At 45.0% G+C, this 57,671-nt stretch carries 47 protein-coding genes (1 of these 47 running past the window's edge); 6 read left to right on the top strand and 41 right to left on the bottom strand.

Annotated elements, in window-relative coordinates:
* Positions 1 to 179, bottom strand: partial view of a carbohydrate ABC transporter substrate-binding protein gene (locus ACTQ50_RS09720; RefSeq protein ID WP_441484021.1) — the start only. It extends 1,189 nt beyond the left edge of the window; 179 of the gene's 1,368 nt are visible here — the first part of the coding sequence; the start codon lies at positions 177 to 179; its stop codon lies off the left edge, out of view.
* Between the two features lie 161 nt (positions 180 to 340).
* On the opposite strand from ACTQ50_RS09720, the gene ACTQ50_RS09715 reads away from it, so the two are divergent.
* Positions 341 to 1,081, top strand: coding sequence for a helix-turn-helix domain-containing protein (locus ACTQ50_RS09715; RefSeq protein ID WP_441484020.1), 741 nt, complete (start codon positions 341 to 343; stop codon positions 1,079 to 1,081).
* Between the two features lie 135 nt (positions 1,082 to 1,216).
* Here ACTQ50_RS09715 and ACTQ50_RS09710 read toward each other — a convergent pair whose 3' ends face one another.
* The 26 genes from ACTQ50_RS09710 to sdaAB form a co-directional block, all read right to left on the bottom strand.
* A complete protein-coding gene (locus tag ACTQ50_RS09710; protein WP_441484019.1) occupies positions 1,217 to 4,060 on the bottom strand; it encodes a GH36-type glycosyl hydrolase domain-containing protein in 2,844 nt (947 codons plus the stop codon).
* A 50-nt stretch (positions 4,061 to 4,110) separates the two neighbouring features.
* Complete coding sequence (locus ACTQ50_RS09705) at positions 4,111 to 6,528, bottom strand: GH36-type glycosyl hydrolase domain-containing protein (RefSeq protein WP_441484018.1); 2,418 nt, start codon at positions 6,526 to 6,528, stop codon at positions 4,111 to 4,113.
* A gap of 154 nt (positions 6,529 to 6,682) precedes the next feature.
* Positions 6,683 to 7,375 carry a 50S ribosomal protein L1 gene (rplA, locus tag ACTQ50_RS09700; protein ID WP_118577943.1) on the bottom strand — a complete coding sequence of 231 codons (693 nt, stop codon included), beginning with the start codon at positions 7,373 to 7,375 and terminating at the stop codon, positions 6,683 to 6,685.
* 56 nt (positions 7,376 to 7,431) lie between these two features.
* Complete coding sequence (rplK, locus tag ACTQ50_RS09695; protein WP_117852954.1) at positions 7,432 to 7,857, bottom strand: 50S ribosomal protein L11; 426 nt, start codon at positions 7,855 to 7,857, stop codon at positions 7,432 to 7,434.
* Positions 7,858 to 7,925: 68 nt separating this feature from the next.
* On the bottom strand, positions 7,926 to 8,441 hold the full coding sequence (gene nusG / locus ACTQ50_RS09690; RefSeq protein ID WP_173718537.1) for a transcription termination/antitermination protein NusG: 516 nt from the start codon (positions 8,439 to 8,441) through the stop codon (positions 7,926 to 7,928).
* A gap of 16 nt (positions 8,442 to 8,457) precedes the next feature.
* The gene (gene secE / locus ACTQ50_RS09685) at positions 8,458 to 8,682 is read right to left on the bottom strand and encodes a preprotein translocase subunit SecE (protein WP_441484017.1); all 225 of its coding nucleotides are present in this window, start codon (positions 8,680 to 8,682) and stop codon (positions 8,458 to 8,460) included.
* A 25-nt stretch (positions 8,683 to 8,707) separates the two neighbouring features.
* On the bottom strand, positions 8,708 to 8,857 hold the full coding sequence (gene rpmG, locus ACTQ50_RS09680) for a 50S ribosomal protein L33 (protein ID WP_117853039.1): 150 nt from the start codon (positions 8,855 to 8,857) through the stop codon (positions 8,708 to 8,710).
* Between the two features lie 186 nt (positions 8,858 to 9,043).
* A complete protein-coding gene (locus tag ACTQ50_RS09675; protein ID WP_441484016.1) occupies positions 9,044 to 9,724 on the bottom strand; it encodes a 4'-phosphopantetheinyl transferase family protein in 681 nt (226 codons plus the stop codon).
* Between the two features lie 72 nt (positions 9,725 to 9,796).
* A complete protein-coding gene (locus ACTQ50_RS09670; RefSeq protein ID WP_226821642.1) occupies positions 9,797 to 10,099 on the bottom strand; it encodes an STAS domain-containing protein in 303 nt (100 codons plus the stop codon).
* 173 nt (positions 10,100 to 10,272) lie between these two features.
* Entirely contained in the window at positions 10,273 to 19,263 is an 8,991-nt protein-coding gene (locus ACTQ50_RS09665; RefSeq protein WP_441484015.1) for an amino acid adenylation domain-containing protein, read from the bottom strand.
* A 12-nt stretch (positions 19,264 to 19,275) separates the two neighbouring features.
* Positions 19,276 to 21,081, bottom strand: a complete 1,806-nt coding sequence (locus tag ACTQ50_RS09660) for an MATE family efflux transporter (RefSeq protein WP_441484014.1) — start codon at positions 21,079 to 21,081, stop codon at positions 19,276 to 19,278.
* 147 nt (positions 21,082 to 21,228) lie between these two features.
* Positions 21,229 to 22,017: a hypothetical protein gene (locus tag ACTQ50_RS09655; RefSeq protein WP_441484013.1), complete on the bottom strand. Its 789-nt coding sequence runs from the start codon at positions 22,015 to 22,017 to the stop codon at positions 21,229 to 21,231.
* A 233-nt stretch (positions 22,018 to 22,250) separates the two neighbouring features.
* Entirely contained in the window at positions 22,251 to 23,237 is a 987-nt protein-coding gene (locus tag ACTQ50_RS09650) for an ABC transporter ATP-binding protein (protein WP_441484012.1), read from the bottom strand.
* Positions 23,237 to 24,205: an ABC transporter ATP-binding protein gene (locus ACTQ50_RS09645; RefSeq protein WP_441484011.1), complete on the bottom strand. Its 969-nt coding sequence runs from the start codon at positions 24,203 to 24,205 to the stop codon at positions 23,237 to 23,239. The genes ACTQ50_RS09650 and ACTQ50_RS09645 overlap by 1 nt, the downstream gene beginning before the upstream one ends.
* 228 nt (positions 24,206 to 24,433) lie before the next feature.
* Complete coding sequence (locus ACTQ50_RS09640) at positions 24,434 to 26,014, bottom strand: ABC transporter substrate-binding protein (RefSeq protein WP_441484010.1); 1,581 nt, start codon at positions 26,012 to 26,014, stop codon at positions 24,434 to 24,436.
* Between the two features lie 151 nt (positions 26,015 to 26,165).
* Entirely contained in the window at positions 26,166 to 27,035 is an 870-nt protein-coding gene (locus ACTQ50_RS09635; protein WP_441484009.1) for an ABC transporter permease, read from the bottom strand.
* 20 nt (positions 27,036 to 27,055) lie between these two features.
* The gene (locus ACTQ50_RS09630; protein WP_226821620.1) at positions 27,056 to 28,012 is read right to left on the bottom strand and encodes an ABC transporter permease; all 957 of its coding nucleotides are present in this window, start codon (positions 28,010 to 28,012) and stop codon (positions 27,056 to 27,058) included.
* Positions 28,009 to 29,307 carry an L-cysteine desulfidase family protein gene (locus ACTQ50_RS09625; RefSeq protein WP_226821618.1) on the bottom strand — a complete coding sequence of 433 codons (1,299 nt, stop codon included), beginning with the start codon at positions 29,305 to 29,307 and terminating at the stop codon, positions 28,009 to 28,011. The genes ACTQ50_RS09630 and ACTQ50_RS09625 overlap by 4 nt, the downstream gene beginning before the upstream one ends.
* A gap of 63 nt (positions 29,308 to 29,370) precedes the next feature.
* Positions 29,371 to 30,108, bottom strand: coding sequence for an SDR family NAD(P)-dependent oxidoreductase (locus ACTQ50_RS09620; protein WP_441484008.1), 738 nt, complete (start codon positions 30,106 to 30,108; stop codon positions 29,371 to 29,373).
* Positions 30,109 to 30,235: 127 nt separating this feature from the next.
* On the bottom strand, positions 30,236 to 32,146 hold the full coding sequence (locus ACTQ50_RS09615; protein WP_441484007.1) for a thiamine pyrophosphate-binding protein: 1,911 nt from the start codon (positions 32,144 to 32,146) through the stop codon (positions 30,236 to 30,238).
* A gap of 44 nt (positions 32,147 to 32,190) precedes the next feature.
* Positions 32,191 to 33,348 (bottom strand): LicD family protein, encoded by a 1,158-nt coding sequence (locus ACTQ50_RS09610; RefSeq protein WP_441484006.1) that lies wholly within the window; start codon positions 33,346 to 33,348, stop codon positions 32,191 to 32,193.
* Between the two features lie 158 nt (positions 33,349 to 33,506).
* Positions 33,507 to 35,786, bottom strand: a complete 2,280-nt coding sequence (locus ACTQ50_RS09605; RefSeq protein ID WP_441484005.1) for a LicD family protein — start codon at positions 35,784 to 35,786, stop codon at positions 33,507 to 33,509.
* A gap of 3 nt (positions 35,787 to 35,789) precedes the next feature.
* Positions 35,790 to 37,121 carry an adenylyltransferase/cytidyltransferase family protein gene (locus ACTQ50_RS09600; protein ID WP_441484004.1) on the bottom strand — a complete coding sequence of 444 codons (1,332 nt, stop codon included), beginning with the start codon at positions 37,119 to 37,121 and terminating at the stop codon, positions 35,790 to 35,792.
* Positions 37,122 to 37,272: 151 nt separating this feature from the next.
* Positions 37,273 to 38,430 (bottom strand): acyltransferase family protein, encoded by a 1,158-nt coding sequence (locus ACTQ50_RS09595; protein WP_441484003.1) that lies wholly within the window; start codon positions 38,428 to 38,430, stop codon positions 37,273 to 37,275.
* A gap of 223 nt (positions 38,431 to 38,653) precedes the next feature.
* The gene (gene sdaAA / locus ACTQ50_RS09590; protein WP_441484002.1) at positions 38,654 to 39,535 is read right to left on the bottom strand and encodes an L-serine ammonia-lyase, iron-sulfur-dependent, subunit alpha; all 882 of its coding nucleotides are present in this window, start codon (positions 39,533 to 39,535) and stop codon (positions 38,654 to 38,656) included.
* Positions 39,536 to 40,182: 647 nt separating this feature from the next.
* Complete coding sequence (sdaAB, locus tag ACTQ50_RS09585; protein WP_226822847.1) at positions 40,183 to 40,842, bottom strand: L-serine ammonia-lyase, iron-sulfur-dependent subunit beta; 660 nt, start codon at positions 40,840 to 40,842, stop codon at positions 40,183 to 40,185.
* Between the two features lie 324 nt (positions 40,843 to 41,166).
* Between sdaAB and tagD the strand changes: the two genes are divergently transcribed.
* The gene (gene tagD, locus ACTQ50_RS09580; RefSeq protein ID WP_226822846.1) at positions 41,167 to 41,556 is read left to right on the top strand and encodes a glycerol-3-phosphate cytidylyltransferase; all 390 of its coding nucleotides are present in this window, start codon (positions 41,167 to 41,169) and stop codon (positions 41,554 to 41,556) included.
* 106 nt (positions 41,557 to 41,662) lie between these two features.
* Here tagD and arfA read toward each other — a convergent pair whose 3' ends face one another.
* Positions 41,663 to 43,162 carry an arabinosylfuranosidase ArfA gene (arfA, locus tag ACTQ50_RS09575; RefSeq protein WP_441484001.1) on the bottom strand — a complete coding sequence of 500 codons (1,500 nt, stop codon included), beginning with the start codon at positions 43,160 to 43,162 and terminating at the stop codon, positions 41,663 to 41,665.
* A gap of 245 nt (positions 43,163 to 43,407) precedes the next feature.
* Here arfA and ACTQ50_RS09570 point away from each other — a divergent pair, with 245 nt between their 5' ends.
* Positions 43,408 to 44,232, top strand: a complete 825-nt coding sequence (locus ACTQ50_RS09570; protein WP_441484000.1) for a helix-turn-helix domain-containing protein — start codon at positions 43,408 to 43,410, stop codon at positions 44,230 to 44,232.
* 20 nt (positions 44,233 to 44,252) lie between these two features.
* Here ACTQ50_RS09570 and ACTQ50_RS09565 read toward each other — a convergent pair whose 3' ends face one another.
* The 11 genes from ACTQ50_RS09565 to ACTQ50_RS09515 form a co-directional block, all read right to left on the bottom strand.
* Entirely contained in the window at positions 44,253 to 45,143 is an 891-nt protein-coding gene (locus tag ACTQ50_RS09565) for a glycosyltransferase family 2 protein (protein WP_441483999.1), read from the bottom strand.
* A 68-nt stretch (positions 45,144 to 45,211) separates the two neighbouring features.
* A complete protein-coding gene (locus ACTQ50_RS09560) occupies positions 45,212 to 45,712 on the bottom strand; it encodes a hypothetical protein (RefSeq protein ID WP_441483998.1) in 501 nt (166 codons plus the stop codon).
* Positions 45,713 to 45,810: 98 nt separating this feature from the next.
* Positions 45,811 to 46,764, bottom strand: coding sequence for a type IV pilin protein (locus ACTQ50_RS09555; protein ID WP_441483997.1), 954 nt, complete (start codon positions 46,762 to 46,764; stop codon positions 45,811 to 45,813).
* Positions 46,765 to 46,908: 144 nt separating this feature from the next.
* Positions 46,909 to 47,058, bottom strand: a complete 150-nt coding sequence (locus ACTQ50_RS09550; RefSeq protein ID WP_226822841.1) for a hypothetical protein — start codon at positions 47,056 to 47,058, stop codon at positions 46,909 to 46,911.
* Positions 47,059 to 47,081: 23 nt separating this feature from the next.
* Entirely contained in the window at positions 47,082 to 47,207 is a 126-nt protein-coding gene (locus tag ACTQ50_RS09545) for a prepilin-type N-terminal cleavage/methylation domain-containing protein (protein ID WP_226822840.1), read from the bottom strand.
* A gap of 14 nt (positions 47,208 to 47,221) precedes the next feature.
* On the bottom strand, positions 47,222 to 48,607 hold the full coding sequence (locus tag ACTQ50_RS09540; RefSeq protein ID WP_441483996.1) for a recombinase family protein: 1,386 nt from the start codon (positions 48,605 to 48,607) through the stop codon (positions 47,222 to 47,224).
* On the bottom strand, positions 48,543 to 49,916 hold the full coding sequence (locus ACTQ50_RS09535; protein WP_441483995.1) for a recombinase family protein: 1,374 nt from the start codon (positions 49,914 to 49,916) through the stop codon (positions 48,543 to 48,545). Before ACTQ50_RS09535 ends, ACTQ50_RS09540 begins: the two co-directional genes overlap by 65 nt.
* A complete protein-coding gene (locus ACTQ50_RS09530; RefSeq protein WP_441483994.1) occupies positions 49,873 to 50,421 on the bottom strand; it encodes a hypothetical protein in 549 nt (182 codons plus the stop codon). The genes ACTQ50_RS09535 and ACTQ50_RS09530 overlap by 44 nt, the downstream gene beginning before the upstream one ends.
* A gap of 203 nt (positions 50,422 to 50,624) precedes the next feature.
* A complete protein-coding gene (locus ACTQ50_RS09525; protein WP_441483993.1) occupies positions 50,625 to 51,581 on the bottom strand; it encodes a hypothetical protein in 957 nt (318 codons plus the stop codon).
* Positions 51,582 to 51,918: 337 nt separating this feature from the next.
* Entirely contained in the window at positions 51,919 to 52,938 is a 1,020-nt protein-coding gene (locus ACTQ50_RS09520; protein WP_441483992.1) for an alanine-zipper protein, read from the bottom strand.
* A gap of 337 nt (positions 52,939 to 53,275) precedes the next feature.
* Positions 53,276 to 54,232, bottom strand: a complete 957-nt coding sequence (locus ACTQ50_RS09515) for a hypothetical protein (protein WP_441483991.1) — start codon at positions 54,230 to 54,232, stop codon at positions 53,276 to 53,278.
* Positions 54,233 to 54,537: 305 nt separating this feature from the next.
* Here ACTQ50_RS09515 and ACTQ50_RS09510 point away from each other — a divergent pair, with 305 nt between their 5' ends.
* Complete coding sequence (locus tag ACTQ50_RS09510; RefSeq protein WP_441483990.1) at positions 54,538 to 54,882, top strand: hypothetical protein; 345 nt, start codon at positions 54,538 to 54,540, stop codon at positions 54,880 to 54,882.
* Positions 54,883 to 55,138: 256 nt separating this feature from the next.
* On the opposite strand, the gene ACTQ50_RS09505 is transcribed toward ACTQ50_RS09510, so the two are convergent.
* Together ACTQ50_RS09505 and ACTQ50_RS09500 are read right to left on the bottom strand one after the other, a co-directional pair.
* Complete coding sequence (locus tag ACTQ50_RS09505; protein ID WP_441483989.1) at positions 55,139 to 55,498, bottom strand: hypothetical protein; 360 nt, start codon at positions 55,496 to 55,498, stop codon at positions 55,139 to 55,141.
* Positions 55,499 to 55,635: 137 nt separating this feature from the next.
* Positions 55,636 to 56,625 carry a hypothetical protein gene (locus ACTQ50_RS09500; RefSeq protein ID WP_441483988.1) on the bottom strand — a complete coding sequence of 330 codons (990 nt, stop codon included), beginning with the start codon at positions 56,623 to 56,625 and terminating at the stop codon, positions 55,636 to 55,638.
* Positions 56,626 to 57,009: 384 nt separating this feature from the next.
* Here ACTQ50_RS09500 and ACTQ50_RS09495 point away from each other — a divergent pair, with 384 nt between their 5' ends.
* Complete coding sequence (locus ACTQ50_RS09495) at positions 57,010 to 57,276, top strand: type II toxin-antitoxin system Phd/YefM family antitoxin (RefSeq protein ID WP_226820562.1); 267 nt, start codon at positions 57,010 to 57,012, stop codon at positions 57,274 to 57,276.
* The gene (locus ACTQ50_RS09490) at positions 57,269 to 57,529 is read left to right on the top strand and encodes a Txe/YoeB family addiction module toxin (RefSeq protein ID WP_441483987.1); all 261 of its coding nucleotides are present in this window, start codon (positions 57,269 to 57,271) and stop codon (positions 57,527 to 57,529) included. Before ACTQ50_RS09495 ends, ACTQ50_RS09490 begins: the two co-directional genes overlap by 8 nt.
* Positions 57,530 to 57,671: the final 142 nt, after the last annotated feature.

The raw sequence follows: 57,671 nt of genomic DNA, 5'->3' as shown, positions 1-57,671 counted from the left end.
GAAGTGGACTCAACTTCTGGATAAATAGCTTCCAGACGTGTACGGAACTCATCGTTCCAGGAATAGATGTTAATAACCTTTCCCTCTTCTCCTTCTGCATGTGCTACGGTTGCTGTTGCAGCCATACCGGTAACTGCCATAACAGCTGTAAGTAACATAGATACTGCTCTCTTCTTCATATAAAAGATCCTCCTTTTTTAAGCATTTTCTTAATGCTGTATCTCTTTGGTGCAATAAATATACCATTTTTATTTTTGACATTATATTATTTCTCTTAACAAAATATCAGATTCGTGTCATAATATAAAAAATGACTCATTTTTGTTTGGGAGGGGATTACATGGCAATATCAAAAGACTGGTACAACACAGAACTTGAAGAAAATGAAACTGAATCCAAGCACAGACCGCCTTCTGTTGAATATTCCTTTTATGCGGCAGTAAAAACCGGAGATATGGAAACTGTCATACAGAACTGTAATGCAGATTCTTTTACGAATCTGGAGGGAACCGGAGTCCTTTCCAGAAACCCTGTCACGAATCTGAAATACCACTTTGTGGTTACAGCTGCGATGCTTACCAGATATTGCATTGACGGAGGGATGGAGGCAGAGCAGGCCTACCGGCTTAGTGACTTTTACATTTTAAAAATGGATTCCTGCACTTCCCTGCGACAGATTGCAGACCTTCACCACACTATGGCAAAGGATTTTACCGGAAAAATGATCCTGCAAAAAAAATCATCCGTACTTTCCAAGCCAGTTATGCAGTGCATTGATTACATCTATGCTCATATAAAGGACCGTATCACCATAGAAGACCTTGCCTGCCACACCGGTCTTTCCCAGAATTATCTATCCAGGGTATTCAAACAAAATCTTGGAATTTCCATCAGTGACTACATAAGGGAGAAAAAAATAGAAAAAGCCACACATCTTCTTCGCTACTCGGACAAAGCAGTAGTTGACATCGCCAATTACCTATCGTTCTCTTCCCAGAGTCACTTTATTCAGGTATTCGAGAATTTCACTGGTCTGACTCCAAAAAAATACAGGGATAGGTATTATAAATCCATGTGGTAAGCTGACCGCGCACGTAAGGCTCCTGCAATGCATAATTCTCCGCCTTACATAAAAAGACCGGATATTCAGGAATAACCTTTATTTATGCATTGTTATTCCTGAATATCTGGTCATTTTTCTAATTCTTTATCCAGATTAGTTCAAAATAATATTAATTTCATGTACTTTTTCCAAAGTCAGTTTTTCTATTTCAGAGCGCTTCAGGCGAGCCTGCCTGCCGCCTTCTGCCGACAGCAAAGTACCATCACAAAAGGTTTCTTTTATCTGCACTTTATTCCATTCTTTTTTCTCCCTGTTAAAAATGTGAATAAAAAATTTCCTTCCGGCAAATTCTATTTTCAAGGAAGCTTTTCCTTCCTGATCGTACTGCTCAGGCATAAGTGCAGGTGCTATCACCATATCGCCCAGCTGGCCTTTTACTCCAAAAACTTCTGTTATCATGGTCAGCATATACCAGCTTGCAGCTCCGGTCAGATATGCGTATAAGCCTCTTCCCTGATTATCGAAATATTCCGGGATTCCCGGGTACATTTTGCTGCGTTCAAAATCCATTGCAGTATCAAGCAGAGTCTGAAGAACTTTGTATCCTTCTTTGGCGTGACCGTTTTTGTACAATGCATTGGCATACATAACTGCCATATGGGAAAAGACGGCACCATTTTCCTTTTCTCCATATGCAAATCCAAACATTCTTCCCAGGTCAAATTTTTCTTCCTTGAAATCTGTATTCAGGCGGTAGCCACCGGCTTTCCTGTCATACAGATATGCATCTGCACTTCTGCAGATTGCCTGGATCTGTTCCTCTGTAGCGGTACCGCTCATGACGGCAAACACCTGTCCGGTAAGCATCATTCGGGCGTTACACTCTGCACCGGCTTTATTGTCGGTTTCATCTGAAACCGCACTGTATTCTACTTTTCTTCCATGATTATCATAATATCCATTAAACCAGCCTTTATCCCCATCCTGGATCCATTCATTTTTCCGAATATTTTCCACGAGCCAGTCTGCTTTTTCTTCCAGATTGCTGCATACCATTTCCAGAGAAAGCACTGCTTTATTTCCACTGAGATTATGAGCACTCAAATCAGTATATTGCTTCAAAACCTTCTGTTTTTCCTCAGGGCTTTCATATAACTGTTTTCCACAGGCAAACAGACATTCCATTTCTTCTGCAAGCTCAATCCTGTTAATTTCCTGAACGCGCTCTATTTCTCTAAGCACATAAGCGATATCCTTCAAATTTCCAGCATAAGCACAGGTAAAGGCCACACTCTCACCTTTTTCCCAGGCCATGTCCAGGGCATCATTCCAGTCTGCTCCATGCAGACGCATTTCATTATGATCTCCCACATCAAAAAATGCGCACAGATTTTGAAGAAGAATATGTTCCAGAACAGTCCCATGATATATTTCATTAGCATCTGTTTTCTGTAAATTACCATAACTGCTGTTCCATTCTTCATCATGAGCTGTTCCACGTTTTGACTGAAGATCCTTAAAATATGGAATCTTCTCAAATAAAACATCAAGATCCCCGGTCTGATCCAAATAAAGCTTCGTAGTTACAAACGGCCAAAAGCTATGATCCATCCATACACGGGTAATATTATTCCTGTCTGCAATAAATTCTCCCTGACCACTTCCTATAATTGTGGCATTTGTTCCATCAATACGAACACCTCCATAATTATCAATGATCATCTGTCTTACCTCAGATGGCTCCATGATCAACAAGGCAAGGCAATCCTGCCATAAATCGCGCCAGCCGCGTCCCCCTTTTCCGTAATCATGATAGGGGAGAAAAGAACAGCCATAAATTCTTCTGAGGATTGGCTGGAAACAGATCCATTTCAGATAATTATCCGCATCTTCGCTTCCAGTTTCAAACGCTACATTAACTTTCCGAATCCAGTGTTCTTTTACTTCTTCCAGCATATTCCGTACCTGGGAGCGGGTCCTGCAGCCAGAAGTCAACGACTCTATCCATTTAGAAGCTTTTGCCAGATCTATTGCCTTTTTATCTGTATTCTCCTTTCTTGGGAACTGCTGCCCACCGGCATCTGCAATCCCACATAGTAAAATATAACCAGCTGTTTCCCTTGGTTTCAGTGTTTTCCGGCTGAATCGGATGCCTCCAACAGCCTCTTTTCCCTGAAGTTCTGTTCCAGAGGGTTTTCCGGGCTTATTAATTCTTACTGCCTCTGGATTCAGAAAGGTTCCGCCTTCTCCTATAAACTCCTCCACTGTAGGATAAAATGACTCTGGCTTCTCTCCGTTTTCATCTGAACCGTATACAAAATATGTAGTATTATTTTTCTGATGTCCCCGCTCGTCAAAGGACAAAACCGGGGTTACTTCCACACCATAATCCGTGGTCCGAATTCGATGGAGAAGGGAGGTAACATGGCGGTGATCTCGAAGATTATCTGCACTTCTTCCATATACTGGAATTGCACCTGTTGGCACAATTTCCACTTTTTTTTCGGAAATATTTGTGATTTCCACATATTCTACTTCCATGTCCCCGGAAATTGTAACAAAAGAAGTTACTTCTGCCTGAAGACCATATTTTTGTGATTTTCGGGAAATCTTCTGCCACATAAAACCAGCTTCCAGTGTGCTTTCGTCCTGCTTATCTGTAAATTTCTGAAATTCCTGTTCTGCGGAATTTCCACAGACAGACCAACAGCCCAGAAGCTTCGGATCTGCTCCAGACAGAGCAGTATCACCTGCTTCTGTGCTTTTATATACCTGACACCAGAAATTTCTGGTATTTCGGTTATTATGCAGGTTTTCAATACTTACAGGCTCAAGAAGGAAATGATTCTGATCTGTTTTGCTGTCACCTCCCAGATTAGGGGTGATACTGGATTTCAGTCCTTTTTCTCCCGCCAGAGGCAGATACAGACCGCTATAATTTTCCGGATCATGTATAATAAAGCTTCCGTTTTTATCCTGAAATTCTATATGTTTCATCAATGTTTCTCGCTTTCTGCCTGCGTCCACCCACCAGGCCTACTAAATTTTTACGACAGATACAATTCAACCTCAGTTTCAGCAGTCAGCTTATCCTGTGGAATATAATTATCTTTTAACTCTTCACCGTTTACAGTAAGTTTCTTAAATCCACTCTCTGCATGTCCCGGATTTTGCACTTTAATGTGCAGGTGACAGCCGCGGAAATCTTTTTCGACTTCAAATCCATCCCATTCTTTCGGTATGGACGGTGCGATACGAAGGCCATAGAAATCAGGACGCATTCCAAGAATACCTTCCACACATCCTACCATAACAGTAGACGCAGTTCCAGTAAGCCAGTGTACATGAGAACGGCCAAAATTCGGACTTGCTTTCCCCTCTGTAAACTGACCATAGCAATATGGCTCAAGCCTGCGGATCTCCGCCTTATCATTCTGTGCAGCCGGAGCATTTTCCATAAAGTAGCCAAATGCTCTTTCTCCATGTCCCATTAATGCTTCTGCCAAAATGATCCATCCCTGTGACTGGGAAAAAATTCCTGCATTTTCTTTTGTTCCTGCATTATAAATTACAGCCAGTGCGCCGTCAAAAGCATGTGCGTGATATGGGGGATCCATGAGAATAGCACCATACTCTGTATTCAGTCTTTCATAAACCTGCTCAAGTGCCAGTTCTGACTGCTCCTTTGTTGCAAGCCCACTGATTACAGCCCAGCTCTGGGGATTCAGCCACATATTTGCTTCCGGATCTGTACGCTGTCCGATTATTTCTCCTGCTTCTGTAAAACCGCGGATAAACCGGTCTTCATTCCAGCAAAGCTTTTCAATCAGTTCCCCAAGCTTTTCCTGGCTTTTTTCCAGATATGAGATATATTCTTCATCTTTTTCGTAAGCCGCAAACTCCTTCAAAATGGTCATTGCATAATAAAACTGCAAAGCTACAAAAGTAGATTCTCCATCTTTTCCAAGCCTCAGGCAGTCGTTCCAATCTGCATAAAGTCCCGCCGGCATTCCATGTTTTCCAAGATGTTCCATCGAGAACTGGATCGCACGTTTCAGATGCTCATATACTGTTCCTTCATCTTTATTGGCAAATGGGATTACCTCATCAATAAAATCTACATTTCCTGTCTCTGACACATACTTATATACAGTTGGAAAAAGCCATAGAGCATCGTCAGCACGATATGCCGGATGCCCTGTTTCCTGTACATAAGAAGCATCGTCCGGCGTATCCTCATGTCCTGGATTGTGGGTGAATTTAACAAGAGGCAGACCACCACCATTATCTACCTGGGCAGACAACATGAAACGGATCTTATCCGCTGCCATTTCAGGTGCCAGATGGATCACGCCCTGAATATCCTGCACAGTGTCGCGGTATCCATATCCATTGCGCAGACCACAGTAAGTAAAGGATGCTGCTCTGGACCAGATAAAAGTCATAAAACAGTTGTAAGCGTTCCATGTGTTGATCATGGTATTAAATTCATTACTTGGAGTTTTTATCTGAAAATGTGAAAGCTGTCCATGCCAGTAACTGATCAGTTCTTCCAGTTCCCTTTCGCAAACCTGCTGGCAATTTTGGTCATAACGCGCAACAATCGCTTCTGCCTCGTCATTTTTTTTCATACCTACAAGAAAAGCCATCTCTTTCTTTTCTCCCGGGGCAAGCTTTAACACTGCTGTCAATGCACCACAGCTGTTTTCATTATAATTCCCCTCACAATTAAGCTTGCCGTCCATTACTCCTACCGGGTTTCCATAACCGTGATATCTCCCCAGAAATGCTTCTTTTTCACCGCACCAGGAATCCACTGGCACGCCGGCCAGACCCAGGAACCGATTTGTCACATCTTTGTTATCTACCTTTTCTCCTTCATCAAGACGATCCAGATTTGCATGGATCATCTGGCGTACACGGTTTCCTCTGAAAACAGTTTTGGTAATATACTGGGAATACTGCAGATTTACCTGATCCTGCTCATAGTTGCTGTTGTTAGTAAATTCCGCATATCCGGTTACATTAATTTCTCTTTCCTTATCAGAACAGTTCTCCACACAAAGGCTCCACACCTCATAAGACTGTCCCAGGGGTACATAGTACCGAACCTCAGAATGAATACCGCTGTAATCTGCCATCATCCTGGTATAAGCAGTACCGTGGTGACATTCACTTTTATATTTTTCAAGATCCTTTCCTACAGGCTGCCATGACGCTGACCAAAAATCTTTCGTTTCATTGTCCCTCAGATAAATATATCTTCCCGGCTCGTCAAACTGATTAAAAACATAACGTAAAATTCTTCCGTTAGCACCAGACTTTACAAAGCTGTATCCGCCTGCATTATTGGACACAATGGCACCATATTCAGGATCTCCCAGATAGTTTACCCAAGGCGCTGGTGTATCTGGCCTTGTAATCACATATTCTCGTTTCTTATCATCAAAATATCCATATTTCATCCCTGCACACTCCTCCTGGTCTTTATATTGACCCAATTTTTCCATATGATATCTCATATGATAAAAAACATATACCAAAACTCACTATAAAATATCAAAATTATGACATGAAAAAAAGCACCCACCTCGCGGTGAGTGCTCTTCATCTCATCTATTAAGCTAATTTGATCGGGTTGATCTTCACTCCAGGACCCATTGTCGGAGCGATAACAACGCTCTTTAAATACTGTCCTTTCAGTGTGCTAGGTCTAGCCTTTACAATAGCTCCAATCAGCGTCTGGAAGTTGTCGCTTAACTGCTCCTCAGTAAAGGAAGCTTTACCGATCGGCACATGGATAATGTTTGATTTGTCAAGACGATACTCAATCTTACCAGCTTTGATATCATTGATAGCTTTTGTAACATCCATAGTTACTGTACCAGCCTTCGGGTTAGGCATTAAACCTTTCGGTCCAAGTACACGACCAAGACGTCCAACAACACCCATCATATCTGGAGTTGCAACAACAACGTCAAAGTCAAGCCATCCCTCGTTCTGGATCTTCGGAATAAGGTCCTCAGCGCCAACGAAATCAGCACCTGCAGCCTTAGCTTCCTCAGCTTTTGCATCCTTAGCAAATACAAGAACACGGACAGTTTTACCTGTGCCGTGTGGCAGAACTACTGCACCACGGATCTGCTGATCTGCATGACGTCCATCGCAGCCTGTGCGGATATGAACTTCGATAGTCTCGTCAAATTTGGCAACAGCAGCTTTTTTAACTAAGCTGATAGCTTCATTAGTATCGTATAATGTTGCGCGGTCTACTGCCTTAGCAGCTTCCACGTATTTCTTTCCTCGTTTCATTTCTATAACCTCCTGTGGTATTTGCGGGGAAAAGCCCTCCCACTTACTATTTGTGATTAATCAACTACTTCAATTCCCATACTTCTTGCAGTACCAGCAATCATGCTTGCTGCTGCTTCGATGGATGCTGCATTTAAGTCTTTCATCTTAAGCTGAGCGATCTCCTCAACCTGAGCTTTTGTAACTTTAGCAACTTTTGTTTTGTTCGGTACGCCGGAACCGGATTTGATGTTTGCAGCTTTCTTAAGAAGAACTGCAGCCGGCGGAGTTTTGGTTATGAAGCTGAAACTTCTATCTGCGTAAACAGTGATTACTACAGGAATGATCATACCATCCTGATCAGCTGTTCTTGCATTGAACTCTTTTGTAAACTGAACGATATTTACACCGTGCTGTCCAAGAGCCGGACCTACAGGTGGTGCTGGAGTTGCTTTACCAGCGGGAATCTGTAATTTGATATATCCTGTTACTTTCTTTGCCATTTTCGGCACCTCCTATGTGGTATTGGCGGGGGTATGTCCCTCCCACGATATTGTGTTACCTTTGTCTGTTACATTTTCTGAACTTCTGCGAAACTGATCACAACCGGTGTTTCGCGTCCAAACATCTCTACATTGATCGTTACAAGCTGCTTCTGCGGATTGATGGCAGTCACAACGCCTGTAGTCTCTTTCCAGGCTCCGCCTGTTACTACTACGGTATCGCCCTCGACGAAATCAACGCGGACAGTCTCATCTTTGATGCCCAGCGGCTTCATTTCCTCTTCTGTGAGCGGTACAGGCTTGGATCCCGGACCAACAAACCCAGTCACTCCACGGGTATTCCGGACAACATACCAGGTATCGTCGTTCATGACCATGTTGATAAGAACATAGCTTGGGAACATTTTTCTCTGGACCTGCTTGGAAACACCATTACGCATCTCCACAACGTCTTCCAGAGGAACCCGTACTTCCAGAATCTGATCCTCAAGATGTCGGTTTTCAATTGTCTTCTCAATGTTGGCCTTTACCTTGTTCTCATAACCGGAATAGGTATGGACAACGTACCATTTTGCTTCTGACATACAATCACCTTTGTCCTTATTTGATTAAAAGATTAATGCATTCCAGAATGCCTGCATCCATCACACTGATGATCACACCGAGAATTACGGTTATGACAATAACAACAACTGACTGTTTCATCAGTGTATCACGGTCTGTCCAGACAATTTTGTTGAACTCTGCCTTCAGCCCCTGGAACCAGGATTTCTTCGGCTCCTTAACCTTGGCGGTCTTGCCTGCAGATTTTTCTTTTTCTTGCATAGCCTAACCTCACAATCTAAAGTGACTATTTTGTTTCCTTGTGCATTGTGTGTCTCTGGCAGAACTTACAATATTTCTTGGTTTCCATTCTCTCAGGATGGTTCTTTTTCTCCTTGGTCATATTGTAGTTACGCTGCTTGCACTCTGTACATGCTAATGTAATCCTAACGCGCACAACTTCCACCTCCAGTGTTTTCATTTGCATGGTCTTAAATCAGCCTCTTCGGTGTATCCGCCACCGTTTTTCGGCATAAAAAAAAGACCTAACTTCCATGTCGCTTGTACAGTTTACCACACAGCAGACATATCCGTCAAGTCTTTTACATATAATTCTTAAGGATTTTTTGACCAAAATTTTCTGTCAAAGAATATCGAAAAATTCATTCTGATTTAATGTAAAATCACTTTCATTACAGACCGAGAAAATATAATTCTCAAATTCCATCGTCCTGAAAAAGCCTGGTTTTTCCGGTGATTTTCCCAGTGCAAATCCCGTATCTGTCCGGACGATCTCGAAGGAATCAAGCGGAAGGCTCATTCCCCTGCCAGTCATTTTCATATAACTTTCCTTTAAAGTCCAGAGCGTAAAAAAGGCTTTGTCCTGATCTGCCGCAGTTTCTATATATTTCCGTTCTGATGGGCAAAAATAATGCGACGCAATCTCAAGGGGCGCGTTTACTGCTTTTTCAATATCACAGCCTACTTCCCGGTCTGATTGCACGCCAACAACGTAATCCCCAGCATGAGATATATTAAACGAGCCCAAAGACGCGCCGCGAGTTTGACCTGCCTGCCGCGAAAAATGGAGATGATCCGCCACAGGCTTCCCATTCTCAGAGTATTTCAGACAGCCCTCCGAAAGCCCGTTTTCCTCCAGGATCTTTTTGATGATAATTCCTGCACCCAGGCTTCTTTTACGGTCATCCGGCTGAAGATACCGGATGACCTTTTTTCTTCTTTCTGGGCAAACTTGTTCCAGAAGGTTTTCATTCTGCAGGGGATCCGCAAGAGCATTGATATTAATTCTGTATAATTTTATCATTTCTTACTATAAAAAGTACCGCATGCTGCCTCCAGCTACAGCCATTAGCTTCGCCATGCACGAATTTAGCCTTTACTTCTTCTCAATGTTGATCTTCTGGTCAAATCCGGTAAGGCTGAAAACATCGTACACTTCATCAGAAACATTTACGATCTTAAAGCCTTCTTTGCCTGCCATTTTCTTATAAGCGGCGATTACCAGACGAAGTCCGGCAGAAGAAATATATTCCAGGTTTGCAAAATCAAATACAAGGCTTGTAGTGCCTGGATCAAGTGCTGACAGCTCTTTTTCCAGCTGCGGTGCAGTCTGGGTGTCAAGCCATCCGGTGATCTCCATCGTTACTTTACTGCCTTCTGTTTTACTTACAATTTCCATTACAATTTCCTCCTTTAAGTTACGGGAAACACGTTCTGCGGGTTTCCGGGGTTAGCACGCAGCAGGCGCTAGGAGGGGACTTATTCCAACACGAGTCCCCCGCCCACTGAGTAAATCAGTACTGCCCAACAGTATGCAATACAGCCTCTGCAGACAGTAACTTCATTCCATCATTAGTCAAAGAATGCCAGTCTGTCAAGTGCCTCAATAGCGCTTTCCAGATATCTGTCATCTGTTACCGGCCACTTGTAGTCCAGTCTGTAAAGAACCTGTGCGGTGAACCTGTTGCTGTAATCCAGGGTATAGATCTCATTCTCATTATGAGAAGTATACGCGATCAGTCCGGAAACCACATCTGAATCATCGCTGGTCTTCGCAAATTCTTTTACTGCAGCCTCAAACTCTTCATCACTTACAATGTCAATGTCAAATCCATGTTCCCGCATTGCATAGATCAGATCTGCCATGTAGATATGGTGGCTGTTGCATGCGTGGAATACGGTAAATCTCCGGTCTGTCTGTACCAGTCTCAGAACAGCCAGTGCAGTGGAGTCAATTGGTGAGAACTCTGTGATCTCATGCATTGCGCCAATTGGGAACTTGCCAACTGCCTTATAGCCTCTCAGGCTTCGTAAGAATCCATTTGTAATAAAGTTAATCTGGAATTCACCGTCTGAATTTCGGCTCATCAGGTTTCCTACACGGATAACCTTTCCGTCAAGACCTTCCGAAACAGCCTCCAGTACAGCTCTCTCTGCAAGGAACTTGGTGCGGATGTATTCGTTTGTAATGCTCTGTCCAATGTACAGATCGTTTTCATTAAAGACTCTGTCCATTGGCGGAACACCGTTGGATCCTTCTCCACCTACAGAGACGGTAGAAATCTGGATCAGTCTGCGGCCATTGTTTTTACAGAATTCTATCAGATTTTCTACTCCGTGTACATTTATTTTTTCAAGCACATCTCCAGCTGCGAAATGCTTTACGCAGGCAGCACAGTTGATAATGGTGCTGAATTTATAATCTGCAAATTTTTCCACCTGTTCTTTCGAGGTAATATCACCATCTACGCAGATGATACGCTCTCCAAACAGTTCCTGGCATGGATTATCGAAATAGTACATCAGCATGTGCATCATTCGTTTCTCCATGGACTCGTATTTGCCTTTCCGTACCAGGCAGTAAACCTTGCCGTCGTAATTATCCAGATAAGCCTTCAGAACATGGATTCCCAGGAAGCCGGTTGCTCCTGTGATCAGGATATCACCAATCTCTTCCTTTGTCACCTGGTTCACGTTTTCTTCCACATTTCCGCTGATCACGCTCTGGATCCGGTTGTAATTGTAGCTGGAGAACTCGTTCTCGCTCTGCGGATTTTCAAATGTCTCGCTGTTATCCACGATCGCAGAAAGCTCGCGGATGGTAGGATATTTGAAAATATCGGCATATACAATGGAAATATTCTTGGAAAGGCACATAACGGCAACCTTTGATGCAGTAAGTGAGGAGCCTCCAAGTTCAAAGAAGTTGTCCTCGATTCCTACTTTTTCAATGCCAAGTGCTTTTTCAAATATCTCGCAAAGTGCGATCTGGACAGCGGTAACAGGCTCTACATAGTCTGTGCTGGCTGTAGTGGTTACTTCTGGTACCGGAAGTGCCTTTTTGTCGATCTTGCCGCCAGGAGTTACCGGCATTTCCTCAAGATGAACAAAGAAGGAAGGCATCATGTAATCCGGGATCAGCGGATTCAGGAATGGCTTCAGCTGGTCTTCCGGAATGGTTTCACCGGTATAATATGCGGTGATATATTTGTTTCCGCCTTTTTCAATTACGGTAACTGCTGCATTCTTTACCAGATCGTGCTTCAGAAGGGCACCTTCGATCTCACCAAGCTCGATACGATAGCCGCGGATCTTAACCTGGGAATCAATTCTGCCAATATACTCAATGTTTCCGTCACCTTTCATGCGGACCATATCGCCGGTTCTGTAAAGGCGTTTGTCCTCGTCGCATACGGAGAATGGATTTTCCACAAATACGGAAGCCGTCTTCTCTGGAAGGTTATGATATCCTCTTGCGATCTGGCGTCCGGCGTGGCAAAGCTCGCCAGAAGCGCCCACTGGAAGCCGGTTCATGTTTTCGTCCACAATGTAGCTGCGGATATTCCGCTGTGACTTACCGATTGGGATGTTATCGTACTGTTTATCAACCCAGAACTCTGTGGAGGAAACGGTATTCTCCGTCGGGCCGTAGCCATTGATCATCTGGTAGGTCCTATCCCGGTAATACTTGAACTTTTCACCGCCCAGGGTAACAAATTTCAGGCTCGGAGCGTCATCAAGAAGCTCTGCAACCAGCTCGCCCATCTGGGTCGGGAAGGTAGCTGTAGTAATTTTTTCTTCTTTTATGAATTTTCCAACAGCAACCGCATCTTTTCGTATGCTCTCTGGTAAAATGTACAACACAGCACCTGCGGTAAGCGGGGCAAACAGATCGATCACAGATGCATCAAAGCAGAAGCTTGCAAATTCTGCCACAATATCATCTGGAGTCAGTTTCCTTGTCATAAGGATATACTCGATCAGGTTCAGCAGGTTCCGCTGCTCCAGCATAACGCCTTTTGGTTTTCCGGTGGAACCGGAGGTATAGATCATGTAGGCCAGGTTCTCCGGTTTCGGGGCGGTAAGCTCTACAGAAAGCGCAAAGTCTTTGGATTCTGCTGCCACATCATCCAGGCTGATCACATTCTGGTCGTAGAAACCTACCAGGCTGCGGTAACGGTCGATTACAAGCAGGTTTTCTGCCTCGGAATCCTTCAGCATGTACTCAATTCTGCTCTGCGGATACTCCGGATCCAGCGGAACATATGCGCCGCCGGCTTTCATAACACCGATATAAGCAACCGCATATTCCTTTGTTCTTCCGCACAAAATACCTGCTACTTTCTCTCTTCCGAATCCGTTTTCGGTGAGCTTCTGGGCAACATAGTCTGACATGTGGTCCAGTTCTTTATAAGTAAGCTCGCCCATTCCGTCTCTTACAGCCGGTCTGTCCGGATATTTTGCAACAGCTTCCCGGAACAGATCCACAAAGGTCTTTCCAGCATGGGAAGGATCGTCTTCCATCCTGGTCTCTTCCTCAAACATCAGCTTGATCTCTGATGGCTGGTATTCTCTCAGGATTCCATCTGCCATTGTTTCCAGGTTGTCTGCAAGATACTTGATGGTCTCCTCATTATACATGTCACCTCTGTACTCAATCTCAAAGACAAATTTATTTCTCTCAATTGAAATACTGATGGAAACAGGTGCCTTCGCCGCATTCAGCTGAACTGGCTCCTCCTGTGCATATTCCCCGCCGATATTATCAAAGGCAAAGTTGTCGCCTTGGTAAATTACCATCGCATCTGCTTTGATGTTAAACTCGTGGCTGATCTGGGAGAACGGATAAATATCGTTGTTCATGGAATTAATCAGCTGCTGCTGAACATCATTCAGGCAATCCTTCGTGCTTCCTGAGAAATCACAGTAAACAGGAAGTGTCTTTACCAGCATACCCACGGTATCGGAAAGCCTGGAATCGTTTCTGCCGTGGTAAATGGTGGTAAATACTGCGTTTTTCTTGAAGTTGTATTTTCCAAGTGTGATACCAAAAGCAGAAATAAAGAATACATTCTCTGTAATTCCATGCTTTTTGCAGAATGCCTTCACATCCTGTACGGAAAACTCACTGGTCTCGCGGTGGTACATCTCTGCGGTAGGTACTGCTCCGCTCTTGTCCGGATAGAAGTTGATACTTCCGCCGGCATTTTCGAAAATAGATTTATAGTAATTCTCTGCGTTTTTATAAGCATCACTTGCCAGCGTATCCCTGTTATCAAGAGCCAGGTCATAGGAAGTATACGCTTCCACTTCCAGCTTTTCTCCGCTGTAAGCCCGGTTGATATCGTTCAGGATAATGCCCAGTGAGGTACCGTCGGCAATAATATGGTGAATGTCAAGGAACAGATAATTTCCATCACAGGTTCTGTAAATTTCAAAACGGAAAAGTTGCTCATTAAACAGCATGTACGGGCGAACCAGTGTCTCCCGGTTCATTCCATTTATGATCTGTGTCTTATAAGTCAAAGCGTCATCACGTTTCTGAAGAACCTCTCCCTCGTCGCTCATGAAAAGACGGGTTTTCAGATAAGGATGGGCTGCAACGGTGCTGTCAATTGCTGCTGCCAGCTTGTCCAGATCAACCTTTTTGTCAAGCTTCAGAAGATATGGGATGTTGTAAATGGTGGAGCCCATATTTGCAGTACACTCGATAAAAATTCCCTCCTGGGTATTGGTGAGAGGATAATTTTCCTGAATTTCATGCTGGGTCTCTTTTCCGGCAGTCTTCACGAAGCCCTCTAACATCTGGATGGTCGGGTGGTCCTTAATGTCAGATGTTTTTATTACAATGTCAAAAGCCTTAGAGATCAGGATATTCAGCTTGATAGCCGTAATGGAGGTCAAACCTGCCTCATAAATATCTGTGGTAATACCAAATTCGGTATAGCCCAGTACCTCTGCAATGCAGTCGAACAGCTTCTGCTGAGTCTCATTCTCCGGCTTCACAATCTCTTCCACTTTTCGCTCTGGAAGCGGAAGGGCTTTTTTATTTACCTTCTGGTTCTGGTTCAGCGGGATCTTGTCGATCTGCATGGTAACGGCCGGAACCATATAAGGAGGCTTGGTTTCTTTGATGAAGTCATTCAGTTTACTTATGTCAACCTGTTCGTCAGATACCACATAGGCTGCAATGTATTTTCCGCCGCCATTTGGATCATCAAAAGCAACTACCGTCGCATCCTTTATGCCTTCGTATCTTCTGATCACTTCCTCAACCTCAGAAAGCTCAATTCGGAAGCCTCTGACCTTAACCTGGGAGTCTTTTCTTCCAATGATCTGGATATTTCCATCTGGAAGATATCTGGCAACGTCACCGGAATGATACAGGACTTCGTAGCCTTCGGCATCGTCATAAATATTCCTAGTATAAACTTCCGCTGTTTTCTCCGGCTTATTCAGATAGCCTCTGGAAACCTGCCATCCGGAGATCATCAGCTCACCGCAGGCGCCATATGGAAGCAGGTGACCAAACTTATCAGTTATATAAAGTTTGAAATTATCAAGCGCTTTTCCTATCGGGATATTTGGATAATATTTATCCACTTCGAATACGGTTGTAAAAATAGTACACTCTGTAGGACCATAAGCATTAAAGAATCTATAATCCTTCGGCGGTTCCATAGGAACAAGCTTCTCACCACCTACGGAAAGATACTGCAGGCTCTCGCAGCCCATTTCCATTGCAAACTGTCTTCCAACCTGTGTAGTCATAAAGGAATGGGAAATGCCATTCTCTTCGAAATAACGCTGAAGGGCAATAAAGTCAAGGCGGATCTCTTCAGGAATGATATGAAGCTCTGCGCCGTTTGCAATTGCACCGTAAATATCCATCATAGAAGCGTCAAAACCAAAGGATGCATAAGCCGCTACTTTGGAGCTGTCATCTAAATGGTAATACTTTTTATACCAATGGCAGAATGCGGTGATATTTCCATATTCCAGCATACAGCCTTTGGGCACGCCAGTGGAGCCGGAGGTGTACAGTAAAATAAACAGATCATGAAGCTCTGGCTTCTTAAGTTCCACGTCACGCTCTTCCAGCTGTGGGATCTCATCTGTAAACAATACAGGTCCCTGGTATCCGTCTACCAGCGGCAGAAGCTCTCTGTCTGCGATCAAAAGCCTGGCAGCAGAATCCTCCAGCATGTACATCAGACGGTCTTTCGGATATGTAGGATCAAGAGGCTGGTATGCTGCACCGGCTTTGATCACACCCATTGGCGCGATTGCCATGTATTCGCAGCGTGGGATCAGGATGGAAACAACATCTTCCCTGCCGATTCCCTGGGATGCAATGTATTTTCCAAGTCTGTCGCTGATCTCGTCCAACTCTTTATAAGTGTATTTTCTGTCTTTATATACAACAGCAGTATGGTCCGGAATGGTCTCCACCAGTTCATCAAACATATCCGAAATTGTTTTGTTTCTGTCGTATTCACTTTCTGTATGGTTGAATTCTGCAATCTTATCCACTCCACGCTGGGAAATCACGGAGATTTCGGAAACAAGTTTTGTCTTCAGCGCGGAACTCATAGCCGCTTCATAGGAATCCAGGATTCCGGCAATAAAGGCCTGGCTGTACATGTCGCTGCGATACTCTGCGGTAAGCACATAGGTATGATTGTACTCTCTTACCTGAATGAGCAGCGGCATTTTTGCCATATCCAGGGAAAGGTCGTGGCCTCTGGCAATGGTGTCTCCGATTGGATAATCGTCGCTTAACTCTGCCTGGTATGCAAAAGTAAGATCCGAATTCAATCCATATTTGGCACAGATATCGGAAAATGGGAAAATATCATTTGCCATGGAGGATAACATCTGCTCGGAAAGCTCTGCCATATATGCCTGTACAGTGGTTTTCGGGTCAAATTTGCAGTAAACAGGAAGGGTTTTTACCAGCATGCAGACTGTGTTCTCAAGTCTGGAATCGTTTCGTCCATTATAAATAGTGGAAAACAGACTATCCTCTGCATTGGAGTATTTCGCCATAAGGATGCCGAACAGACCTGTAAATAAAATGTTCGGGGTAACGCCCAGCTTCTCACAGTAAGAAAGAATAGCCTCTTCCTTCAGGCTCATGGTCTTTTCCAGATAACCCTTTTCCGGAGCTTTTCCATTCAGGTCCGGCATAGGAAGGGATTCGGTTTCAATTCCTTCAAAAATGCTGTCATAGTATTTCTCGGCTTTTTTGTATTTGCCTTCTTTCATCTGTTGCTCTTCGTCAAGAGCCGCATCAAATCCGGTATAGGACTCTTTTTCCAGCTTTTCGCCCATATAAGCCTTGTTGATATCTTCGAAAATAATATCGTAGGAGTTTCCGTCGGCAATAATATGGTGGAAATCTGTAAAGAGGTATTTCTTATCTTCTGTCACATAAATTGCCACACGAAGGAGACGTCCTTTTTCCAGCTTAAACGGACGTACAAGGCTTTCCTTCTGGCTGGCAAATTTTTCATTTGTGGTCTCGATCACTTCCGGCACAAAAGTCTCATTGCCAGGGCGCTGTACCATCTCCCCATTATCGTCAAGATATACCTGCGTGAGCAGATAGGAATGGGCATTTACCATTCTGGCAACTGCATCAGATAATTTCCGGGTATCCACTGCAGGATCCAGTTCGAAAAGGAAGGGGATATTGTATACGGTACTCTCCGGATTCTTGCTGCATTCTGCAAAAATACCCTTCTGGGAACCAGTAAGAGGATAAACCTCTCTCTTTTCGTAGGTTCTGATCTTTGGTGCCAGCATGATATATTTTTCCAGTTTTTCCACGGTGTTGTTCTCGTGGATATCGCTTGTTTTTACAGTAACGCCAAATTCCTCTGAAATCAGGACACAGAGCTTCATTGCACTAATGGAGGAAAGGCCTGCCTTATAAAAGCTGGTGTCAATTCCGAAGAAGTCGTTTTCTACTACTTTGGCTACAATGTCAAAGATCTTCTTCTGCATTGGTGTTTCCGGCTCTTTCAGGTTCTTTGGCTGAGCCACCGGCTTCGGCAATGCTTTTTTGTCAACTTTGCCATTCTGGGTTAATGGCATTTTTTCCAGCTGGATGAAAACGTCTGGAACCATGTAATGAGCCAAGGATTCTGATGCATAACCGGCAAGCGCCTCAGTATCGATCTGGCGGTCTGCCATAAAGTAGCAGCAAAGATATTTATTATCAACCGGTACGGTAATACTGGTGATGATTCCTTCGAAGCTGTTGATCACTTCTTCGATCTCTCCAAGCTCGATCCTGAGGCCGCGGAGCTTGATCTGATTGTCAATTCTTCCGAAAAATTCAATCTCCCCATCTGGAGTGATCCTGGCAAGGTCACCTGTTTTATAGGCTCTTTCTCCGTTAAGAGTGATGAAAACCTCTGCTGTTTTTTCAGGCAGATTGATGTAGCCCCGACCTACGCCAAGACCTGCAATTACAAGCTCTCCTGTCTCTCCGTCCGGAAGAATCCTGTTCTCTTTGTCAACCACATACACCTGAACATTGCCGTTTGGCTCTCCGATGGTAATGTTTTTGCTGTCGGTGATCACCTTCATGGTACAGCTGATGGTGGTCTCGGTTGGTCCATAGCCGTTCATAATATAAGCATCCGGGTTTACTGCGCGGATCTTGTCAAAAAGTGCAGGCGGGAATGCTTCTGCTCCTACGTCAAATACCTTGATCCGGGCTGCTGCTTCCTGAAGCTGGGGCAGATCGATCATATTAGAAAGATAGGTAGGAGTTGTGGTCATAATATCCACTTTATTTTTTACAATTAAATCTCCAAGCATAATGGGATTCAGAATCTCTTCATCGCTTGCGATCACTGCTGTCATTCCATTGGTAAGAGGGAGAAACTCCTCCAGTACCGAGACATCAAATGTCATGGCTGCCATGGAAAGGGAAACACTTCCCCTGCTTACATAGCCATACGTCTCTGCATTCTTAGGATTGGGATTTACAAAATTGGCAAGGTTGATATGCTCGATCATAACACCTTTTGGCTTTCCAGTGGAACCGGAGGTGTAAATGCAATAGCAAAGGTCATGCTCCTGAATCCCGGTATCCGGGTTTTCGGCATTTGGGTTTTCCAGAAGTTCTTCAAGCAGAAGCACTGTACCGGAAAGCTTGGAAAGCAGCTCCTGGCGCTCCTTCTGAATCTCCCTTGTGGTAATAATAAAGGGAGCTCCTGCATCCTCAAAGATGAACTGTACACGGTCATCCGGATAGTCCGGGGCTGCAACAGCAAATGCGCCGCCAGCCTTCAAAATACCTTGCCGGACTGCATAAAAATCACAGCAGCGCTCCAGTACCACGCCTACGATTTTTTCACGGCCAACGCCTTTTTCAATAAGAGAATGGGCAATTCTGTTTGCTCTTTCATTCAGCTGTCCATAGGTAAAGCTTTCCTTACTTGTGGCTACAGCGCATTTGTCAGGATGAAGCCGTACCTGTTCTTCAAATAATTTTGTTACAGGCTGAAACTGAAAAACAAAATTGCTTCTTTCGTTAATGTCAGACATTTCCTGCACCTCCTAAAATGATATTATGGTATTATTCATATCAATTGCGCGGATATAATCCATTGTTTTTGAAATCTTTTTCACCAGCTCGATTCCATGGATATCGAAATCCTCATGGTCATAGCTGTATTCCAACGGATTAAAGTTCACACCGTTGTCCCTGATCCTCAATCTGCAAATGTCATCCTCCAGGCAAAGATTGATGTCGATCCAGTTGGAGGTTTTTCCGCCATATTGGATAATGTTCACGGTCATCTCTTCTGCACACACAGCGGCAAGATTGGCTCTGTTTCCAGATACGCCGTTTTCCTTGCAAAAATCCATGATCCTTCGGTTTACAGTTCCAGCCTCCTCCATGGTGCTCTTGATGGAGAAATCCAGATTGATTCCAGGATTTTTGTCCGGGACAATATAAAAGGTAGAATTTTTGTGTTTGATCTTACGGAAGATCCAGGCTGCGATCACGGTTATGATCTCCGTGGCTACGAATGCGACACCAATTCCATTTGTGCCGATTCCATCAATCTGTTTCCAGATCGATATTCCGATAAATGTTGCAGGCAGAACTGCCACTGCATTTTCAAGGAAGGTAACAAAGCTTGCGATGGCGGTTTCTTCGATGGATTCATAGTAGCTCACAATAAATTTATTCCAGAGATAGGGAATAACACACAGGGCAAAAATGCGCAGGGCATGAACCATTTCCCTGCCCAGTTCTCCGCCGCCTCCAAACATAATGGTGATCTGCTCGGTGAACACCATGATCAGGACGAATATAACGGCCAGAACCATGTAGCTGTATTTCAGCATTTTGTTGCAGAGAACGCGGATTCCCACGTAATCTTTTTCGCCGAAGAGGATTCCGGCAACGTTTGGGATCACCCCAATGATTCCGCCGGTCAGCATTTCCACGATCAGAAGAACATTGTCGCAGACTGTGAATACTGCCATTCCGTCTTCCCCGATCTGGTTCATGATGATGGTATTCAGGCCAAGAGCTTTTACAAAATTGGTTGCCATGAAAACAAGCATGGGCACACCTGTGACCACGGCTTCCCTGACGATCACGAAGTCCTTTGGTTTCAGCCGCACGAAACGGATATTTCGCTTATCAGAACGGACGTAGAAAAGGAACACTACCATGGCAAAAAGGAATCCAAGTACGGTTGACAAGGATGCACCTGTGACTCCAAGGGGTGTAAATCTGAGGAATATGTAATCCAGCACAAGATTTATCACGTTGGCTGCAATCAGGTAGATGGAGGCAAGCTCCGGATGGTTCTCCACGCCAAGATAATTTACCATCAAAAGACCAATTCCGATTACCGGCGCACCCAGCATGCTGATGCGGATATAGTCTCTTGTATAGGTTGTCAAAATGCCGTCGCCGGATACCAGAAGTCTGGAAATAGGACCTGCGGTAAAGAAGGCACAGATTGAAAAAAGAAGGCCTACCACAAGGGTTACCAGGAAAGTGGCTGTGAATAGTCTGGAAGCACCTTCCTTATCTCGTTTACCAAGCAGATTTCCTACTGCAATGGAGCCTCCTACACCCAGACAGTAGCCGGTCAGCTGGACGATGGTTTCCACAGGAAGGCTCATGGTGACTGCGGACATGGCTTCTACACCAATTAAATTACTTACAAAAATGGTGTCCACAATGTTTCCCAGTTGAAGAGCCAGCGACATCATAATGCCTGGAACAATGTACTTGTTTAGCTTCGCATTTAATAGTCGGTTGTTTCGGTTTTCCACTGATTCATCCCCTTTTTCATTGGTATTTTTGTTGTCCCCATAAATAAAATTGGACTTTCCCATATTTACTTTTAATTTAGCAAAATTAGGAGGATAATTCAATAAAATGAAGGAAATGACGGTTTATTTAGCGAAAATGACATAAAAAATACCGCTTCTCGGAAGCTCCCTCTTTTTGAGGATCCTCCAAGAACCGGTATTGTGTTTTTCTTATTCAGCCTGCGGATTCCAGGTGTTGTTTTCCAGTTTTTCCAGCATCTCGTCCAGGGTGACGGTATAGGCAACTTTCACGTCACTGTCCTGTTTGATAATGAACTCAGACAGGCCATACTCGCTTCCATTGTCTGCCCAGTCGTAGGTGTAACCCAGTCTTGTCCATGGATATGCTCCGTCAAAATAGCTGGAAATGATATTGGCATCAAACCATTCTTTATAGTCTGCATCCACATCCCCAGCGAAGGAGTCTGTCATTTCTACAGTTCCAATGTCCGTAACGTAGGCCGGGCGGAATACGTCTTCCGGCTTCGCCCACATTGCTGTGAAATAATTGGATTCATTGTCCGGGCGCAGGCCGATCAGCTCCCGCAGTCTTGTGGCCCAGTCAGTGACGCCGTCCTTGTTCTTCTGGTACCAGTCTTCCAGCTCACCGCCGGTGAAGGTCCATACATTTCCCCACTCCAGCTTCACATCCGCTCCATCCGGGTAGCTGTCCGGATATTTATGGAAAGAGCAAAGAAGAATTCTGCCTTCCTCATCATAGACGGCATAGGGCTGTCCCTCATCCAGGCTTACTACAGGAAGGATTTCGTTGTCATCAATGATCATGGCATCTTCTACAGACTGGTCAAAAAGGACCTGCAAGTCTTCCCCGCTGTCAGAATCGGTTGTCTCTTCTTCGCTGTCCGCAGCAAGAACACTTACTGGTGCTCCGGCTGTAACTACCATTGAAGAAGCCAGGACTCCGTTTAAAAGCAGCATTTTCCATAATTTGTTTTTCATATGATGGTATCCTCCACACTCTTTTGTTTTCTTGTCTACAGGTTTCGTACGGTAGTGTTACTGACCGCGCCGCGACCAGCAACACAATCCTTCATAACTATTTTATTATTTTAACTTATTTCGTACACTTTTGCAATATAGTAATAACAAATCAAACTATATTAGTCAAATTCCTGAACAATAAAAAAGGTCGCCGCTCAAGCCAGAACAGCAACCTTCCTATACAAAATCATTTAAAGAATTTCTAACGCCCTGTGACAGGCTACCTTGTGCCCTTTTTCTACTTCCTGCAGCACCGGAATCTCCTCCTTGCAGCGGTCTGTGGCGTAAGGACAGCGGGTGTGGAATTTACATCCGGATGGCGGATTGTAAGCACTTGGCACGTCTCCCTCCAGGATGATACGCTGACGTTTCTTTTTCACATCTGGAAGTGGGATTGCGGAAAGAAGCGCCTTGGTGTAGGGATGCATAGGGTTGGAATAAAGCTGGGCTTTCTCCGCAACCTCTGCCACGCTTCCAAGATACATAACCGCAATACGGTCGCTGATGTGACGTACCACGCTCAGGTCATGTGAAATAAACAAGTAAGTCAGATTTTTCTTCTGCTGCATATTTCTCATAAGGTTCAGAACCTGTGCCCGGACAGATACATCCAATGCGGAAACCGCCTCATCACAGACAACAAATTCCGGATTCAGGATCAGTGCCCTTGCGATTCCGATTCTCTGTCTCTGACCGCCGGAAAACTCGTGGGGAAAACGATTCAGGTACTGTTTATCAAGACCAACCTCCTGGAGGATCTCTTCTACCATTTCCCTGCGCTCTTCCTTTGTGCCGATCTTGTATACCTCAAGAGGTGCACTGATCAGATCATAGACGGTCATTCTCGGGTTCAGGGAGCTGTATGGATCCTGGAAAATGATCTGCAGCTTCCGGCGCATTTCCCACATTTTCTTCTTATCATAAGTGAGGATATCTTCCCCGTTGTACAAAACCTGGCCCTCTGTGGCCGGGATCAGACGTAGGATGGTTCTTCCCAGAGTGGATTTTCCGCAACCGGACTCACCAACAAGTCCCAGAGTCTCGCCCTTTTTCACAGAAAGGCTCACATGGTCAACTGCTTTTACCACAGATGGCTGACGGTTTAGAAGACCTTTTTTCGCCGTAAAATATTTGGATAAATCTTTTGTTTCCAACAAAATAGTACTGTTCTCGCTCATTATTTCTCACCCTCGTATCTGAAGCAGCTTACCAGAGAATTTTCAGCATGGTAAACGCCTGGTTTTTCTTTCATGCAGCGGTCTGTTCCGTAAGGACATCTGGGGGCAAATCTGCAGCCTGCAGGCATGGCATCTGGTGCCGGGACGGTACCCTCGATGGTATTCAGCATTTCCACATCCTCGTCAAGACGGGGGATGGAGTTCAGAAGTCCCTGTGTGTAAGGATGCTTCGGTCTTTCGAAAATGTCCTCAATATTTCCGTATTCTACTGCTTTTCCCGCGTAAAGAACAAGCACATCATCTGCAGTTTCGGCAACTACACCCATATCATGGGTGATCAGCATAATGGCAGTTCCCATTTTTTCACGAAGCTCGCACATCAGCTCCAGGATCTGTGCCTGAATGGTTACATCCAGGGCGGTAGTCGGCTCGTCTGCGATAAGGAGCCTTGGCTCACAGGATACGGCCATGGCGATCATCACACGCTGGCGCATACCGCCGGAAAGCTGGTGGGGATATTCCTTCATTCTTTTCTCAGGTGCTGCGATTCCAACTTGTTTCAGCACGTCAACAGCTCTTGTCCAGGCTTCCTTTTTGCCGCAGTTCTGGTGGAGCATAATAGGCTCCATCAGCTGGTTGCCGATAGTCAGTGTGGGGTTCAGGGCAGTCATTGGGTCCTGGAAGATCATGGCGATATCGTTTCCACGGATCTTGCACATCTCCTTCTCCGGAAGCCCTACCAGCTCTTTTCCATCCAGCTTGATGCTGCCGCCGGAGATCCGGGCGTTGCTGCTAAGAAGCTGAAGGATGGACATGGAAGTGACACTTTTTCCACATCCAGACTCCCCTACGATTCCAAGGATCCTGCCTTTTTCTATAGAAAAGCTTACGCCGTCAACGGCGGTGTTGATGCCTTTTTTTGTCTGAAACTGTACTTGTAAATTCTCTACTGAAAGTAAAGATGCCATAACTGTACTCCTTTTTTATATTACTGTGAAAGCGGTGAAAACACCGCTGACTGATTATCTATGAACTGCACATTCAGTTCCTGAAATCCGCCAGACACGAGAAGCAACTTCAAACATATCTTCTCATACCTGGCGGGTTCCAGGAGCTAGAGCCCTATCTGGGCTCCGCCCTTTTCCCCAGTATCATCGCGTGGAGCAGGCATATGACCTGCCCCGCATTGTTTCTAATTACTCTTTATCCCACTCCCAGGAAGACCAGTTCAGACCGTTGAAGTCTGCAACATTCAGGTTCTTCATGCTCTTGTTGTAAGCGGTGAGAAGGTTCTTTGTATATAAGTAACCCATAGCTGCTTTTTCCACAACTTTTTCCTGATACTCATCGAAGTATGGTTTTCTTGCTTCAAAAGTAAGCTCTGCGTTTCCTTTGTCGATCAGGTCAGAAAGCTCTGTGTCCTGAAGCTGGCAGAAGTTACAGGAGCTGCCTGGGTAGATCATTTCACGGCTCTCACTTGGGTCAAGAGTTCCGCCGGAACCGATGATTCCAAGGTCATGCTCGCCATCCAGCATACGGCTCATCAGAGTTGCAAAGTCCATCTGCTCGATCTCTACGTTTACGCCAACATTTGCAAAATCCTGTACGATCAGGGCTGCACATCTCTCGGTAATGCTGTTTCCGGAGGAGATGAAGAATTTCAGTGTCTGACCAGCCGGGAAGCCTGCTTCTGCAAGCATCTCTTTTGCTTTTTCAGGATCGTACTGAACCTGAACTTTGTCGTTATAATATGGGCTTACTGGTGCGATCGGAGTCATGATCGGGGTTCCCTCTCCCATGAGAAGACCATTTACCAGTACGTCACGGTTGATTGCCATATTCAGGGCCTGACGAACTTCCTGTGTCAGATACTCCTTCTGAGTATTGAAGATCAGAGTGGAATAGGAAGTTGTTGGAACAGACTCTGTTACCAGGTTGTCCTGTGCTTTGGCTGTTTCCCAGTCGTCAGTGAGTACGGATCCGTATCCGATTATGTCAAGCTCACCGTTCATAAGACCGGAAAGAACGTTTGCGGACGGTACCACACGGATGATGAGACGGTCAATGTTCGGAGTTCCAAGATAGTAGTTTTCGTTCTTTGTGAACTCCATACGCTCGCCGTTGATCTCGCTGTCATAGATGAATGGGCCAGATCCTACCGGATTTGCCCAAAGATCAGGAGCGTTGATCTCTTCTGCTGTTTTTCCCTCAAATACATGCTTCGGGATGATGAAAACAGTGTCGATATCCTGAAGGAAAGTATCCGGATACATTGCTTCTTTTAACTTGAAGGTTACTTCGTAATCGCTGTCTGCAGTTACCTCGATAGAGTCCTCGGAAAGCTCTGCGCCGGATTCGTCAACACCTGCAATATACTCCAGGTGATAGCGGCTCTTTGCCTCTACAGAAGGATCAGAATACATCTGGTAGCTGAATACAACGTCCTCTGCTGTAACAGGCTCACCGTCAGACCAGACTGCATCCTCGTGAAGCTTAAAGGTTACAGCGTCGCTGGCATCGTTTACCGTCCAGGACTCAGCAAGACGTCCCTCGATGGAACCATCTGCGTTTGTCTGTGTCAGACGGTCATAGATCTGGTCACAGATAAAACGGGTGTAGTTGCTGGTGGTGTTCAGCGGCATCATGGTGTCCCATGACTGGTCCATGGCAGCTGTTACCACTTTTTCTTCTGCCTCAGCAGCTGCCGGAACAGCGGTTGCTGCAACCATAGAGCCGGCAAGCAGAAGTGCGGCTGCTTTTTTCATGTTGAATTTCATAGTTCTCCTCCTTTTGTTCCTTTGTCGGGGATATTTTCTTTTTCCCAGACAGACTTTGTAAGATGGATCCATCCAGAAAAAAACTCCCTGGACCAATTTTATGTCAACGGACCATCCAGCCTTGTTGTAAGGCCTTAAGAGTCCTGCGACATTACAGCTTAATCTTCGGGTCTAAGGCATCGCGGATGCCGTCTCCCAGGAAATTAATACTTAACACAGTAACCAGAAGTGCAAGTCCCGGCGGAAACCAGATCCATAGCTTCTGGGAAAGCACAGTGATGGACTGTGCGTCGTAGAGCATATTTCCCCAGCTTGCTCCCGGCGGCTGTACACCCATACCAAGGAAGCTTAAGGATGATTCGGAAAGAATGGCGCTCGCCATCTGGAATGTGATCGCAATCAGGATCGGGGCAAAAGAGTTTGGCAAAACATATTTTGTCACGATCTTGAAATTGGATGTTCCAATTGCTCTTGCAGATTCTACATAATCTTTCTCAGATACGGAAAGTACATTCGCATAGATCAGTCTGGCGAACTGTGTCCAGCCAAGCACACCGATCACGCAGGTTACAGACCAGACAGACGGTCCAAGAACTGCAACCAGTACCAGGATCAGCACTATTGACGGGAAAGACATAAAAATATCTGCAATTCGCATAATGATCGCTTCAGCCTTTCCTCTGGCATAGCCGGCAACCAGTCCAAGAGGAACACCAATGGCACAGCTAATCAGCGTGGAAAGGAATCCAACCAGCAAAGAGGTTCTTCCTCCATACATCAGACGGGCAAAAACATCACGTCCGATGGCATCTGTTCCAAGGATATGCGTCCCTCCCGGCGCTGCGGAAAAGGCTGTGTAGTCTGAGGTGTAAGGGTCCAGATTCAGGATCATGGGAAGGAAAACCACCATAAGGATTTCCACAATCAGAACCACCAGACCTGCCATAGCCATTTTGTGCTCTTTCAGTTTATCAAGTACCTCGGAAAGATAGCTTACGTTTTCGTTTTTCTGTTTTTTCATTTTTTGTGTCCTATCCTCCCTTATTTATAGCTGATTCTCGGATCCAGGATTCCGTATGCCACGTCAGTCAGGATGTTTGCGATCAAAACTGCTGCAGCGATCATAACGGTGATTCCCATGATTACCGGATAATCCCGTCCGTTAATGGCCGTTACCATTAAAGAACCAATTCCCGGCCATCCGAAAACCTGCTCGGTTACTACCGCACCGCCAACAATAGAAGGAATGGACATTCCCACAACTGTGACAACCGGCGTAAGGGCGTTTTTCAGGGCATGCTTCATAATTACCTTCCATTTGCCAAGGCCTTTCGACTTGGCAGTACGGATGTAATCGTCCTGCATAACCTCAAGCATACTGCTTCGCATATGCCGTACCCACCCTCCGATCTGCTGGAAGGAAAGTACCAGACAGGGCAGGATCATATGCTTCATCAGATCTCCAAAAGTGTGCACACCACTGGAGCTGTACATTCCGCCAGATGGCAGAATCTGAAATACAATGGCAAACAGGTAAATGAATACCAGACCAACGAAAAAGTTCGGGGTTGCCATCATCAGCATGGAAAGTCCGCCGGAGAAATAGTCTCTTCCGGAATTTGGCTTGGATGCTGCAAAAATTCCAAGTGGAATGGATACGATCAGGGATAGTACAATGGAGCTGGCTGCCAGGATCGCAGTAGCTGGAAGCCTCTCCAGTATCATGGTTGCAACCGGTCTCTGGGTGCTGTAGGAGAAGCCCAGATTTCCTGTAAGCAGCTGCTTCAGCCAGGTAAAATACTGGATGATCACAGGCTGGTCCAGTCCCAGTGCCACTCTCTTACGCTCCAGCTCCGCCGGGGTAATTCCCGGATCCGCCAGAAGTGCATCCAACGGGGAACCTGGTGCCATGTTCAAAATGAAATACGCCAGTATGGTGATTCCGAAAAACGTGGGAATGGCAATCAGTATTCTTTTTAATATGTATTTCAATCTCATAGTGTTTTCTCTTCATCTCCTTTTCCAACCATGATGCGGATGATCTCTTTGTCGGTCTCGCACATGCCGTCTTTTGCCAGATGACCTACGTTCCGGATGGTGTTTTCCACACCATGGGTAACGATACCGTCTCCGCCATAGAACTGCTGGCCCTGAATATACATTTCATAGCCCATGATCCCGGCGTCAACTGCAGCGGAAATCTTGGCTGCGCAGGAGGCTTTCGCGCCATCGCAGATGATTCCGGAAACAATTGCCAGGGAATTCACGATTGTATGTGCAATTACCTCATAATCACCGCCGTAGAGATAGGCAATTCCGGCACCGCTTCCACAGCCCGCACTGACTGCGCCGCAATAAGCGGAAAGGGTTCCGATCCCGGTTTTCAGATGAATGGTCACAAGATTGGAAAGTACCAGCGCCCGAAGCATTTTATCATGGGAGACTTGCAGCTCTTTTGCAAATTCGATTACCGGAATGCTGGCTGTCATGCCCTGGTTACCGCTTCCAGAGTTGATCACAACAGGGAGCTCGCAGCCGTTCATTCTGGCATCAGAGCCTGCTGCTGCCTTGGCTCTGGCACGGATCTTAATGTTGTCGCCGTAGGTGTGGAGAAGTACTTTTCCAATGTTGGCTCCGTAGTTTCCACGAAGGCCTTCCTCGGAAATGGCCATATTGTAGTGGATCTGGCGCTCCAGCACATCCTTTACGTCTTCTGTGTCCACAGTGTTGGCGAAATCAATAATGTCTTCTATATTTAATATAGAGTGGTCGGTCTTTTTCTCTTTCTCATCAGAACAGACATCTTTCTGGAAAAGGGACTGGCCATTTTTCTCGATGAGGATGATATTGGTGTGGGTGTCTACAATGCGGACACGGGCATTTTCAGCGCCTTTGGATACGGTCAGGTCGATTTCAAATACATGGCCGGTAGACGCTGGGGTGATCTTTGGCGTTACCTGGTCCATGTAGGTTTTGATTTCTTCTTTCTGGCTGGGTGTTACTCCTGCGATTACTTCAAGGAGTGCTTCTGCGTCACCTGCGATCACGCCTGCACAAAGGGCAGCTGCAATTCCACGCATGCCTCCTGTGTTTGGAACGATGACGCTTTTTACGTTTTTGATTATGTTTCCGCTTACTTTAATATCCAGCTGATCGGGCAGATGACCCAGGGTTTTCCTTGCCACAGCGCCTGCATAGGCAATGGCGATGGGTTCGGTGCACCCCATAGCCGGGATCAGCTCTTCTTCCAGGATTTTTACGTAAGCCTGGTATTTTTCATCACTTTTGTGCAATGTTTTTTCCTCACTTTCGCACAGCTATATCAATACTTTAGCACACTATTCTTCTTAAATCAATTAAAAATAGTCGTATCCGCCGTGGATATCTACGATACTGCCGTTCATATAGCCATTTTTCAGAATTTCATATGCCATGTCTGCAACTTCGGAGATTTCGCCGAAACGGTGGAGGGCAATCTTGCGGTTAATGCGCTCATAGCTTTCCGGGGTGCGGTTCTTATGCCAGCTGGTTTCAATAAAGCCTGGGGCGATGGCGTTGACGCGGATCTGCTTTGGTTCCAGTTCTTTTACCAGGGATTTGGTGAGGAAGTGGATGGCGGATTTGGTGACGCCGTATACCAGGGAGGAGGAATAGGCTTGCTGTCCTGCGTAGGAGCCTGTGAAAAGGATGCTGCCGCCTTCGTTCATGATGGGGCGGAGTTCTTTTACAAGGAATACGGGGACGGACAGGTTGGTGTTTACGATTTTGGTCCATTCTTCGAAGGTGTAGTCTTCGTATTTGGCGTAGGTACTGATTCCTACGTTGTTTACCAGCCAGTCTACGTGGCCGGTTTCTTCTTTGATCTGGGCGGTGAATTTCATCATGTCGTCATAGGATGACATGTCGGCCTGGATCAGGTGGATTTTCTTCTGATTTTCTTCAGATTGTGCATGGAGAAAGCTTTCGGCTTGTTCTTTGTTATGTCCGTAGCTTACATATAAAATATCTTCCGGCGCAGAATTCGCCAGAATCTTCTCCGCAATCCCTCTTCCAATTCCAGATGTTCCGCCGGTGATTATGGTTACTTTGCTCATGGGGTGTCCTCTTTTCTGTGTATTATGTGGCTAATTTCATTATTTTCTATAATAGCAAGAACCAGATCTTACTTTCAACATTTTTATTGAAAATGACCTGGTTCTTAAATGCTTAATTTAGTATGTTTTATAAGTTCATCAGTCTGTCGTAGACGTCTTTCGGGATATACGGCTGCTGGTTGTGGATGGGTTCGCCCAGGCAGGTCTTGGGGTAGGCGAAGGTGCCGGGCTCCAGGCGGATTTCAAGGAGCTTCGGTGCCTGGGTGCCCTGTAAAAATGTGGATGCTTTTTCGGCAACCTCATCAGCTGCCATACAGGTGCTGCTGATTCCATAGGCCTTCGCTACCTCTGCGAAGTTGCAGGATGAGAAGCCGCTGCCTTCTGAGGTGTCAGCGTAGACCTGCTCGAAGTAGTCTCGCTGGAGGTGGCGGATCATTCCCAGGGCGTGGTTGTTCATTACCATCATGGTAATAGGAAGCTTCTCACGTCTTACCCACTCCAGTTCCTGAATGTTCATCTGGAAAGCACCGTCACCGCAAATGCAGGCTACTGGCTTGTCGGTGGCGTAATAAGCTCCGATTGCTGCCGGGAGCGCGTAGCCCATGGCTCCGTGTCCGCCGGAGAAAAGAAGCTTCTGATCTTTCTGGTTGTGAAAAGACTGATAACTCCATACCATGTGCTGACCAACATCAACTGCTACTGCAGAAGTATCTGCAAGAGCGTCGCTCAAAGCTGCGATCATGCGATTCGGGTAGCGCTCCGGGGTGACATCATCTACTGCGCGCAGAGAAGTACGAATATCTGTACATACTGCCAGCCAGTCAGTGAAATCATAGATTGCTGAGCCATCATATTTCTCAGCAAAGTCCCTGACGCATTTTGCATTTCCTGTGCTTTCCGCCAGCAAACGGATCACTTCTGCCGCATCTGCGCAGAACTTCATCTCGCCCGTTCCATTTTCGTGGATGTTTCGTTGCAAATTATATCCATCAATATCAACGCGTATAATTTTCGCATTTTTCGCAAATTCGTGGACTTTCGTACCGATCTGGCGGGTGCAAAGGGAAATGCCAAGGCAGATCAGCAGGTCACTTTTCGCATTTGCGATCATGTTTGCATAGCGGTGTCCGTAAGCACCTCCAATGCAGCCGAAATTCAACGGATCATCCCATGGCAGGGCTGACATTTCCAGAACACTTGTGATCACCGGGAGCTTCCACTGGCGTGCTAGAGTAAATAACTGGTCGCGGACAGCTTTGTCGCTGACGCCATGTCCCAGCATGATCACAGGACGCTTGGCTTCTGCCAATGCCTGGCGGATTGCATCCGCTGCCAGAGCTGTACAATGTGAGATTTCCCCATCTGCCAGTTGCACAGAATCTAATGTTCCGTTTGCAGCTGGCTTCACTTCCAGGTCCCTAACTGTCGCTTCGCTGCCGTTTGCAGCTGCGTCCAGGCTGCTCTCACACTCCCGATCCAGTCCCATCTCCTCCAGGCTCATGTCATAAACCGGATTCTTCACATCCCCACGCTGGATATTCATAGGCAGGTCAATGAGCACCGGTCCCTTGCGGCCGGAGTTGGCAATGTGATAGGCTTTATTCAGCGCTTTTACAATATCCTCATCTTCCCGTATCTGTACCGCATACTTGGTCACGGGCTTCGCCATCGCCACAATGTCGATCTCCTGAAATCCCTGCTGCCGCAGTCCCGGAATCCCTGAGTATTCATAGGTATTCAGCTGGCCAGTCAGGAATACGACAGGCAGGGAATCAAAATAAGCATCTGCAATACCCGAGATCAGGTTTGCCGCGCCAGGACCACTTGTGGCGTAGGCACAGGCGCATCTCTCTCCAGCCTGGGCATAACCGCAGGCTGCAAAAGCCGCTCCCTGCTCATGGTAGCTGGAATGGCTTTTTGTGTGAGGATTTTTCTCTATAGAATCAACCAGATGGGCGATCATGGTTCCCTGATAGCCAAAGAAATCATGAATACCCTTTCTCTGTAAAAACTCAACAATATAATCGGTTACTTTCATATTCTCAGCCTTTCTGCTGTATTCTCCACAGGTTCTCCCTGCCTCTACTTCCAGAACTTCTCAATCTTCGCCTTCAGCTTGGTACGTCCTGCCTTATCCAGCACATCCAGGTAAATATGCTGGATCTCTTCATCAGGAATAAAGATCTCATCATTCTTAAGGCTCTTCACAGTCGCCCTGGTATAAGGCTTAAATGCCTTCTCAAGAGCCGGATAGTCCTTATTCTTATACAGATTTATAATATAATCTTTATTATCCAGATAATACTTCTCAAGCTCAATTTTATAGGCACAGAATTTTACATAATTCCAGCTCCAGTTCAGATACTTTTTCGTTCTGGCAGCACGTCCGGATTTCTTTCTGGTGCGCATACGCTTCCGGATAAAGCTCTTCTGGCTGCCCACTTCCTGGAAATAGTCCTCATAACGGATCCGGGCACTTACCATCTCCGATACCTTCGGGGTATAGACCGGCAGCACCTTCTGCTGATAGTCTGTCCCATAATACCTGGTCAGATACGTATTGGTATCAGCCGGGACTGGAAATTTCTTCCCCTCAAGCTCCACGGTTCTGGTCTCGTCAAAGGTTTCCACTGGAAAATATTTCGTCTTTTTCTTCAGACGCACTACGTACTCCTGGGTGTTCTCCACATTCATCCGCCTGCAAAGCATACGGTACAGGCTTTTTCCCAGACGGCCTCTTCCAGTGATCAGGCGAAGCCTCATAGCAATTCTGCAAAGTGCCCTTTTCTTGCTCCACCGGTCTCCATAGTAGTCTGCCAGCTCATTCCAGCCAACCTCCTGGGCTCTTGTCCACAGATGCGCCAGCCGGAAACGCTGTTTTCCACGAAGAGGCAGGATATCCACGCCCATACCGGGATATTTGTAGTTTCTTCCCTCATTCAGACGGAAGCATAATGTATTAAGATCTGTATAACGAAGGAAAAATCCATAAAACCGCTTATTATTATTCATGGATTCCACAATTCTTCCATCCTGCGGCTCTCTTTCAAAAGCCTGGCGGAAGCGCTCCATGTCCGCAGTGCGCATATAAACCACTCCGGCATGAGGGCTGGTAACCTCCTGTCCGGTAACACAGCACAAAGTCAGCTCCGGTTCCAGATAATACGGGATTCCTTCTCTTTTACATATTTTGTCTATTTCACTCAGAAGCTTCACAACTTCCTTAATCTCTCTGTTCAAACTATGTCTGCTCCCATCTATCCATTCATAGTCATTTTTGTGTTACTGTTCACTTGTAATATTCTGCGAGGTGTTTTTTATAAACGAAGTTCACAGAAACCCCGGGAACCTGGCGCGAAATCATGCAAATACATGATTTGTGCATATTTCAGTCTTTTCTACACAAGTTCTTTCACCAGCTGCTGCAGTTCCTCTACACTTCCATATCTGCCAAGCCACTGGTCCAGATAATCAGAAGCATCCCCGGCCTTTGCATAAACAGCCGCTCTTCTGCTTCCTTCATAAAGATCTGTAAAGAAAATCCTGGCAAGCTCTGTGCGGACAAAACCTGTTCCCATCTGCCGGACAGCTTCCTGGTAATTCTTAAATGCCGCATCTGTCTGGCCCTGTTTTCTTCTCACGTCACCGATCACTTTATATACCTGTGCACGCTTTTCCTTGCGGATCTGACAATCCTTAGCCCGCTCTGCAAGCCACTCCAGATCATCCATTTCTTTGGCATAAACCAGATCCGTACGAACCTTTGCCAGCTCCGTCGGATAGCCCAGACGCTCCCAGGCTCTTGTCAGTGCACGCTTATAAATCTCTGTATCGTTATTCTCCGCAGGACTTTCAGCATTTTCCTTATCGATCCGCTTCAGGATCTCTTCCACCAGTTCTTCCATCTCCTGACGTGTTTTCGCCACATTTGCCCGGGACAGATAATAGTATTCCCGTACTGGCAGATTATCAGGCAAAAGCCGGTACCAAAGATCCATCAGCTTCATGGCGCCCTCTTTCTGTCCATGGTCCAAAAGCATCTGGCAGGTTTTCACCGTTTCTTTTCCATAAGGATTCAGGAATTTATCCAGCTCCAGCTGGGTAATTCCGTTATTGGTCTTCTCCCTTGCCTGGGCAAAAAGCTCCAGTGCATCTGCACATCTGCCTTTCATCCAGAGAAGCTCTCCCTTATATTTCAGGAAATAGCCGTCCTCCGGGAAAATCCGAAGCGCCTCATCCATATAAATCTCCGCTTCCACCACATCAATGCCATTGCGGGCACGTTCCATGAGAAAACGGCTCTTAAACTTCACAAAGCCCGGCACTTCCGGGTAGCGCTCCATCAGCGGCGCCAGTGTATCCTCCGCCTCCTGGTAGCGTTTAAACTCATAATCACAGACAGCTCTTCTGAAAAGCTCAATGTCGGATTTCAGCTGTGCCATATCAGAGGGCAGGGTTCCTGTCTGCTCCTTCACAACCAGCATACGCCATGCCTTGCCGATCCGCTCTGTGTAAACCAGAGTAAGCATTGCCGCATAGAAGGTCTCATCACTAATATCCAGTAGCACCGGATGATAAAAGGCATAAATACCGCCAAAGTCCTCTCTTCCAATAAAAGGAGCACTTAACTGTATCTGAAAATATCTGTTAAAAATCTCATTTAATTCTTTAAAATCACGTTCTTCCAGAAGCCCCTTAATTCCCTGTGGATGCTCAGAAATCCGCGCCTGCAGATCCATCACCGTACTTTTTGCAAGCAAAAGGTTACGCTTATGCTGCATCCTGTGGTTGCGTTTGGCTCCTGCAAGAGAATAAATCTTGCGCCACACAGAATCCCTGCGCAGCTTGCCCTTGCGGATACCTGGCAGATAATCGTCACGAAGCTCTTTGTACGTGATTCCCTCTACGGTAACCGCGTCATGGGACTCTCTCTCCCCGTGAGGGGGAATGTAAGACCACTCATCTCCATAATGCCAGATCAGATAATCACTCATCCGGTTCGGCACCATGACCTTAATGTTTTCAAAATTCATATATTTCACAGGGAACATCATGTCCTTGTCAAAAAGGAACGGACAGCCTCCCCAGCGCATTGCATAGCGTGGACAGTCGGCCTCCTCATAGGAATACATGATCTTCTCCAGTTTCTTCAGTGTACGGTCTTTTCCCAGAAAGGTATAGGAAAACAGCCACCGCAGATAGGTTGTCACCGGGATTTCCCAGCGGGCACCATATACCACTACCATATTTACCAGCTCGGAGTAGATCATCATATGGGTGCGGTATTTCTCATATTCCTTATCATCAGCTGGAATGGGATCCAGAGTCAGCACATCAATGATCTCACCTGCACTGTCCCTTCCTATGATCTGGTGCTTGTGCAGGGCACAGCTGTCCGTAGCAACATATCTGGGAAATGTGTTGGTGTAATTCCTGTCCACGTCCACGCACTGAAGGGCGCGGTGCTCCGGAAGTACGGAGCCAGAGATCTCCACCAGTTTGTTCCAGTCGTCTCTTGGCATATAGATATCCACGTCGTCGTCCCAGGGAATAAAGCCCTCATTTCGCACAACGCCAATGGCAGTACCTCCCGCCATTACATATCTCAGATTATTCTCTTTACAGATTTCATCCAGCTCACGGAAAAGCTGCAGCAGATGTTCCTGTTTCTCTGTCATTGGTTATCCTCTCTGGTCTATGATTTCCAGAATGTCTGCCAGCGTCTCTGATTCTTCATTAAAAAGCCTGGTACATTCCGTTCTCTCGTCACTGATCATGATCAGCAGTTCCTGTAAAAGATAACGGAGTCCGTTACCCTCAAAGTTAAAGCAGAACCGCTTCAAGCCCTTACTGTCGTCAATCTTCGCCTCAAAATATCCGGTGTTCCACCAGTCGTCCGGAATGGTCACGCGCCCCTTCGTTCCAATTACAACAAATTCGTCCTCCACATCTACTGAGGATCCGATTTCGATCGTGGCAAGCGCATCCTGATACTTCATGGTGATCATATCGTAAATGCAGTTCCCGGACTTATCCCTCACTACATTTGATTTCACTTCCTGGTAATCCTTGCCCAGAATCTTAATGATGGCACACAATGGCAGAACTGCGGTCTCGGAAAAGCTTCGTCCGCCTTCGAAATGATCCTGGGAAATGGAACATTTCACACACACAATATCTCCCACAAGAGCGCTGTGTGTCTGCCATACAAGCTGATTAAACGCCCGCAGATACACCAGATTGATCTTCTCCACAAGAAGAACATGGTGTGCCGCAGCCAGTGCAAACAGCTCCTTCAGCTTCTCTTTATTCTCCGCCATAGGCGCATCACTGATCACATATTTCCCCTGCTCCAGTGACCTGCGGATGTACTTCTCGCGCTTCTCCTGGGCAGTCTTAATATATACCATATCCACCTGGGACAAAAAGCAGTCAAAACCCTGCTCCCACTCGCTGGTATCCGCTCCCACACAATAGTAGGAATCCAGCTCATATTTATCACAAAAAGACTTGGCAGCCTCTTCATTCTCGGAAAAAACGCATTCTACATGAAGACCGCTGACGTATTTTGTCTCCCATACAATACCATTATCCTTGTCGTCATCTGTAACCACACCGACTGTGTAGGTGATTCCCTCGCCCCGCAGCTTGGTGCTGGAAATATTCTTGGTGCGCTCCAGATATTTCACATCACAGTAGTTCTTCAGATAATCGAATTTACCGCGCCAGTCAGACCCCAGTACAAGAAGATCTACCTTATATTTAATAATATCACTGAGCTTCTGTCCCTGATATTCCTCAATAATGATCTCGTCGGCAAAACCGGTACGGCGCACATTCTCAATCCTCTTCAGAAGACTGTCCCGCACATTCAGCTTCCCGCGCTCAATGTCGTAGCTCTCGCTGGTCACGCCCACGATCAGATAATCGCCCAGCGCCTTGGCACGCTTCAAAATATTATAATGCCCTTCATGGAACAGATCGAATGTTCCGTAGGTTATCACTCGCTTCATATTTTTTACCCCTGTAAAATTACTCCCTGCCAACACACAAATCCATTACTATTCGCATTCCCCTCCCCTTGGGTATAGCTTAACCACGATTCTGCAAATAGCAACCCTAAATATAATTAGTATAACATTTTAAGCAAAGAAAGACAATCCCTCAGGACTGTCCTTCTTCATGCTCTTCCTTCTCTTCCGTATCCAGCATGGCGGCAAGCTCATCAATTGCCATCCGCCGCTGGGCTAATACTGCAAATCTGTCTTCCTCGTCATTGTCATACTCGTCTTCCAGTCCCTCATCTTCCACCTTCTTCTCACGTTTGAAAAGAATGAATGTGATAAGACCCATGATGTTGGTGTAGATCCAGTCCACCGGAAGGCTTCCTAGTATCAGCACAAACAGTACCGATATTCCAAACAGCACCCACACATTCAGAAGCTGTGGAATGTTCAGGATCATAAGTCCATTCATCAGGATCAGGATGGGATAATGGAAAAAGTAAATCCCCATTGTATTCCTTCCCAGGAAAATAAATGGGTGGCGCTTGTCCGGCATAAGGGCAAGCAGTGCAAAGATCACGGTAAAGGAGATGAGATACATCATTCCCCTGACTACCATTCCCTGTACATTGTCCATTCCGCTGGCCAGATAAGAATGATTGCCGCGGAAAAGGTCTACCGGAATGTTATTGCCGATCATATAATTAGTAGCCACAAATAACAGGATGATCACAAAAAGTGCTACCACGATCTTCCCTTTAAACTTACGGATCACCTTGGTATATTCGCTCTTCCACAGATATCCTGCCACAAAGAATGGGAAAAATACCACGATTCTGGAAGCGGATAAAAATGTGCTGAACTCCATCCTGGTTCCTGCCCACAAAGCGAAAATAATGCTAAGCGGTACAATAAACCGGATTTTTCCAAAAGCTTCAATGGTCAGACGGTATGCAAACAATGCAAGCACATACCACATAACCGTTCCGGATGGACGAAGCAGTTCGTAAGCCATGTTCGTCCCCAGCCAGATCTGTGACGCCCAGGTAAGCGTGTACCCCAGAATGTAAGGGATCAATAAATTCTTAACATTCTTTAGCACATCCTGAGGCTTCTTGGACAGATAACCTGAGATAAAAATAAACGCCGGCATATGGAAAATCGTAATTCCATACCAGATAAAGCGCACCACCTGGTCTACCTTCACCAGCTGAAATGCAATAATATGGTTAAAAACCACGAGAAAAATCAACAGTATCTTTATATTATCTACAAGATAGGAATATGGGATTTCCTGTTCCTTGGTATTCTTGCTCATCTTCGCCACCTTTATACCCCCAACATGTTTGTAAACACAGACATGTCAAATTTATGAATAAAGGATAACATACTTTTGCATTTTATGGAACAGTTTTTTAATATTTTGAAATATTTTCCTTATAAGTCAGTTACTGTTCACGACCTTCACAGCAACACGCTTCGCAGAATATTATCTGTACGTATTAACCCCAAATTCTCTCATGTTTCTTTTTACAGCTGTATTATTCTCCGAATACCTGCTTATGCAGCTTTCGCCCGGTTGGAGTAGCTGCCAGGCCGCCTTCTGCGGTTTCTTTCAGGGCAGTTGGCATTACGTCGCCTACCTTTTTCATGGACCAGATGACCTCATCTGCGGGGATGGCGCTTCGGATTCCTGCTAAGGCAAGCTCCGCTGCTACGAAGGCTCCGGCTACACCGGAGGCGTTTCGCTTAATGCAGGGGATTTCCACCAGACCTGCCACTGGGTCGCATACAAGGCCCAGGATATTTTTAAGGGAAGTGGCTATTGCGGATTCGATCATGTCGGGTGTTCCCCCTGCCAATTCTACAATGGCCGCGGCTGCCATGGCTGACGCGGAACCGCATTCTGCCTGGCATCCTCCCTGGGCGCCTGCAAGGGAGGCGTTATTGGCGATCACCATTCCCACTGCGGATGCAGTAAAAAGGGACATAACGCATTCTTCTTCGGTAAGATCATATTGTTCCTGCATGGTAAGCACTGCTGCAGGCACGATACCACAGCTTCCTGCTGTGGGAGCTGCTACGATTCTTCCCATGGAGGCGTTTAATTCTGATACTGCAAGAGCCCGGTAGAGAGCTCCGCCAAGGAGAGGGCCGGTGAGATTTCTGCCTTGTTCTACCGCGGTCCGCATCCGGTAGGCGTCTCCGCCGGTAAGTCCACTGGTACTTTTCAGGTCCGGGGCACTTCCAGGCTGGATGCAGGATGCCATAACCCGGTAATTGTCTCTCATTTTTTCGTATATTTCCTGCCTGGGCAGTTCCATCTGCTCCGCCTGCTGCGAAAGGACCAGGGTGGACAGGCGGGTGCCTTGTTCTTTTGCGGCTTTTAGCAGGGATTCTATTGAATGGTAGTTTAAGTCCACGATTGTTCTCCTTTTTTTGAATTTACCAAGTTGCTATTTAATGTGTTGGTCGTTATCCCGGACGCGATTTCACAATGTATATTCACCGCCGCGCGTCGCAACGTTCCGGCAAGCTAGCTGGTAACTACGACTAAGGCGCTCGGGAGAGCCCTCTCGCCTAAGTCTTCGTAACCATCGGATCTCGCCTCCACTAAAACCGCTCCTGAAATGCGCGGCTACGTGAATATACATTGCAAAATCGCTGGTTATTGGCAGAGGGAAGAAAGAAACAGTAACGACAACAATGGGGGGGTGGGTGACGTAGCTGCTATCCCGCATATTTACTGGCTTTTCTAATCTACCGTTGCCAAAAGGTATCGGGAAACCAACACATGTAACCACCACCCAGGTGAAAGTTTCTATGTACCAGCTAGTCCCAGCCAGTACACAGCATTTGGGCAATGGGGATTACTCCAGCGAACCATTTCAGGCGCGTTCTTAGCGTAGATGAAATCCAGCGCTTACGAAGACTTAGGAGTGACGGCTCTCCGGAACTCCTTAGTCGCAGTTAGCGATTAGTTCATCGTAGCGTTGCGCCGGTGAGTGAGTAATCCCCATTGTCCGAATGCGTCCCTCTTCGACGAACTTTTCAACCCACAAAATAGCAATTACACTCGTTCTAACATTGTACTGGAATAGATATTCTCCAGTTGGTTGATCCGTTCATTTAGTTCGGGGCCGAAGTGAGTGTCGCTTTCGATGGTCATGACAGCCAGGCCGCCTTTGGTTTCGCGCGCCAGGTGAAAATTGCAGATGTTTACTCCGTACTCTGCCATCAGCTCAGTAACTGCAGCAATGGTTCCAGGCGCGTCCTTGTGAAGCACGATCAATGCAGGATTCTGGCCGGTAAGGGAAACCTCCATTCCATTTACACGGGTAATCAGGATATTTCCGCCGCCAATGCTGCTGCCACGGAGGGAGACCTTCTCTCCATCAGCTGCTGTAAGGGTGATTTCTGCGGTATTTGGATGGGCGTCTTCTAACTCACCTGTCTCGATCTGGATTTCCAGCCCCTCTTTTTCTGCCACATCCAGGGAAAAGCGGATCCGTTCATCATCCGTCTGCATTCCCAGGATTCCAGCCACCAGAGCCTTGTCCGTACCATGACCTTTGTAAGTTTTTGCAAAAGATCCGTGTAAAAAAATGTGCGCTTTCACCGGCTTTTTCCCGAGAAGCGCCCGGGTTACAAGCCCGATCCTTGCAGCTCCCGCTGTATGTGAACTGGATGGTCCGATCATCACCGGGCCCAGAATGTCAAATACATTCATACTAAAATTCCTCTTCTTTTTATTCAGATGCTGCCTATTCGTTCAGACATCCTTCAGATGATTTCCCGTTGCTGTTCATTTCGTTCGCAGCAACAATTTCTCACCTGCCCTGTTATTGTTCCATCTTAACATTAAAACATACGATTTACAACATGGTTGGATTTTAAAAAATCTGCGAGGTTTATTTAGCTGCTGTTCATGAAATAAATAGTAACCATTTATTTTCCGCAAATACTGTGGTAAAATATCAGTGTTCATGACCTGAGCAGTAACAGTAAAATAATCCTATAAAAATGATCGCGGAAAATGAAAGGCAGACAATTCATGAAACGAGTAATTACCTACGGTACCTTCGATCTGCTGCACTACGGACACATCAATCTGCTCCGCAGAGCCAAGGCTTATGGAGACTATCTGATCGTTGCCTTGTCTACAGACGAGTTTAACTGGGATGAAAAGCATAAAAAATGTTATTTTTCTTATGAAAAAAGAAAGTCTCTCCTGGAGGCCATCCGCTATGTGGATCTGGTTATCCCGGAGGAAAACTGGGAACAAAAGATCAGTGACATCAAGGAATATCATGTGGATACTTTCGTCATGGGAGACGACTGGGAAGGGAAATTTGATTTTCTGAAGCCTTATTGTGACGTGGTGTACCTGCCAAGGACCCCGGAGATTTCTACCACTCAGATTAAAGAGGATCTGCAGAAGTAAGATGTGTAGACATTATTTCATCAGGGATTTCGTGTATAGCGAAATCCCTGATTTTTATATGTTTGCAAGTAACTATTCCGCGAGGTGTTTTTTTGTGAACGCAGCATTATTTTCCAAAGCGGATCATATTCCAGCTATGCTTGCCGAGAACAGTGCTTAATTTACCGCCGTCCACCTTCGTCGCTGTGGATTTCACCGGAACTACGTTGTCCGGGTTGGCTTCTGTATTCACAGCCTTCATATCATCATTGGTAAGCACAATGTGCTCTTTCACCTGATAGCCTTCAAACTGGCGCAGGTCACAGCTTACCTCCAGATCTTCCTCCAGACTCTTATTGACTGCAAAAACCGTAAGGGTATCCTCTTCTTCATTCCATACACAAACAGAATCCAGATAGGAAACATCACTATAATTCTTACTATCGTATACTGGAGCCAGAACCTGTGTATTCAGCACTGTTCCGCGGCCAAAAACGCTGGTGTACATATATGGATAGAAAATGGTCTGGCGCCATGCACCTGTGTCAGAGGTCATGATCGGTGCGATTACATTTACCAGCTGTGCCAGACATGCCATTTTCACACGGTCAGCATGGCGAAGAAGGGTGATCAGCATGCTTCCAACCAGAAGGGCATCTTCGAAATTGTATACATCCTCAAGCTGGTGCGGTGCCTGTCCCCATTTTTCCAGTTTCTCGTCAGCCTCATTGCTGTGGTACCAAACATTCCACTCATCGAAAGAAAGGTTGATGCGCTTTTTGCCATGCTTTTTCGCACGTACCGCGTCGCAAATGCTGACAACGCCGGAGATAAAGTCATCCATTCCTTTGGAATTGGCGAGGAAATCCGGAGTATCGTCTGCAGCATTGCCGTAGTACTGGTGAAGAGACATGTAATCTACCAGGTCATAGCACTCGTCCAGAACGGTGTATTCCCAGTCTCCGAAGGTAGGCATGCCAAGGAAGGAGCTTCCGCAGGCAACGGTCTCGATCTCCGGATCCAGCATTTTCATAATACGGGAGGTCTCTGCTGCGGTTCTTCCGTATTCATAAGCAGTCTTGTGTCCCATCTGCCATGGTCCGTCCATCTCATTTCCCAGACACCAGGTCTTAATATTGTGAGGAGCGGCGTGTCCGTTTGCCTTACGCATATCACTGTAGTAGGTGCCGCCTTTGAAGTTGCAGTACTCCAGAAGGTTTCTGGCTTCCTCCGGGCCTCTTGTGCCAAGGTTGACTGCCATCATTACATCTGTATCCGCTTTCTTCGCCCAGTCTACAAACTCGTCCAGACCGAAATGGTTGTTCTCGATCACGCCCCAGGCCAGCTCTGGTCTGGCTGGTCTTAATTCCTTGGGACCTACGCTGTCCTCCCAGCGGAAACCGGATACAAAGTTACCACCTGGGTAACGGACGATAGGAACCTGCAATTCTCGTACCAGTTCCAGGGTATCCTTGCGGAAGCCCTGCTCGTCTGACAACGGGCTGCCTTCCTGATAAATGCCTTCGTAAACAGCACGTCCAAGCTGTTCAATAAAGGAACCGAAAATTCGTTTATCCACCTTGCCGGTGAGAAAATATTTGTCGATGATGATCTGTGCTTTTTTCATGGGTATCCTCCTTTTATTTCGCCAGGTCTATGGCAGATTTCTTATGAACCATCGAACCGATTGTGATTTCCAATATTGCAATTTCACATTGCATACTTAGCGGTCTTACCTTGACCGATTCCTGTGTTTTCTATTTTTCATTTTAATAAATCATATATTTTTTACCAGTTTTTTTCTTCCGATATAGTTGACTTTTTTTCCGATAATCATTACAGTGAAAGAAATGGGAAAAAGGAGGCTTTGCCATGAATTTTTCTACGATTTCGGATGTGGATTTTTCCATTCAGTTCTGCGAATATAATTACTCCAATCCCGATTACGACCAGATTTACCGTCCAAAGGGCAGTGGAGATTATCTGTTCCTGCTTTTTAAAGTACCAATGAAGGTCTATCGGGACCAGAAGTTTCATATTTCCAGGGAAAATGCCTGTATTCTCTATGCACCAGGCTGCGAGCAGCATTATAAGGCGGTGCAGAAATTCCGAAACAGTTATGTGCATTTTTCCTGTCAGGAGGATCCTGGGGAAAGGTTTGGGATTCCATTAAATACTGTTTTTTATCCGGGGAATTATGAGGATATTGATGAATGCATCCGTCTTCTTCATAAGGAGCATATTTCAAATGATTTATTTTCCGATGAGTACGAGTATACTCTTTTTCGGCAGCTTATGATCACAGTTGCCAGAGGACTTGAGACACAGCAGATGAGGGGAAATGTTGCCGACGGGGACGGGCTTTATTTTGAATTCCGCAAGCTGAGGCTGGAAATGCTGACCAACTACGCGAAACCGTGGGATACAGAAGAGCTTTGCAGGCAGATTAATCTGGAAAAAAGCCAGTTCTACGCCTGCTATCAGAAATTTTTCCACAGTACGCCTCACGCAGATCTCCTTCAGATCCGGATGGATAAGGCGAAGAACCTGCTGACCAACGAAGCACTGACTGTGCAGCATATTGCACAGATGTGCGGATTTTCGGATTATTCTCATTTTAGCAGGTATTTTAAGAAGCAGACGGGATGCTCCCCGGCGCAATTTCGGAAGAGGTTAATGGAGACCGTTACTCTGTAACGGTCTCCACACGATCGCTCCTACCGATATTTCCATATTCCGTGAAGTGCATAGGACAAGAAAAAGCAGGCACTTTTAACCGGGCCATAACCAACATAGCGGTATACCTGATAGGTCATGGCTGCGGATTTCACCTTATTTCTGGATTTGCCGCCTTCGGAGAGGCGGTATTTCAGATAGGGCTCATTGATTCCTGTGGCGTGTCCGTATTTGCGCACTACCTTCAGCCAGGTAATGTAGTCCTCGTGGCTGTCATCGTGCTCCATGGGAAATTCCAGGGCCACTTCACGGAGAAGCAGTACAGAGGAGCAGTTTATGCTATTGTGTTTCAAAAGTTCATGGTAATCCAGGCGGGATTTGACAGGGATATATTTGCCTGCGGAGGTGCCGTCTGGCGCCATAAGATCACGGCCTGTGGAGCAAATCACGTCGCCTGTTTTCTCAAGGGCATTCAGCTGTGCTGTCAGCTTGCCTTCCTTCCACCAGTCGTCTGCATCCAGAAAGGCTACGTATCTGCCCTTTGCCATGGAAACACCACGGTTACGGGAACCGGCGGCGCCAAGGTTGTGCTCATTTTTCACATAGAGAAAATCCGGGCGGTTCTCCCACGGTCTCAATGCCGGCCGGGTCCCATCTGTAGAGCCATCATCAATGACGATCAGCTCCAGAGGTACGTTCTGAGCATAAACAGACTGAACTGCCTGGGCAATGTATTTCTCGCCGTTGTATACGGGCATGATGACAGAGACCAGGGGGGACGGGCTTTCTACCTTATCTGAATTCTCTGCTGTGCATTGATTACGATTTTGGGTTCCGCTCTGGTTCGTTCTTTGATTTTCGCTCTGTCTCATGACCGTTTTTATCTTTTTATCGCCACCTTGTACCGTTTTCCGATTCTCTGCCTTTTCCAAGTTCTATACTCCTGTCTTTCACGAATATGATTTTCCCCATTATATCGCAGAACCCAGGATTCGTCCAGTCAGGCCAACCCAAACTCCAGCAGCAGCTTATTTCGGAACTCACGGTCAGTGCTTGCCTTTAACAGCTCACTGATACGATCTGCTAAAATGAGCTTCTCACTTAGAGTCGCCATTTCGTCTTGACCTTTCAATCGGCCTTCCTGTTCTCCTTCTTGTCTTCCCTCCTGTCTTCCCTCTTGTCTTCCCTCCAGCCTGCTATCTCGCAGCATCTCTTTAATCGCTTTACACATATCAAATCCACCTCCTTCAGCTTTTACCTCTTGTTTTATAAGTTTCAAGTTTCGGATCCCTGCCATTACGGACAGGAGGTCATAGGCATCTTCTGGTAAGTTGGCGAACACTGCCTGGTTTTCTTCTATGTATATTTTTAGTTTCGTTTTGTCATTAGTTCTTTTTAAAAATCCGCAAACCTGGCGCAGGTCGGTTTTAAACCATTCTTCATTTGGGAAATGACGCATTTCGAAAATCAGGAGTGGTTTTTCTATAAACAGTTTCTTCAATTCTTCCGGAAACCTTTCTATCCAGAATATTTCATGTAAAAATTAAAATCTAAATAACTTCTTTTTAAGTTTCACATTGATTAATTTTCATATCATTGCTAATTAATTTTCTGCCATCTTTCGTTATCGTAATTATCTGGTCCTGATGGAGCAACAATCCCTGAACTTATTTTTGATATATATAAATTTCCATTATCATCTTTATAAATATCACCAGCATTTACATAATTAAAGGAATGGTTTCCCTTATTAGATTCGTCTGCCGAAGTATAAACAGCACCCGTACACTTTCTGAAAATGTCCTCGTTACCGGGTTTATTAGGACCTACCCATTGCACATCATCAACATCATGACCATAACGTATATTCGTTATAACATAATATGAACCATCCTCATAATACAAATCCCCAATGTTAAGCTTTACAGTTCCTGATTTCGGATACACTTTTGCCTTAGCTGTAACATAACTCCAATTTTCAGAAGATGGTTTTGATGGTTTTGATGGTTTTGATGGTTTTGATGGATCCGTTGGTGTTACTGTAGGATTTAACGGATTATCTGGTATTGGCGTTACTGTCGGACTGTCACTATCGCTTCCACCTTCCCAATAAAACGAAACATACTCATCCATTCCACTCATAGGTGGATGATATGTAACTATACAGTATCCATCTGGTCCGGGCTGTCCTTTCCAATAAGGCTCTCCTGCTTTAGAAGACACACCTCCAATCGTAATCGGCTCAGCGGTCTGCCAGCCAGATTGTTTTTGTTTCAATGGTGTTACGGTAATGGTATAAACATTATTCTGTGAATCATATATCGTCTGATTCGTATCCTTCGTATAATACGCCGTGGTATCCCCCGTTATCGCGGCCATCATCACTTCCGCGTACGCGGATCTGACGTCGGAGAGGTCTACGGCTTCGCGGCTTTTTTCGAGCTGGCTGGTGAAAATGGGGATTCCGATCGCTACTAATACAGCAATTATCGCTACTACGATCAAAAGTTCTGCTAACGTAAATCCCTTGGCAGATTTTATTTTTCTCTTCATAAACATCCCTTTTTCTTATGTATTTGTTGCTGAAAAGCACACTTTTGCTTTTTAAGGATAGCACATAGACCTTCCGAAGTCTACAAGCATTTTCGCCAAAATAATGCCGCATTTTCGTGAAGGTTGCGCAACGGATAAAATCTCTTATTCCAACTCGCTCCACTCATATTCCACCACTGCCCTGGTTCCCAATGCCCCGGGATCGCCTATGCCTTCATAGTAGTAACTTTCCCCGTTTCCATAGACAATTACCCCGAACCACTTCAGTTCCGGATCCGTCCGCTTGATTTTCATATTGTTGGAAATTCCTGTTTTTCTTAAATGGGGATAGAGCAGGAAACCAGTGCCGCTATAAGCGCCACAACAATAAGAAGTTCTGGGAGAGAAAAACCTTTGGTAGTTTTGCAAAATACCCGACAGCATCTTCCATACCAAAATCCCACTCTCTTATTAGAAGCTACGCATTATCGGCTTCCCCAGCCTTCAGCCGGATTCCGTCCATAAACGTGACTGTGCTCACACTCCCCTGGGCAACCAAAATTTCCAGAACCAGCATCCGTTTCTTCTTTGCCGCATGCTGCCATGCAGGGTATTTCCCGGTCAGTTCCTGCATCTGGGAGGCACGCAGGCTTTCCAGGGGATTTCCCTGGGAAACTTCTTTTTCCCAGTCTGGTAAAAGGTTGCCACGCCTGGATACCAGTTCTGCCCACGCCAGGCTCAGCTGCTCCTCTATTTTCTCTTCAGATACGGGCTGCGCCTGGCAGGTTTTCCTTTTTTCCCCGGCGGTATTGATGCATTTCCACTGGCTTTTGCCCCTCTTTTTCACGAATCTGCCGCCGCATTGGGAGCAAAAAATTTTCCCATAAAAGGGCTCCAGGCTGCCGCTTCCCAATTCCCGGATCTGGTGGGTTTTCTTGAAAGCTTCAATTCTCTTTTGCTCCAGCTGGGCTGCCTCCCACAATTCACGCTCTACGATAGCCTCGTGATTATTTTCTATATAATACTGGGTAAGCCTGCCGTCATTTTGCTCCAGCTCCCTGGTGAGAAAGTCGCGGACATAGTATTTCTGCATAAGCAGATCCCCTTTATATTTTTCATTTCGGAGTATGCGAAGGACGGAAACTGCTGCCCAGCGGGGCTCGCCGTGTACCCCTGGGACTTTTTCCTCATTGAGCTTTCGGGCTATTTCAGACGGCTGCCAGCCTTCCAGAAAATCCTGGAAAATGCGCCGCACCACTTTCGCCTGCTCCTGGTTCACGATCAGATGACCGGCTTCGTCTTTGTCATAGCCCAGAAAGCCGGTAGTATTGATATGGGGAATGCCTTGCTGGAACCGGGATCGGATTCCCCACCTGGTGTTTTCCGAAATATTTCGGGACTCCTCCTGGGCCAGACTGGACAAAATGGTAAAAAGCAATTCTCCCGAAGCCTCCATCGTATTGATTCCCTCTTTTTCAAAAATCACAGGAATTCCAAGGCTTTTCAAATGTCTGGCATAATGGAGGCAATCCCGGGTGTTCCGGGCAAAACGGCTGATGGATTTGGTAAGCACCAGGTCTATTTTTCCCGCTTCGCAGGCTGCGATCATACTTCGGAAGCCAGCCCTTTTTCGCGTCCCAGTCCCGGAAATTCCTTCGTCTGAGAAAATCCCTGCCAGCTGGTACTCTTCTTTTCCATTAATATATTCCGTGTAGTAGGTAATCTGGTTGGCAAAAGAGCCCAACTGCTCTTCCTGTTCTGTGGATACCCGACAGTAGGCCGCCACTCTGTATTTCATATTATCGGGCTGTTTCGCGTCTGAATTTATCTGGTTGGGGGGAATAACCGTAAGTTTCTTTTCCATTGATGTTCTCCTTTCCAATATAGGCTAGGCTGTTTAGGTTTCGAAGGGGATATAATTTCTCGTCTGGTATGCGCACGCCGGTGCAAAAAGCTTTTCCTTTGCGGCTCAGACCATTGCAGATCCACCAGACAGAGCGGTTTCGGGCAATGATCCGGCGCAAGTGGGAGCCGCAATATTTGCAGAAGATCCGGTCTTTGTAGGGGTAGTTGGAGCTGGTCAGTGCTGGAACAGGCTGTAGAGATGTGGGAGGTGAAAAATCGGTTATCTTTTTTCCTGCGGTTGTTTTTCTCACAGGTGATCCTGCCAGCTGCTTCGGATTTTGTTGGGCTTTTTCCCATAGTTCTTCCGAAACAAGTGCTACATGGTCATGTCTGATATAGTACATTTGTTTTTCCCCTTTGTTTCTCACCAGCTTCCGTTGGCTGTTTACATAATATCTCTGGCAGATATAATCGCCTTTATAGGCATGGTTATGGAGGATCCGGCTTACTGTGGAACGGGTGAAGCGCTTTCCGTTCTGGGTGGTGATTTGGCTTTCATTGAGATATCTTGTGATCTCCGCAACACACCAGCCATCTGCTGCCATTTGAAAAATCTCCTGGACAAGCCTGGCATTTCCATCTGGCAACAGCACGCCTTCCTGGCTTTTCCGATAGCCAAGACAACGGTGAAGCTGCTGGATTGGCTGACCTTTTTCGTATTTCCGCTGACGGGATACCTGCGTCAGCCATCTGGAAGTCTCGCTTTCTGCCTGTCCGAAAGCAGCGTAAAGAGTAAGAAGGAGCTCTCCTTCCTGGGAAAGTGTATAGATTTTCTGGAGTTCAAAATAGACATCTATTTCCAGGTTGCGGAGCTGGCGCGTGGTTTTCAGTATGGTGTCGGTGTTGCGGGCAAAACGGGTGATGGATTTGGTGATGATCTGGCGGAAATAGCCGTCCTGGGCATCCCTCAGCATCTGGGAAAAGCCTGGGCGTTCCTCTTTGTAACCGGATACACCAAAATCGTAATAGATTTTTGTCAGCAAATATTGGGGATTGTTTTTCATAAAATCCTGGTAGTGCGTAATCTGATTTTCCAGAGAATCCTGCTGATGAGGGTGGGTTGTGGATACGCGGCAGTAGATGGCAGTGGGAATCCGGGGTGGGGATGGAGTTAGGGCGTGGGATGGCAGGTTAATTGATTTTCTGGCTGATTTTTCGGGGCTTTCCTGAAATGCAGCCTGAGGGCTTGTTGGGAGTGGCGCTATCTGACATGATGGAACGGTATTATGGCAAAGGGATGAAAGACTGGAGTTCAGTTGGGTGGGCATGCTGTCTATCCTCCCTTCTCTCTTGGTTTGCCGCTTTTCTTTTTTGATTGTACAGTGCCATTTTTTTGTCGCTGGAGTAGGCGCTGTTGCCAGATAAATTGCGCATAAGGATTTTCCGGGCGGTGGCAAACTCAGGACCTTTCAGCCCAAGCTGATTCAGCCAGATCCGGAATTGATATTTTTCGCTGGATGGTGGTTGTGCATTTTTTCTTGAGGGCACCAGCCACTTGCGGGTGCTGGCGGTTAGGAGAAGTTTTTCCGTAAATAACAGGCAGGCGGCTTTTTCCCCTGGGGGAAATGTGGTTGGGTGGGTGATCAGGATGTGGTTATTTTCCAGGGTGAAGCCTGGAATGGCTTTGATCAGAAGATGGTGTTTGGCTGTCAGGATCACGGACAGATTCCGCCGCGCCGATTCCGTCAGATTGGACAGTGGGATCCGCAAAGACTCCGACGGACCAGGCTGTCCGGTTGGGGGATTGGGGTGAAATGTGATGGTTTGATTCATTTTTTTGACCTCCTCATATGTTTTGGTGAATTCAATATAACATATGGGGAGGGGGATATGTGGGGGACTATTCTTTCCACTGCTGCTTTTAACGGCATGATTTTCTGATATTTCCTTACTCTGGCTACGTATTGTGCATATTCCTTTAGTTAGTCCTTAGCTACCTGTACTGGATATTTTTATAAAACGCTTATAGGAAAAGGTTACTTTGATCGCAGCAAAGCTAATTTTTCTTGCAAACGGAGAATTTCCTGTTCTGCAAGGTCAGCACGTTTTTCTGCCGAATCTGCCCGCTTTTCTGCTGAATCTGCTCGTTTCTTCTCTAGATCAGCGCGTTTCCGTTCTTTTTCCGTATTTTTACGCTCCATTTCAGCTCCAGCCTCATATTCCTCCCTGCGCAGAAGTTCTTCTTCCTCTTTTTGGTTATACTCAAATATACTCATTGCAATAACCTCCGCTCGATTTTTCCGCAAAAAATCTGCCAGAATGTCCTCGTCAATGCACTCTTTGACGGCTCTTTCAACAGCTGATTTTAACGGCATGATTTTCTGATATTTCCTTACTCTGGCTACATATTGTGCATATTCCTTTAATTTCTTGCATTGCTCCATCAAGGCTTTATGATGGCCATCATTGATATTAATCACCATAACCTTCAGTTCCAGCTCCGGATCTCCGCTGAAATTCTCGTATGCATCCGATAAGCGGTGCTCCATCTGCTCGCCGATTTGCTTCTCTCCATTATAAAACACAATAAACCTCGGCGCTGGTATCTTCTGCTGGCGACGGGAATACAGGGAAATCCCATTCAGTTCTACGTATTTCTGGTACTCATTAGCTATGTAAATAAAATCTCTTAACGGAATATTGGGATTATAGGTGGACTGATGTTCCCACAAAAATATATTGAAATCCAGGATAAATGCCAGGTCATTTTTCATACCCATGTAGATGGCATTCTCTAATGTTACGATTTCCAATGCATCCGGATCACTATACTTTTTCCCGTTTAGAGCATTATACAAGGACAAAAGATTCTCCTTATTTGAAAAAAGTGTACGAAAAACATTATCCTTGTACTTTATGTTTGCCCCCGGCACCATTTCTAATTCTTGCTGCAGTTCCTGTTTCTGCACAATTTTCGCTTTCTTGTTTGCCATATTCAATTCTCCCTTCCCAGGAGAGTTGAACATTTATACTTCAGATCTCTCCTGCTCTTAAATGGTTTTGAGTTTAAAAGCATAGATTTCTGAAATGTATTTAGATCACATTAGATGGTGCAGATGCACCTTGAAAATTAGAAGAAATATGCTTTGGATTTATATTAGCATAGGTGGATGGATTTTGGAAGAGGGAATATATTAAATAAGTATAAAATTTATTGTATTCGTTTTGCGATGTATTTTTGGCTAATCTAAAAATATCCAGTACAAGTTTTATACGTTAGCCCTTAACTACCTGTACTGGATATTTTTATAAAACGCTTATAGGAAAAAGTTACTTTGATCGCAGCAAAGCTAATTTTTCTTGCAAACGGAGAATTTCCTGTTCTGCAAGGTCAGCACGTTTTTCTGCTGAATCTGCTCGTTTTTCTGCCGAATCTGCCCGCTTTTCTGCTGAATCTGCCCGCTTTTCTGCTGAATCTGCTCGCTTTTCTGCTGAATCTGCTCGTTTCTTCTCTAAATCAGCACGTTTCCGTTCTTTTTCCGTATTTTTACGTTCCATTTCAGCTCCGGCTTCATATTCTTCCCTGCGCAGAAGTTCTTCTTCCTCTTTTTGGTTATACTCAAATATACTCATTGCAATAACCTCCGCTCGATTTTTCCGCAAAAAATCTGCCAGAATGTCCTCGTCAATGCACTCTTTGACGGCTCTTTCAACAGCTGATTTTAACGGCATGATTTTCTGATATTTCCTTACTCTGGCTACATATTGTGCATATTCTTTTAATTTCTTGCATTGCTCCATCAAGGCTTTATTATGGCCATCATTGATATTAATCACCATAACCTTCAGTTCCAGCTCCGGATCTCCGCTGAAATTCTCGTATGCATCCGATAAGCGGTGCTCCATCTGCTCGCCGATTTGCTTCTCTCCATTATAAAACACAATAAACCTCGGCGCTGGTATCTTCTGCTGGCGACGGGAATACAGGGAAATCCCATTCAGTTCTACATATTTCTGGTACTCATTAGCTATGTAAATAAGATCTCTTAACGGAATATTGGGATTATAGGTGGACTGATGTTCCCACAAAAATATATTGAAATCCAGGATAAATGCCAGGTCATTTTTCATACCCATGTAGATGGCATTCTCTAATGTTACGATTTCCAATGCATCCGGATCACTATACTTTTTCCCGTTTAGAGCATTATACAAGGACAAAAGATTCTCCTTATTTGAAAAAAGTGTACGAAAAACATTATCCTTGTACTTTATGTTTGCCCCCGGCACCATTTCTAATTCTTGCTGCAGTTCCTGTTTCTGCACAATTTTCGCTTTCTTTTTTGCCATATTCAATTCTCCCTTCCCAGGAGAGTTGAACATTTGCACCTCAGACCTCTCCTGCTCTTAAATGATTTTGAATTTAAAAGCATAGATTTCTGAAATGTATTTAGATCACATTAGATGGTGCAGATGCACCTTGAAAATTAGAAGAAATATGCTTTGGATTGATATTAGCATAGATGGGAGGATTTGGAAAGGGGAAATATATTAAATAAGTATAAAATTTATTGTATTCGTTTTGCGATGTATTTTTGGCTAATCTAAAAATATCCAGTACAAGTTTTATACGTTAGCCCTTAACTACCTGTACTGGATATTTTTATAAAACGCTTATAGGAAAAGGTTACTTTGATCGCAGCAAAGCTAATTTTTCTTGCAAACGGAGAATTTCCTGTTCTGCAAGGTCAGCACGTTTTTCTGCCGAATCTGCCCGCTTTTCTGCTGAATCTGCTCGTTTCTTCTCTAAATCAGCACGTTTCCGTTCTTTTTCCGTATTTTTACGTTCCATTTCAGCTCCGGCTTCATATTCTTCCCTGCGCAGAAGTTCTTCTTCCTCTTTTTGGTTATACTCAAATATACTCATTGCAATAACCTCCGCTCGATTTTTCCGCAAAAAATCTGCCAGAATGTCCTCGTCAATGCACTCTTTGACGGCTCTTTCAACAGCTGATTTTAACGGCATGATTTTCTGATATTTCCTTACTCTGGCTACATATTGTGCATATTCCTTTAATTTCTTGCATTGCTCCATCAAGGCTTTATTATGGCCATCATTGATATTAATCACCATAACCTTCAGTTCCAGCTCCGGATCTCCGCTGAAATTCTCGTATGCATCCGATAAGCGGTGCTCCATCTGCTCGCCGATTTGCTTCTCTCCATTATAAAACACGATAAACCTCGGCGCTGGTATCTTCTGCTGGCGGCGGGAATACAGGGAAATCCCATTCAGTTCTACGTATTTCTGGTACTCATTAGCTATGTAAATAAGATCTCTTAACGGGATGTTTGGATTATAGGTGGACTGATGCTCCCACAAAAATATATTGAAATCCAGGATAAATGCCAGGTCATTTTTCATACCCATGTAGATGGCATTCTCTAATGTTACGATTTCCAATGCATCCGGATCACTATACTGCTTCCCGTTTAGAGCATTATACAAGGATAACAGATTCTCCTTATTGGAAAAAAGCGCGCGAAAGACATTATCCTTGTATTTTATGTTCGCCTCCGGCACCATCTCCAATTCTTGCTGTAGTTCCTGTTTCTGCACAGTTGTCGCTTTCTTTTTTACCATATTCAATTCTCCCTTCCCAGGAGAGTTGAACACTTGCACCTCAGACCTCTCCTGCTCTTAAATGATTTTGAATTTAAAAGCATAGATTTCTGAAATGTATTTAGATCACATTAGATGGTGCAGATGCACCTTGAAAATTAGAAGAAATATGCTTTGGATTGATATTAGCATAGATGGGAGGATTTGGAAAGGGGAAATGTATTAAATAAGTATAAAATTTATTGTATTCGTTTTGTTTTTGTCAAACTTGGATGTATTATGGAAATTCGTTCAACTATGGACGGATCCGTACGGGAAGGGCCGTGTTGGTTGCGATTAGTATTCCGATTTTTACTAGTCAGTTGGAGAAGAGCAGAGAGGCTACTGATTTAGCAAATCTTAGAGCTGCATATGCGGAAGCATCTGCCGAAGCATTAACAGCAGACACTGCACAATATACTGCAGTTACACAAAAAGTTGAAATGAAACAGACCAAGGCTGGTTGGGTTACTGCTAATCCAGAAGTTGCTGGTGTTAAATTTACGAATGAAAATCAGCCATTTGTAGCTGGAACCCCTGTATATGTTACTGTATTTTGTGATGGAAGTAATCCAACTTTTAGTATAACGGAACCAACAGCAACTACAACTAAAAAATTGTATACAAAATAGTTCCAATGAAACTGTAAAAAAATTAGCAGAAAATTGATTAATCGAACCTTTTTTTGGGGGGCAGACCCAAAGGTTCGTTACAGTTACCAGTGATGGTATGGCACCTAAAATTTCAATCAGCGCTTCATGATAAAATTGTTTTATGAATATAATTAATATTTAATTTGAAATAAAAACAGCATATTTGAAGCGGAGATTATAATATATCTCCCTTCAAATATGCTTGTTTTACAATAAAATTGGGTTTTGTTAATTTCTATTTATATGTACACTCAGTAATTGCACCGTTTACATATTTAAAAGTAACAGTTGCGGAGTCTATAGCTGTTCCACCATCAGTAGGAGCTGTAAATGGAAGATCTGCTCCTTCTCCATTCCAACTATCTGCTTTTTTAGATTTAATAGCAACACCAGATACATTAACATCGCCAGTGATTGCACCAGTATCAAAATCTGTAGCTAATGTAGCCTTACCACTGCTAGATCCAGTTAAAACGGCTGTCTGTGCTTCTGCATAGGCTGCACGAATGTTACTGATAGATACTGCATCTCTAGACTTCTCCAACTGAGAAGTAAAGATCGGAATACTAATCGCAACCAACACGGCCCTTCCCATCCCAATTCCCCCATAATTGAACAAACTCAATTCAAAAGAAATCCCCCTAAAAGCCGCGGATTCTCACTAATCTTTACACAATAAAATTTCCAGGCAAATAAAGTGGTAGCCCTCAAAGCCACCACCCAGCTTTATCTTCACGCAATCCCCAACTCAGCCATCAATTTTTTTCGATACTTTTTATTATTACTTGCCTGCTGTAAATCAGTAATACGCCCAGCAGAAATTAATTTTTGAATTAATTTGCTCATCTGTTCTTCTGCCTCGCGCTTGCCTTCCCGTTTGCCTTCTCGTCTACCTTCTCGTTTACCTTCCCGTTTACTATCCCTCATCATATCATCAAACGCTTTACACATATCAAATCCACCTCCCACGTTTTCAACATCTCTTTTTATAAGTTTCATAGCCCTAATTCCCGACATTACGGTAAGTAAATCAAAAGTGTCTTCTTCTAGTCTAGAGAAAACAGCTTCATTCTCTTTTACATACTCTTGTAATGCCGTTTTATCATTCGTTCTTTGCAAGAATCCACAAACCTGTCGCAAATCTGTCTGGAACCATTCGATATTTTGGAAATGATACACTTCAAAAAGCAGCATTGGTTTCTCTGCAAATAATTTCCGCAGTTCTTCCGGAAAAACCCTTGTCCTAGTCAGATCGTCCATTTGAAAGGCTGCCTGCCAGCGCTCTTTTCCAAAATAGATTACAATTTGAAGCACTGGATAAAAACGATCTGTCTTTTTCATTCCAGAAAGCCGCTCCGGACTGTCTTTTAAATCATCACAGTTTTTATGCGCCTTTTGCAGCTTTTTCCACTGGTTATAGTAATCTGTCCCTTTCTCATGCAAAAGTCTGACCGGCATTGCATAATGCTCTAATGTCTGTATCTGAATCATAAACAAAAATTTCAGGTTCTTCCATGCCATCATAATAGATAAATCCGGCGTATTTTCTATAGCGACAACTTTGTTGTTTTTCCTATAAACATTATGTATCACCGGATTTTTCTCTACCAAATTATCAGTTGTAATAATCTGTCTGCCCTGAAAGACAATTCCATTCAAAAGATCAACAATCCGCCGTGGATCCTTAAAGTACTCAATTGATGTTGCGTTCTCTTCCCGCATGCACACTCCTTTCTGCGTATGAAAAAGGTCATGTAAAGTCATGTGCGTAACACAGAAATGAACATTTTGTACTACTATCAGTATATACATATATTCAATATATTTCAAGTATTAGTATACGAAAATATAACTTCACAACAACCCGTTTCATACCTATAAAAAATATTCATAACAAATTGGAATTACCTGACCGAATGACCAGATTGAGATTTTTCTTTGGTAAAAGTAGGTTAAGTATACGACTTGATAAATGGTCTTGTCAATCAGAAAATTAAGGTTTATGTCTTGCAAAGCTCTTTAAATTCTTTTTCAAATCCCGTTGACTTTCTCATAAATCCTCCATATAATAAAAGTACAGAATACTGTACGTAAAGGAGTGATCATATGTTAGCAGTTAATTACACCAATTTAAGAGAGAATATGAAAAGCTGCATGGACAAAGTTACTGACGATTACGAAACCATGATCGTTACCAGAAAAAATAACCGCAACGTCGTAATGATGTCCGAAGAATCCTACAACAACCTTTTGGAAAATCTTCATGTGATGGGAAATAAAGCGAATTATGACTGGTTAATGGAATCCAAGGCGCAGTTAGAATCCGGGCATATGTCTGTCCATGATTTAAAAGAGGTTGGTCCTGATGAATAAAGTATTTACAGATAATGGCTGGGCAGATTATGTTTACTGGGAAACCGAAGACCGGAAAACTCTCAAAAAAATCAATGCCCTTATAGAAGATATATGCAGAAATGGAAATACCGGAATTGGGAAGCCAGAGCCTTTAGTTGGCAATTTAACCGGCTATTGGAGTCGCCGAATCAATGATAAAGACCGGCTGATTTATAAAATTGATGAAGAGAATGTTTATATATTAGCTTGTCGTTATCATTATAGTAAATGATAAAATATACAACTGACTTTTTCTCACTAAATGTTAGTGACTTCATGAGCTGTCACTGATGTGATTTCATCGCCTGTCAGTAGATTGTTCAGTTTTCTGTCTTTGTTTATGTTAGCAGACTGGGGAGTTTCCCTCCCCAGAG

The sequence above is a fragment of the Blautia sp. Sow4_E7 genome, from assembly GCF_052116245.1.
In the GTDB taxonomy this organism is placed as follows: domain Bacteria; phylum Bacillota; class Clostridia; order Lachnospirales; family Lachnospiraceae; genus Blautia_A.
This window is presented reverse-complemented; position numbering and strand designations above follow the sequence as displayed.

Excerpts from the sequence above, each read along its gene's own strand:
- ACTQ50_RS09525 (WP_441483993.1), bottom strand. The coding sequence starts at position 51,581 with ATGGCAAACAAGAAAGCGAAAATTGTGCAGAAACAGGAACTGCAGCAA.
- ACTQ50_RS09500 (WP_441483988.1), bottom strand. The coding sequence starts at position 56,625 with ATGCGGGAAGAGAACGCAACATCAATTGAGTACTTTAAGGATCCACGG.
- ACTQ50_RS09505 (WP_441483989.1), bottom strand. The coding sequence starts at position 55,498 with ATGGGAAGGGCCGTGTTGGTTGCGATTAGTATTCCGATCTTTACTTCT.
- ACTQ50_RS09630 (WP_226821620.1), bottom strand. The coding sequence starts at position 28,012 with ATGAGATTGAAATACATATTAAAAAGAATACTGATTGCCATTCCCACG.
- ACTQ50_RS09490 (WP_441483987.1), top strand. The coding sequence starts at position 57,269 with ATGAATAAAGTATTTACAGATAATGGCTGGGCAGATTATGTTTACTGG.
- ACTQ50_RS09535 (WP_441483995.1), bottom strand. The coding sequence starts at position 49,916 with ATGCCCACCCAACTGAACTCCAGTCTTTCATCCCTTTGCCATAATACC.
- ACTQ50_RS09495 (WP_226820562.1), top strand. The coding sequence starts at position 57,010 with ATGTTAGCAGTTAATTACACCAATTTAAGAGAGAATATGAAAAGCTGC.
- sdaAB (WP_226822847.1), bottom strand. The coding sequence starts at position 40,842 with ATGAATGTATTTGACATTCTGGGCCCGGTGATGATCGGACCATCCAGT.
- ACTQ50_RS09645 (WP_441484011.1), bottom strand. The coding sequence starts at position 24,205 with ATGGCATCTTTACTTTCAGTAGAGAATTTACAAGTACAGTTTCAGACA.
- ACTQ50_RS09530 (WP_441483994.1), bottom strand. The coding sequence starts at position 50,421 with ATGAATCAAACCATCACATTTCACCCCAATCCCCCAACCGGACAGCCT.
- ACTQ50_RS09650 (WP_441484012.1), bottom strand. The coding sequence starts at position 23,237 with ATGAGCGAGAACAGTACTATTTTGTTGGAAACAAAAGATTTATCCAAA.
- nusG (WP_173718537.1), bottom strand. The coding sequence starts at position 8,441 with ATGTCAGAAGCAAAATGGTACGTTGTCCATACCTATTCCGGTTATGAG.
- ACTQ50_RS09655 (WP_441484013.1), bottom strand. The coding sequence starts at position 22,017 with ATGAAAAACAAATTATGGAAAATGCTGCTTTTAAACGGAGTCCTGGCT.
- ACTQ50_RS09660 (WP_441484014.1), bottom strand. The coding sequence starts at position 21,081 with ATGGGAAAGTCCAATTTTATTTATGGGGACAACAAAAATACCAATGAA.
- ACTQ50_RS09635 (WP_441484009.1), bottom strand. The coding sequence starts at position 27,035 with ATGAAAAAACAGAAAAACGAAAACGTAAGCTATCTTTCCGAGGTACTT.
- ACTQ50_RS09605 (WP_441484005.1), bottom strand. The coding sequence starts at position 35,786 with ATGACAGAGAAACAGGAACATCTGCTGCAGCTTTTCCGTGAGCTGGAT.
- ACTQ50_RS09710 (WP_441484019.1), bottom strand. The coding sequence starts at position 4,060 with ATGAAACATATAGAATTTCAGGATAAAAACGGAAGCTTTATTATACAT.
- secE (WP_441484017.1), bottom strand. The coding sequence starts at position 8,682 with ATGCAAGAAAAAGAAAAATCTGCAGGCAAGACCGCCAAGGTTAAGGAG.
- ACTQ50_RS09640 (WP_441484010.1), bottom strand. The coding sequence starts at position 26,014 with ATGAAATTCAACATGAAAAAAGCAGCCGCACTTCTGCTTGCCGGCTCT.
- tagD (WP_226822846.1), top strand. The coding sequence starts at position 41,167 with ATGAAACGAGTAATTACCTACGGTACCTTCGATCTGCTGCACTACGGA.
- ACTQ50_RS09620 (WP_441484008.1), bottom strand. The coding sequence starts at position 30,108 with ATGAGCAAAGTAACCATAATCACCGGCGGAACATCTGGAATTGGAAGA.
- ACTQ50_RS09600 (WP_441484004.1), bottom strand. The coding sequence starts at position 37,121 with ATGAAGCGAGTGATAACCTACGGAACATTCGATCTGTTCCATGAAGGG.
- ACTQ50_RS09615 (WP_441484007.1), bottom strand. The coding sequence starts at position 32,146 with ATGAAAGTAACCGATTATATTGTTGAGTTTTTACAGAGAAAGGGTATT.
- ACTQ50_RS09675 (WP_441484016.1), bottom strand. The coding sequence starts at position 9,724 with ATGATAAAATTATACAGAATTAATATCAATGCTCTTGCGGATCCCCTG.
- ACTQ50_RS09570 (WP_441484000.1), top strand. The coding sequence starts at position 43,408 with ATGAATTTTTCTACGATTTCGGATGTGGATTTTTCCATTCAGTTCTGC.
- ACTQ50_RS09665 (WP_441484015.1), bottom strand. The coding sequence starts at position 19,263 with ATGTCTGACATTAACGAAAGAAGCAATTTTGTTTTTCAGTTTCAGCCT.
- arfA (WP_441484001.1), bottom strand. The coding sequence starts at position 43,162 with ATGAAAAAAGCACAGATCATCATCGACAAATATTTTCTCACCGGCAAG.
- ACTQ50_RS09550 (WP_226822841.1), bottom strand. The coding sequence starts at position 47,058 with ATGAAAATCAAGCGGACGGATCCGGAACTGAAGTGGTTCGGGGTAATT.
- ACTQ50_RS09670 (WP_226821642.1), bottom strand. The coding sequence starts at position 10,099 with ATGGAAATTGTAAGTAAAACAGAAGGCAGTAAAGTAACGATGGAGATC.
- ACTQ50_RS09540 (WP_441483996.1), bottom strand. The coding sequence starts at position 48,607 with ATGGAAAAGAAACTTACGGTTATTCCCCCCAACCAGATAAATTCAGAC.
- rplA (WP_118577943.1), bottom strand. The coding sequence starts at position 7,375 with ATGAAACGAGGAAAGAAATACGTGGAAGCTGCTAAGGCAGTAGACCGC.
- ACTQ50_RS09715 (WP_441484020.1), top strand. The coding sequence starts at position 341 with ATGGCAATATCAAAAGACTGGTACAACACAGAACTTGAAGAAAATGAA.
- ACTQ50_RS09515 (WP_441483991.1), bottom strand. The coding sequence starts at position 54,232 with ATGGTAAAAAAGAAAGCGACAACTGTGCAGAAACAGGAACTACAGCAA.
- ACTQ50_RS09595 (WP_441484003.1), bottom strand. The coding sequence starts at position 38,430 with ATGAGCAAGAATACCAAGGAACAGGAAATCCCATATTCCTATCTTGTA.
- ACTQ50_RS09555 (WP_441483997.1), bottom strand. The coding sequence starts at position 46,764 with ATGAAGAGAAAAATAAAATCTGCCAAGGGATTTACGTTAGCAGAACTT.
- rplK (WP_117852954.1), bottom strand. The coding sequence starts at position 7,857 with ATGGCAAAGAAAGTAACAGGATATATCAAATTACAGATTCCCGCTGGT.
- ACTQ50_RS09520 (WP_441483992.1), bottom strand. The coding sequence starts at position 52,938 with ATGGCAAAAAAGAAAGCGAAAATTGTGCAGAAACAGGAACTGCAGCAA.
- ACTQ50_RS09705 (WP_441484018.1), bottom strand. The coding sequence starts at position 6,528 with ATGAAATATGGATATTTTGATGATAAGAAACGAGAATATGTGATTACA.